Here is a 54087-nt window from a genome sequence, read left to right on the forward strand (position 1 = left end):
CTCCGGTGAGGCGGTGAGGGCGGCGAAGGCCCAGCGGAAGCCGGCGTTGATGGGGCGGTTGTTCTTGACGAACCGGCGGCCGACGAAACGCTTCTTGCCGGAGGCCCGGGTGATGGGGGCGGATCCGGCGTACGACTTCAGCGCCCGGGCGTCGGCGAACCGTGTCCGGTCGTCGCCCAGCTCGGCGAGCACGCGGGCGCCGAGCATGGGCCCCAGGCCTGGGAAGCTGAGGAAACCTAACCAGCGGCCGCCGCCGCGTCGGCGACCCCAGGAAGGCTCGGCTTCGCGGCAGCAGGCGGCGTGCGGTAGGCGCGAAGGGGGGCATTGGTCGCGGCCACGGCGGCGACCGCCAGGATGGCGGACAGACCCCCGAAGACCGAAGAAAAGGGGGCAGAGGTGGCCGACGCCAACAGGCCACCACGGAAGTTGCCGAGTTCGGGGCCCGCGACACCGATGACGTGTTCTACCGAGGAGACCCGCCCCCGGTACGCGTCCGGAGTCTCCAATTGGACCAGGGCGCTGCGGGTGACGACAGACACGGTGTCGGCAGCGCCCGCCACGGCCAGGCAGCCGAGCGCCAGCCACAACGGCCCCGCCAGGCCGAAACAGGCCAGTGCCAGGCCCCAGACACCGGCTGCGGACAGCTGTACCAGGCCGCTGCGGCGCCAGCGCGTCACCGTGCCGGAGAGCAGACCGGCCGTGATCCCCCGACCGCGACGGCCGAGAGGAACAGGCCGAGGGTCTGCGGGTTTTTCCCGAAGCGGATCTCGTTGGCCAGAGGGAAAAGTGCGATGGGCATGGAGAGCAGCGTTGCAGACAGGTCGGTCGCCATCGAGCCCCACAGCGTCGGGCGGCGCAGGGTGATCCGCCAACCCCCACACTCCGGCCGGCGCCTGCTGCCTGCCGCGTCGGCGCCTTCGGGCCGCATGGCAGGCAGGCGGATCACCCCGAGCATCGAGACTGCCATGGCCACGGCCTGGGCGGCGTATGCGGCGGGGAAATCCCAGCGGGCGATGATCAGCCCGGCCATCGCGGGCCCGGCCAGCATCGCTGCCTGGAAGGAGACGTTGGTCAGCGCGAGCCCGGCCGCGACCTGGTCGCCCGGCAACAGCCGGACCGCGAAGGTGCGCCGGGCAGGAGCTCCGAGAGCACTGCAACTCGTCCCCATGGCCACCAGGGCGAGCAGCAGCAACACGTTTCGGTTCTCCGCCAGGGCCTGGGCACACAGCCCTGCGGGGCCAGCAGTTGGCCTGCGGTGGTGGCCCGCACCACCGCACGGCGGTCAACCGTATCGGCCAACGTGCCACCGAGCAGCCCGAACAGCACCATCGGCAGGCCGGTGGCAAGCCCAATGGCACCGGTGCCCACCGGGCTGCCGGTCAGGTCCCAGACCTGGACCAGCACCGCCATGTTGGCTATCCGTCCGCCGAGCTGAGAGACCGAGGTGCCGAGCCACAGGTCGCGAAACGACTGGCTGCTACGCAGCGGGCGGGTGTCGAGGAACCGGACACGGACACGCCCCCTCATCGCGGTGGCTCGACAAGATGCTGGAGGATCCGCTGCCGCATCGACCGGCGTTCCAGCGCCCGCCGCACTTCCTCGACAACGGTGGTCATCGCGTACGGGACCTCGCTGTCCAGTTCGGCGACCGTCTCATGGGTAGCGCGCCACTCTGCCTCCAGGAACGGCTCCAGCGACCGGCCGCGCTCGGTCAGGTCGATCCGCCGGGTGCGGGCGTCAGGCCCCGGCTCGGAAGTGACCAAATCCTCCTTGCGCATGGCGGCGATGGTCTGGCTGATCGCGGAGTGCGAGCGGTCCAGGGACTTCGCAAGCTCACGAATGGTCAGTGGTCCGGTGTGGGCAAGCCGGATCAGCGGATAGGCGAACCGAGGCCGCACCCCCTCGATGCCACGCTCGACGTAGACCTGCTCGATCTCGGCGTCCATGGCTGCTAGAAGCTCGTGCAGGGAGTGCCAGGGATCGGGAACCGCTGTGGGATCGGAAGATGTCGCAGCGCTAATATAACAGCGCTGCGATAATCGAGGCTCGTAATCAAAACGTGTCGCGCCAAGGGCTGTACCGCTGGTCCCCCGTTCTGGGAAGGCATCCCGCCCGCGGGTCAGCGGCGGCGGTCGCCCGGAGCGAGCAGGCTGGTGACTTTGGCGATCGCCTCCGGGGAGGGGTGGAAGTACTTCCGTGCGTTCTCCGCCTTCTTGTGCCGGGACTTCGCCATCAGCATCAGCAGGCTCGCCCCTCCCTCGCCGAGGTGGGTCAGGCCGGAGTGCCGCAACTCATGCGGATCCCAGCCCGCACCCGGCTCACCGCCGAGGGTCGTGTGCTCGTCCCCGGCCTTGGGGCACTGCACCCTCTGGCACTCCGAACCACTCCTCCAGCACTTCCGCCAGCCCGGCCGTCGACGTCGGCGCCTTCGCCCCCGCGTCGGCTGCCCAGGCGGTGAAGCCGTCCGGACGGACGAGGACCGCCGCCAGTTCCGGGTGGGACGGGCAGCCGGCCGTCAGGGTGTCGACGCGGCTGGCATATCCCGCAGCGAGGGCCCGGAGCTCCGGGTCGTCGATGAGGTCGAGCAGGAGTGCCCGGCCGCCGTGGAGGTGGTCCGCGAGGCGGCTGCCGTCGGTGAGTTCGAGGTCCGGGGTGCTGCGGCCGGTCAGCGGGTGCTCGCCCGGCAGCTCGTACCGCACCCCGCCACCGTTGAGCCGCGCGGTGAGGTACGTGGTGCCCGCGACCGTCCCCGCCAGGTCGCTGACGATCTCGCGCAGGGCCCGGGACTGCGGGTCCGGGCGCATGGCCGCGACCTGGGACCGGGTCCAGTCCAGGACCCACGCACCGACCGGGTGCCGCTCGGAGGTGTACGTGTCCAGCAGCCCTTCCAGCGCCCGGCCGGCGATCACCGCGGCGAGCTTCCAGCCGAGGTTCATCGCGTCCCCGATACCCAGGCTCAGCCCCTGGCTGCCGAACGCGGAGTGCACGTGCGCCGCGTCGCCCGCCAGCAGCACCCGGCCCTTGTGGTAGTCGGTCACATGGCGGGCGTGGTCGGTGAAGCGGGTCGCGGTCTGCACTTTGGTGATCGTGATGTCCACGCCGGAGACGCGGCGCAGCCGCGCCTGGAGGTCCTCGGTGGTGACCGGCGCGTCCCGGTCGGCCGGCGGGCCGTCGAACTCCACGGTGACGACGCGGCCTGGCATCGGCCCGTAGGCGTACACCCCGGTGTCCGTGGCCGTCCAGCCGATCTTCAGGTCCTCGGCGCCGGTCATCTCCACGACCGCCTGGTGACAGGTGATCTCCGGGTCCGTACCGGGAAATTCGAAGCCCGCGATCTTGCGGACCGTGCTGCGGCCGCCGTCGCAGCCCACGAGCCAGCCGGCGCGTATGGCCCCGTGGCTGGTCCGCACGGTGACGCCCTCGTCGTCCGCGTCGAAGCCGGTCAGCTCAACTCCCCGGCGCACGTCGACGCCGAGCTCGTCCGCCCGCCCGCCGAGCAGCCGCTCGATGTCCTGCTGCGCCACGAAAGCGATCTCGGCGGCGGGTCCGGCGTCGCCGAGGCCCGGCTCCGTACGGTCGACCAGGTCGGCGCGCAGCATGATTCCGGCGAAGTGCCCGACGAACCCGAGCCCTTGGCCCCCGTCTTCGCCTCCGTCCCCGCTGTTCTGTTCGCGCATGAATGCCTGGAAGCGGTCCATCGCCTGCCGCTGCACCTCGGCCAGCGCGGGCAGCATGCCTCGGCGGTAGAGCGCCTCGGCGCTCGGCGTGGTGATCGCCCCGCCCTTGATCGTCGGGTTCACTCCGGTGAGGCGCTCCAGGACGGCCACCCGCGCGCCTCCGAGCCGGAGCTCACAGGCCAGCATCAGTCCGACCGGGCCGCCTCCGGCCACCACTACGTCATAGTCCATGGCGCCGACTATGACCGAGGGTCGAAAAGGCCAAAAAGGCGCAGCGGTGTCAAGGGACCGGCCCCGGGAGGAGAACGAGCAAGGAACGAGGCTCATCGGCTGCTATCGCCGGGCGCGAGCAAGCTGGTCAGCTCCGAGATCGCCTGGGGGGACGGCTTGAAGCAGCAGCGGACGTTCTCCGGCTTCTTGTGCCGGGACTTCGCCATCAGTATCAGCAGGGAGGCGCCCTGCTCGCCGAGTTGGGTCAGGGCGGAATGGCGGTACTCGTGCAGGTCCCAGCCGGTTCCCGGCCCGCGCACGGCGGTGTGCTCGTCCAGCAGCGCGCGGGCCTGGCCGTAGGAGAGGCGGGCCAGGCCGGTGTCGGGGCGTCGCGCGGGCTGACGACCTTCCGCGGGCCGGGGCGGCTGAGTGACGAACACCGGCCCGCGGTCCGGCCGCGCAGCAGGCGGGGCAGGAGCCGTGCGGTGCCGGCATCCCAGTAGACGGTCTCCAGCACGCAGTCCTCGCGCGCCTGTCCCCGGCGCCGGGCCTTGCTCCGGGCGCCCTTGGCCTTCACTGGACAGCGGCGCGCGGCGAGGTCCAAGTCCTCGATGTTCACGCTGAGACTCTCCTCCGCGCGAGCGGCGGTCTCGTAGAGCATCCGCCACAGCGTCTTCTCCCGCAGGTGCACCTCGCGCCGGGCGATGAGCCGGTCCACAGCCATCTTCGAGCGGGCCGGAGTCTCGGACGCCGTGGTGCTCTGGACCACCCGGTACATCGACGCCGCCGTCGCCCGGCTCCGTGTCGAGGGCCACGAGATCCGGGACGAGGACATCGCCCGTCTGTCCCCGCTCAAGCACCGCAACCTCAACCTCCTGGGCCGTTACAGCTTCACCGCCTTTACTCCGGCTGGCGGCGCCCTACTCCCGCTTCACGACCCGGACACAGTGGAACTCGACGAGGACGACGAGGGGTAGCGGGAGCGGACCCTGGCCAGATACTTGCGCTGGCGAGGACATACCACTTCGGTGTGTAGACGCGCTTGAATCGTTTTGCGCCCGACGATGCTTTCGCCGCTTGACCTTGACGCAACGGCAGGGTTTCTACTGGCGGCATGCGAATCGGAGAGATCGCCGCGCTCGTGGGGCTCACCACCCGGGCGATCCGGCACTACCACCATGTCGGGCTGCTCCCGGAGCCGGAGCGGCGCCCCAACGGCTACCGGGCCTACAGCGTCCGCGACGCCGTCCTGCTCGCCCGGGTGCGCCGGCTCACCGAACTCGGCCTCCGCCTCGATGAAGTGCGCGACGCCCTCGCCGACGATGCGGGGCGCGAACTGACCGAGATGTTGGAAGAACTCGACGCCGACCTGGCCCGTCAGGAAGCCGACATCAGGGAGCGCCGCTGCCGACTCGGCGCCCTGCTCGCCGAGCCGCCCGGCGCGACCGGGCCCGTCTCACCCGCCCTCGCCGCACTGCTGGCACAGGCCCCCCGAACAGACTCGCCGAGCGCGGCCAAGGACCGCGAGTACCTCGCGCTGCTGGACGCCACCGGCACCGGTGACCAAGAGATGCTCGGGCTGCTCGGGACGCTGGTTACCGATCCCGCAGTTGTCGAACTGTATGAGCGCCTCGACGCGCTCGCCGAAGCCCCCGCCGACGATCCGAGGATCGCACCCCTGGCGGCTGACCTGATGGCAGCCGTCCCCGCGAAGTTGTTCGCCGCGATCCCAGAGGACGGGGTGGTCGTGACCGGGTTCAAGGAGGCGCTGCTCGCCGAGTACACCCCCGCGCAGGCGGAAGTCGTGGGCCGGCTCATGGAGGCTTTCGTGGAAAGGGGCCGGGGATGAGCGGCCGGCCCAGGCGCGTACGGGCGGCGCGGGTCGCGGTGGCCGCCGTGCTGCCGGGGGAACTGGCCCTGGCGGCCTGCCTGGTGGCTGGGGTCCGGCCTCCCGGGTGGGCGCTGGCGGGCGCCGAGGCGCTGGTGCTCGTGGTGCTGCTGTTGGAGGCATGGGTGCTGCGCTCGCTGTACGTCGCCGCGCGCGCCCGCGGCGCGGACCGCCGGGCGGCGCGGCGATCCGCCGTGCAGGAGGCGGTGCCGGTGACGGTCCGCCGCCTGGTCCTCCACGAACTGCGCGTCCTCGCCTCCCTGGGGCGGTGGGTCCGGCGCGGCACGCACGGGGTGTGCCCCGGGGAGCACGCTGCCGCGTACACCGGTCCCCAGACCGCGATGATGTACGGGCTGCTCTTCGTGATGGTCATCGAGACGGTGGTCCTGGCCTTGCTCATCCCTTGGCCGGTGGTCCACCGGGTGATCCTGGTACTCGACCTGTATGGCGTCGTCGTCGTGCTGGCCCTGCACGCAGCCTGCGTCACCCGGCCGCACGTCGTGCGCCCCGACGGTTCTCTGCGGATCCGCTACGGAGCCCTCTTCGACTTCGCCGTACCGCCGGACGCGGTCGCCTCGGTCCGGGTTGACCGGCGCTATCCCGAAGGCGGACTGATCACCCTCTCCGAGGACGGGGTCCTCGACCTGATCGTGGGCAGCCAGACCTCGGTGACCCTGGAACTGAACCGGCCACTCCCCTTCACCCGCCCGCTCGGCGCAACGGAGGAGGCCCACACCATCCGCTTCCACGCCGACGACCCGCGCGCGCTGGTCAGCGCGCTCCGTCAGCCCGCCTGAGCACACAGTTCGGTCTTCGCCGCGACGCGGCGCCGGGCAAGGCGCGCCGATCGGTTGCACGTTCGACTTCTCGGCACTCTCACAAATGAACGTTTGTGAGGCGCCGAAGTTGACAACTCCTAGGCATGTGCAAATAATTACTTGCATGTGCCGAGGAGTTCTATGGAAACTGCTGATCTGACGGGCGACGGCCTGGTGAAAGTCTTGGCAACCCTCGCCAGTCCACATCGGATGCGTGTACTCGCCGCTCTGGCGACGGGCCCTGCCTATGTCAGCCAACTGGCCCGAGACCTGGGCATCAGCAGGGCACTGCTCCAAGTGCACCTCAAACGGCTGCAGACGGTTGGGCTGGTCTCTGACCACATCGAAGTGTCAGACGACGGCAAGGCGATGAAGTTCTACGAAGTAGTGCCGTTCGCACTGTGCCTCACGCCGCAAACACTGGCGACCGCATCCGAGTCGCTGACGGACAGCGCCGACCGCGGCGAATCCACAAAGAAGGGGACCTGAAACAAATGTCCGATTGGCTCATCGAAGAGATAGTCCTCTTCCTCGTTGTCGGTGCCGTGCTGGTGGCCACGATCTGGCTGATAGCGGTCAAGCAACGCTCGAAGGCAGAGCTGGCCAGGGATACCAGTTTCCGCACGATCGCGGAGCGGGCAGTCGCAACCCAGGAAGCCATGCAGAGCGATCTGGCCAACCTGGATGCACGGATGGCCAAGATCGAGCACGTCCTCAAGGATGTGGACTGAACACCCTCTGCCCGACGCCAACAGACGCCGTCCACCGCCTCGGCGGGGACGGCGCCTTCACGTCTGCCGGACCCACCGATGGTCAGTCGTCCGAGCTGTCCTCGTCGTCGAGTGCGACCGGTCCGGGTCGCGCAACGGGCGCAGGGCGCCGGCGGCCGGTGTGGAGGCGGTGAAGCTGTAGCGGCCGAGCACGTTGAGATTGCGGTGCTTGAGCGGGGAGAGCCGGGCGATGTCCTCGTCCCGGATCTCGTGGCCCTCGGCGCGGAGCTGGGCGACAGCGGCGTCGATGTACTTCGTCGTCCAGAGCACGATGGCGTTGAGGACCAGGCCGAGCGCGCCGAGCTGGTCCTCCATGCCATCGCGGTACGCCTGGTGGATGGTGCCGCGCTTGCCGTGGCAGACGTCGCGGGCCAGCTCGTGGCGGGACTCCTGCACGGTGAGCTGGCGGTTCATCTGCCGGCGGTAGGTGTCGTCGACGGGGTCGACCATCCGCATCAGGTGTTCGGTCTTGCCGATCCGCCCGTACTCGGCGAACGCCTGCCCCAGCGGGGTCGGGTGGCCCTCGCGGCCGAACATCCGTAGCAGGTCGTAGGGGTCACAGGCGGTGGACGAGCGACTCGCACAAGGTCAGGCTGTGGGCCGCCTGGAAGAGGTTGCCCTCGGCCGCATCCCGGCGGGCCATGTCCATGATCAGCAGAACGCTCTGGAAGGGGTCGTTCTCGCTGTCGGTGCTTGCTTCCGCTCGGGCGTTCAGCACTTGGTAGGCCTGGTCCAGGACGTCGACCCAGGCGTCGTTGCGCGCTGGCGGTTGTACCCCCGTCATGGGCGTCAGCCACAGGTCGGCATGCGACTGGAGCAGTTGTTCCGCTGGCCGAAGTCCAGGATGGTTCCGCAGTCGAGCGTCAGGCCGTCGTCGGTGTGGCCCACGGTGGCGGGCCAGTCGGCAGGTCCACGGAGCGTGCCGGGCACAGGAAGGCGAACCAGGCCGGGTCTGTGCCTGGTTGTGCGGTTGGCCCCTGCCGCAGGATCACCGCGGCAGTGGAGCACTGCAGGAGCATGCGCATCGCAGTGATCTGGCGGCCGGCGATGAGTCGATTGACGAGGGACGGCACCTCAGCTCCTTCTCGCACGGCTGCTCGTGGCGGTGGTCATACCCGTCAGGGTTCAGCATCCAGGGCGCCGTGTCGGGCCGTTGGCGAAGTTCGGCTGGAAGCCGAACAGGCTTGTCCTGGAGCGTCATCGCGGCAACGCAGCAGCGCCCCGGACCAAACAACATCCGGGGCGCTGCATGGGCTCGGGAGGCCTCTACGCCTCAACCTACGCGACGATCGTGATCGTTATCTGCGGACCTGCTCGGCTTCGTCGGCGTACTGGCGCAGCTGGGGGCCGGCGGTGTCGCCGGGGATCGCCTCGCCGACGTCGGGGTCGACGGAGATGACGACCAGGGCGCGGTCCAGGGCGTGGATCTCCGCCTCGCTGGTGATCCGTCTCCAGCTGCTTGGCGGCGGCGTCGGAGAAGGCGATTCGGGCGCGGCGCGGGGCCATCAGGCGACGGCCCCGCGCCGCGAGGCGAGGCGGGCGAGGTGAGCCTCGCGCAGCTCCTCCCATGGCGTGCAGTCCTCCACCGACGGCAGGCCGTTGGTGGCGATGTCCTCCAGGACGGCGGCGAGCTGGTCGGCGTTCTCGCGGGTCTTGGCCGCGTACGCGCGGACCGCGTCGGCGGCCGCGGGCTCCAGCTGCTGCCTGGCGTGGTCGGCGGAGGTGGCCGGCTGTTCGCTCATCGAGGACTCCAGAGGGGCAGAACTGGCGTCTGCTCCAACGGTATCGGCCGCCCCGGGCCCTGGGGGCCACTCCGGACGAACCGGCTCGTACGAGGGTGCGTGCGGCCCCAGGACCCGGGTGGACCCAGCTTCCTGCGCGTTCCGTGGCCACCAGGAGAAACGCCGGTCCCAGGACCCAGAGACCCCGGTCCCCCTGGTGCCGTTTGGGGAAGGTGCACGGTGAGTCGCCGGAACCGTCCGTCGTCGGTCGTGCCGACCGGCGCGGTGTAGCCGAACCGGGCCCGGGTCTCCACCGTGATCCCGCCGGTGGTGGCGGCCTGCTTCTGCCGAGACTTGCGCACCAGCGGCTGCCAGCGGGCCCGCACCGCGGGCTGGAGCTGCCGACGTTCTACATGCTCGACGCGATGGCCTCGACGGTTCGCAAAGGGGTGAACGCGTCGATCTGCACGGGCATGCACGACCGGAATCCGGCCCGGACGGGCCGGCCTTGTCCGGGCTGGTCAGCGGCTTGCCCAGATCCTGTCCGGGACCGTACGGAAACAGCCGCGGAGGGCCGGAACCAGCGTTGTCCACGTGCCGCGGGGCCGGTCACCATGTCCGCATGGCGAATGTGGGGGAGTTGCAGCCGCAGGAGGCCCGTGATGTGGGGGAGTTCGCGGCTGCCTTACGACAGCTCAAGGAGCGTTCCGGGCTGACGTACCGACAGCTCGAAGAACGAGCCGCCGAGCACGGGGGAGTGCTGGCCCGCAGCACTCTGGCGGACGTCCTCGGCGGGAGGACTACACCGCGTCCCGAACTGGTGGCCGAGTTCGTGCGAGCCTGCGGAGACGTGGAGCGGGTGCAGGAATGGCTGGAGGCCCTGGAAAGGGCCGTCAGCGGTGCGGCAGGCCGGGACGAAGGCGGGGACGAAGGCCACGATGGAGGCGGGGGCGCGGATGGTGCGGGACCTCCCGGTCTGCGCACCGGGCCGGCACCGGGCCGACGCCACCTGCGCGCGCTGCTGGTGGGGCTCGCTGTGCTATCCGCCGTGGCCGTCACCGTCTGGGTCCTCGGCTTCTCCGGTGAGCCGGGCGGTTCCGAGGGAAAGTCGGACCGGACCGCCCTGCCGCAGGGTCCCGTGCAGATCCGCCCGGTCCTGGCGGACGGCCTGTGTCTGACCGACGGGCATGCCGAGGGGTACGGATCACTGGTGGCCGTGCAGCGTCCGTGCGAGGACGTCGCACCTCAGCAGACCGAGCTCGTGCCCGCGGCGGACGACACGTTCCGCGTGCAGTGGTACCACCCCGACCACGGCAAGGGCTGCCTGAACTCGGTGACCGTCGGCACCGGCGCCGCCCTGCTGGAGCCCTGGGAGGACTGCGGGAAGACGAGCAGGTTCCGCATCGAGCCGACGGACTCCGGCCGAAGCGACCAGTACGTTCTCCGGTTGGTCGGCGATGGATGCGTGGGCATGAGCGGATCGGGGACGGTCGCCGGGGTGCCGGCGGTGACACAGCCCTGCGACAGGAGCGGAAAGCAGATCTTCTCCATCTCGCCCGCGTAGCGCAGGAATGCCCTGTAGTCCTACCTCGGACACCAGGGAGCCAGTAGCCCGCCGGTAGGTTCTTGAGGGGTCTGGGTATGCCGTTTCCTGCTGCTGGTCCCTGTCGTTGGCTGATCGGATGAACCGACAGTTCGACGGCAAGGGGCTGGTGTGCGACAGGAGTGGTCGCCGGAAGACGTTGCGGCGTGCTGGACGCTGGTGCATGGCGACGATCCTGCGCCGTTCGATCAGCAGTAGACCAACGGCCCTGCTCAGGTGATCACACTCTGGGACTGCCAGCCCCCGCCGGAGTCCGCCGTGATGAGGCAGGGAGACCTTCACGTCGCGTGTGAAAGCGGATGTGCGGCGCCGGGTGCCGAACTACTAGGTTGCGCGGTCTTCGATCCCGCGGTTCGACATCGCCACACGCGGACGACTGGCAGTGTCCGACAAGACCCCCGCCGGTCCCGGCGGGGGTCTTTCGTGTCCGTCGGCATCGCAGAGCCCGGGGCCCGAAAGTGGCCCGAGTGGGCAACAGGCCAAGGGAGCTCTTTACGGCGAAGACCAGGACACCGGGCCAGGGCTCAGTGTCTGTACTGGCTGCCAACCAGCGGCCCGCCGACGCACAATCGCCTCACTTGCTGATTGATCAGCACTGAACGTTAGTACCGCCGTTTACCAGGTAGCTGTTGGAAACCCAGCCGTACCTCGTCGACGCTGTACGCAGGTACGTAAACCCGCCAGTCGTGCAGTGGTAGTCGACGCTGTTGGCAGTGGTTGCCTGGCCGATGATGCCGCATTCCCAGGCCGGACCGCTGCGAAGGTTGACGTCCTGGGTGAAGTACTGCCCGTAAGGACGCGTGTCTCTGTCGGGTGCGCTAACGCCACAGGCGGCGGCTTCCGCAGCAACTGCTGCAGGTGCCATTTGTACTGCCAATGCCAGGGCGGCTCCGGCGGTGAGCAGGCTGACTGTTCGTTTCATACGTTCATACCCCCAGCTATCTCGGAAGTGATGCTCGCTTCGCGGCCGCAACGGATCTCCGCAGCAGTGCGACGGTTCGGCCAGCTAGGCACGACACAGGCTGCTGGCTGCCGGCGGGCTGAAGCAACAGCAACCGGTTGTCCCGGACAAGGCATCGACTGTCCGGGCTGGTCAGGGCCTTGTCCGGACAGCGTTCCGGACGGAGGCGATGCAACTGTCGCAGTAAATGCCGGATTTTGCGGCGGCCTCTACGGTGATCGTCGCAACCTGCGGCGGGCTCTCCGGCCGCCGCAGACGAGGTGTACGCACTACTGCAGCAGCGTTGAAAGGGTGGGACGGGATGGCGATCGAACCGGTGACCGAACTCGGGAACGGGGGCGGCTCCGGCTGCCGCGCGCCCGGGTGGTGCCCCCCTGTCCGCCCCGCCCTCGTCGTACACCGCGGCGGTCGAGCGGTACCTCACCGGTGCGGGCATCGCGAAGTCCTCCGCACGGGTCCGGATCTCACTGACGACGTGAGGTGGATGCTCGCCGGTGAGCCCGCGCCGACCGGACCCGCCCGCCGGGGCGCTAAGAGGTCCTAACAAAGGCGCTGGACGTGTCTGTGGGTGATCAGGCAGACGGCGAGGCCGAGGAAGGCTTCGTGGATGTCATCGCGTCGTTCCCATCGGATGCGCAAGCGGCGAAAGCCGTGCAGCCAGGAGATGGTGCGTTCTACGACCCAGCGAAAAGTGCCCAGGCCAGTGCCGTGTGGTTGGCCCCGTTCGGCGATCGCCGGGCGGATGCCTCGCTCGCGCAGGAGCCGGCGGTACTTGTCGTGGTCGTAGCCGCGGTCCGCGAAGAGCGTGTCAGGCCGTCGGCGGGGTCGTCCGACGGCGCCGGCCACGGCTGGGATCTTGTCGAGCAGGGGCAGGAGTTGGGTGACGTCGTTACGGTTTCCGCCGGTCAGGGACACCGCGAGCGGGATGCCCTGGCCGTCGGTGATGACGTGGTGCTTGCTGCCCGGCCGCGCTCGATCGACCGGGCTGGGACCGCTTTTGGGCCCCGGCGTGCGGCCCGCACGTGGGAGGAGTCGATCACCGCCCTCGACCAGTCCAGCTGCTTCGCCGATCGCAGCTTCTTCAGCAGCACCACGTGCAGCTTCTCCTACACGCCGGCCTCGTTCCAGGCGGCCAGGCGCCGCCAGCAGGTCATGCCCGAGCCGAAGCCCAACTCTTGCGGCAGGTACTCCCACTGGATGCCCGTGTGCAGCACGAACAGGATCCCGCACAAGGCTTGTCGGTCCGGCACCCGAGGCCGGCCCGCCACCAGCTTCGGACCTGGCTCCGGCAACAACGGCTCGATGAGCGATAACAGTTCGTCCGACACGATCCACGGCCGCGACTGACGTTTCCCCACGCCCCGACCAACGAGCGAACAAGCCGACGGTCACTTGATCAACAACTTCTGTTAGGACCTCTAAGAGGTCGTTGGCTCCTGAGTGGGGCTTCCCTCCGGCTGCCGATGAGTGCTGGAAGATCGCGGAGCACGTGGACGTTGCCTCCAGGTATGAAGATCAGCGATGCCTCCAGGATCAGTGGCGTGAGTGCGCGTTCGTTGCGGCACTACGAGGATGAGGGCTTGATCGTCCCCGGACGTTTCAGCAATGGGTTCCGCGACTACTGTCAGTCCACTATCGACCGGGTGCTCGTCATCCGCTCGTTGCTGGAGTCCGGGCTGCCCGTGCGGTTGATCAGGGATGTTCTGCCCAGCCTTACTGACGGACCCGATGCCGGCACGGATGCGGTGTGCGCGGAGTTCCTGCACGAGGTGCAGAGCTATCGCGATCGGCTCGCTGCACGCATCGCCGTTCTCAACGATCAGCAGGCGGCACTCGACGCCTACCTGCGAGAGGCCCGCCGCACTGATCTCTGACAGTCGCTTGACCTTGCCGTAAGTGTCAGACTCCTACGTTCGGCGCATGGAGATCAACGAACAGCAGCACGCCGCTGAGCAGACGGTACGAGCACTGGTCCAGCGGTCGCACCGGGGACCGAAGGATCTGACCCTCGCGACCGATCGTCGCCGCCCCGCCCCGGAACCTGGCGAGTACCTGATCCGCGTCGGCGCCGCCGGGGTCAATTTCGCGGACGTCATGCAGACCCATGGAACATACTGCGGAGGCCCGCAGGCGCCCTATGTGGCGGGCTTCGAAGCCGCCGGCGAGATTGTGGGCGTTGGCGCGGAGGTCGATCGCCCGCTGCCGGTCGGTACCCACGTCGTCGGGGTCGGCCCGGGCGCCTTCGCGCAGTACATGACGATGCCATCCGCGGGTGTACTTCCTGTGCCGTCCGGCTGGAGCGACGCCGAAGCTCTCGGCTTGGTGCTGAACTGGGCAACCGCACTGGCGGCACTGAAGCCGTTGGGGCAGATCGCAACGGGTGACGTGGTGCTCGTTCATGCTGCGGCCGGAGGCGTGGGGCAGGCCGCCGTCCGTCTCGCCCGCCACTACGGTGCGCGCGTGATCGCCACGGCGTCACCGGCCAAGCACGACACTGTCAAAGCGCTCGGCGCCGACGAGGTCCTGGACAGCCGACGTCCCGATCTGGCCATCGAGATCACCCGCCTGACCGGCGGAGTCGACCTGGTCCTGGAATCGGTGGGACAAGCCACGTTCGAGGTCAGCCTGTCGGTCACCAAACCCTTCACCGGACGCGTCGTCGTGTTCGGCGCTGCCTCTGGCGACGCCACACTCAACACGCACGACCTGGTCTTCACCCATCAGGTCCAGGTCAAGGGCCTGCACATCGGTGCGCTGGCCACCGCAGCCCCGTCCCTCTACAAGTCACTGCTCGTCGAGATCGAGGCACTCATTGCCCACGGCGTCTACCCGCCCGGCACCCCCCAGGTCCACCCCTTGGCCGAGGGACCAGCAGTGCTGAAGCAACTCGAAGCAGGCCAGACCCGCGGTAAGCACGCCCTCGATCCCTGGCGCTAGGTGTGCTGTTCGGACAGGTTGGGACGGCCGCGAGGATCGCCCTTCTTCCAGGCAGCCTCTCGGTAGAGCCGCAGCCAGACGAACGCGTCCGGGGTGGCGGGCAGCTCCTGGTATTCGCTGCCCTCGCGGATCACGCCGATGGTCTGCTCGCCCGACAACCGCACCACCCTGCTTGACCGTGAGCAGTTCCTCGGCACGGGCGCCGGTGGCGACCCAGAAGGCCAGCAGGGCTCGGTCGCGGTGCGAGCGGAGCCCGGCAAAGACCTCGGGGTACTTCTCGTCGGGAATCCGCCGCGGATCTGCTGAGGAACGGTCGGCCGGTAGAGGCCCGTGCGCCGGTTCCGGTGTGTCCTCTCACCGCTCTGTGACCCGGGCCCAGACGAGCGGCGCTCACGAACCAGCGGGAACGGATTGACGAGCAATGCCCCGACGTTTCCCTCCAAGTGGAAGTCGTAGAACTGCCGCAGCACCGTCTCGCAGTGAGCGCGAGTTCTCGGCGAGTACTTCGTCCCGACAGTGGGCTTGCCGGTCACCGGATTCGGTGCCCCCGGCGCCGGCCTGTCCCTGCCAGGCGGCGGGATCTCGAAGGGAGCCTTGCCTCGGTGGCGCCAATGGACGCGTACCGGCTTGTCCGCCACCTTCATCCACAACATGAAGTCCCGGGCATCCTCCCGGGACACGCGGTCCCACTCGATACTGAACGCCCACAGGAACCGGAACCAGCGCAGCAAGTCCATGTCGTACGAGCGCGGCGTCAGCGGTGAGCTGCCCCTCGCTAGCAGCTCCTTGAGGTACAGCACGGTGGGCGCGACCGGCCTCCCGATTGGATCCAGCACCCTGTACGGCTCCCAGGGGTCTCCTGTCTCCAGGGGACGGGCGGAGCTTGCAGCGTCGGTCGCCCTCACGGGTGACGATCAGCATGGTGACCCACTCCACGAGTGCATGCGGAAGGTCGAGTGCGGCAGGATGGATGACCAACGAGGCCCCCGAGCAACGTGATGAGACGTCAGACATCTCGATCAACAGACCGGGGGCCTCGCTCGTTGCGCTTCACGGCCCGGCCCGTCACCCGATCGGTGGCCAACTCGAAGAAGCTCACTGATCGCCTACGACCACTGAAGACATCGGACTCGTTCATCTAGAGGCAAGGGGCCCGGAATGCGTCGGAAGGCCGTGCAAGTGCTCCGCGGGTGCAGCCAAAAACCACAGCTGCGGATCTGTCACCCGGTAGCCGCGATCCTTCAACGGTATGGTTCACCGGCCTAGGGAGCGGCCCTTGGGGAGGCCGCGTCAGGGGCACTCTTCAGCCGTCAGGGACCGCGGGGCCGCATCGGCCTGTTCCGCCTGCTGCGCGGCGGGCCGAGCGGTGGCCAGGCGCTGAGCCAGTTCGTTCGCGCTATGTCCAGTGAGCTCGTTGCGAAGGATGTACTCCGGCTTGCCCTCGGGCAGGACGCCGAGGGCGCTGACACCGGTCGACGTCGCCTGCTCGGCGTCGGCACGGGCCTGCTGCGCGGCCTCCTGGGCCTGCTCGACCGTCTGCGGTTGGCCCTGGAACTCGCCCTGTCCGAGCAACTGGCCGTCGTAGGGGATAGCGGACTCGTCGCCGAGGCCGCGCCACCGGCCGGGTGTCGGATCGTCCTCGGCCGGGCACTGCGGAGGCTCCCACTCTAGCGCCATCACATAACTGTGGCCGGGCTCGATCCGGGGCTCGTTGTGGCCGGACATCTCCACGCGCTGTCCGTCCTCGTCCTGGTGCCAGCCATAGGCGTCCCATTCGAACACCGTGGGCGCCACGTGGGCGGGGTTGTCCGCAGACCAGAGGATCTGGTCGACCTGGAGGGTGACCTTGCGCAGGACGGGACCGACCTGGCCGTCGGGATTGTCGGGGTCGTCCGTGGCGGACTCGACCGCCCTTTCTCCGACAGCGGTGACCACCACAGCGTGGTCGGCGTAGGTCACCCAGTCCTGCGCGGTCTGTGCGGGGTGCCGGTCGGCACCCTCCGCGAGGATGATCCCCCGTCCCTCGCCGCGGCCCTCACCGGTCGAATCGCCGCCGTCGGCGACTGTCACGGTCAGCGTGGACAGGGCTATCGCAGCAGCCGCCCCCGTCCCGACCAACGTCATCCTTTTGTTCATCCCGACCCCCGTGTCAGTACGTCGCGTTGATGTTGCGGCGCTGGTTGTCGCCGAGCCCCTCGGTGCTGGTGCTCTTCTTCATGCAACCGAGTCGCGAGTCCTGCATGCCCACCGTAGGCATGGAGTCGTCGCCGTGCAGCAGGCCGACGGCGTGCCCGGTCTCATGACAGGTGAGGCCATACCCCCAGTGACCGGGCTCGATCTTCACGTACTGCTGGTCACACTTGTAGATGCCGGAGGCGGGGTTCTCGCAGTAAGTGAACCCTTCGTCGCTGCCGGAAACGGTGCCCTCGCTGTAGTAGATGTCGGTCTCGGCGTCGCCCGACCAGGACGGCGACGAGTCGTAACTCACCGACAGGTCGGTCGGGCTGTACTCGCCGGACATCACGCTGCGCACCATCCGCTTGTCGTCGTCCTCCAGCTTGTTACTCCCGCCGGAGTCCATGTAGTACGTGAGCGACGCGTTGTCGGTCTGGCAGACGATGCCCTTACGGCAGGGCGGGTCATAGTGCGCGGTCGGCATCATGTTGTCGATGGAGCCGGCCGCTTCGGCTTCGATGTCGTCAGCCAGGCTGCTCGGGGCCATGCCGAACAGAGAGCCCATGGTGAGGGCGATGACGCCGGCCAGTCGGCCGGCGTTGAGTATCGAGACGTGCGTCAAAGCTCCCCCTTCGCGCATTCGGACAGCGCGCGGCTCGCGGGGCGCATGACAAACAAAGAAACGCCTCACGAGTCACACGAGCCCCAATTACCGCACGTGCGATCAACTCACGCAACGGCTATAGGAGTTGGCGATTACCCGGAACCCCAGCCACCGCTCTCGCCGAGGAGAGGCCTAGGGTCTGTCGCGAAAGTAGATCGTTCATGATCATGTCCCGTGGGACGTGGGGATCTGACGAACGGCCAGTGGGCCCGGCTTGAGCCGCTTCTGCCGCGGGGCATCAAGCCGGGCCGGCCGCAGGTGTGGACGCGGCGGCAGCTGATAGCCACCAGGTACGACAAACTCGCCGTCCGCTACGAAGCGACCGTGTTGGTCGCGGCCATCAACAAATGGCTGTGACCAGCACTTTCGCAACAGGCCCTAGCCGGCGGTCTCGCTCCACGGCGACGGACAGGAGGTGCTCCGTGCCTCGTCGAGCGCTGCCTTGATCCGTTCGCGTTCCAGCCTCGCCGCATCGCCCTGGAGAACCCCCAGTTCCTGGTCGCTCCGCTGGGGCACCGCAATCAACAGCCGCTGCCCCGGCTTCAGTCGGCGCTGCTCGTCATGCGTACCGGGGTCCACGACTTCGAGGGTGATCCGCTCTCGCCCCTGGGCCGGCTTCAGCCACTCCGCCACGTCGAAGGTCAGCACGACGTCCCCCGCCTTGGCGGACTCCCGCACGGAGACCACGTCACCGAACGCCATAGTGCCGGAACAGGCGATCCACTCAGCGGTAGTCGGCCCCCGGCCGTCCCCCTCGGCGGCGGTCTTCCCTGCCCTGTCGCTCCGGTCGTCGCTTCCGCACCCTGCGACCAGCAGGGCCACCGTGACGGCAGCAACGACGGAAGCCCCGAAAGCATGTCGTCGTAACCCAGTGCCGCGTTTCTCGTACATGGACGACCCCTTCCTGTGTCCTCTCATGACGCGCGAGCCACAGGAAAGGGTCGACCGCCTTCAGCCATCCATCTCCACCGCCGTCGACCGCTCCGCCGTACGACAGTTCCCGCCCGCTCGCCGACGCGCCCTGGACGAGTAAAGGTAGTCCCGCACCCGGCGAAGATCCAAGGGGCTTTGCGTGACTGCAATCGGTCCAGTCCACACGTCGTGGGGTCACCTCTCCGGTAGGGGCCTGCTGAAGCCGGGTGCGACACCCCTGCCCCGTCTCTGAGCCCGACCGGCGCCGCCTGCGGACAGGCGACTACCGCGTGATCCAAACGATCGACGACGGAGAGCTGATGGTGCGGGCCTCACTCGCCTATTGGATCCCCTGGCCCGCGCCGACCACTAACTGATCGTTTCAAAACGGACTTCGTTGTGGGGCTTGGCAGTCGAAGGTTGTGTCGGCAGGATCTGATGGGCGTCTGCTGACCGTGGGCCTGACGACCTGTGGGAACGAGTGGCTCCGCTGTTGCCTCCTCGTCCACCCAGGAGACATCGATATCCCGAGCGGTTGCCGGCGGATGACCGGGGCTGCGTTGCGGGCATCGTCTACGTTCTGTGCAAGAGCGTGAGCTGGCGGGACGTTCCGGCGCAACAGGTCGGTTGCAGCAGGGTGACGGCCTGGCGGCGCCTGCGGGACTGGACCGAATCAAGGCAACCGGCTGCGCTCCGCTCCGCCGTGCGCGCTTCCCGGCTCTGGCTGCGCCCGCGCTCCTGCCTCCGGCCCGCTCGGCGCTGCCGCCGCCGACGCGACCCCCGCAGTGGATAGGCCCGTGGGGCATGAGTCGAGACCCAAGCCCGCGGCTTCAAGACACGCCTCCGGCGGGGGCAGGCCGTCCCGTAACTGGTTAGGTGGTTGGTGCGTTGATGGGGCATGGGCGGGGTGATTTCAGCTGATGATCCGAAGGGGATCGAGCCGTTCGCGGGTTTGACCGAGGTCCAGTTCGCCAGGTTGGTGGCGCTGGTGCGGCGTCGTGGTGGCGATGTGCAGCGTGGCCGGCCGTGGCGGTTGTCGCTCGAGGATCGGGTGTTGCTGGTGGCGACGTACTGGCGCACGAACCTCACGTTGCGGCAGGTGGCGCCATTGTTCGGGGTGGCGAGATCCGCAGCCGACAGAATCCTGGACCACCTGGCACCGCTGCCGGCGATCTCGCCGGCCCGGCGGCCGCGCAAGGACACCGTCTGCATCGTCGACGGAACGTTGGTGCCCACCCGCGACCGCAACGTCGCGGCCTCGAGCAAGAACCATCGGTACTCGGCCAACCAGCAGGTCGTCATCGACGCCGGCAGCCGCCTGGTCGTGGCCATCGGCCTGCCACTGCCCGGGAGCCGCGACGACTGCCGGGCGTTCACCGAGTCCGGCGTCGACCGGGCCTGCCGCGGCGCCCCGACCATCGCCGACGGCGGATACCAGGGCACTGGCCGGCTCATCCCACACCGTGAACGACGAGGCCAGAGCCACCTCGGTCCCCAGCAGGAAGCGGAGAACGCGGTCCACCGCCGGGCGCGAGCCCGGGTGGAACATGCTCTGTCACGGCTGAAGAACGGGAAGATCCTGCGGGACTGCCGGCTCAAGGGCGACGGAGTTCACCAGGCCATGCTCGGCATCGCCCGGCTCCACCACCTGGCCCTCACCGGATAACTCACGCCCCATACGGGACAACCTCTGGGGCGTGACCTGTCGATCTGACTGGCTGAGTAAAACCAGGTGCGGCCGGTCGCCGCGATGGTGTGCGATGCGGGACATGACGATCGTTCTGAACGAGCCCGGCGTCGAGGGGCTGACCGGGGCCGTGGATGCCCTCCGTGTATGGCAGGACGACCGCACGCCGCTGCAACTCCATCCAGGAGACCTCGGCTGGGCCTGGGCGCTGGGCGCGGAGAGGCTGGCCGCGGCCGTCCGCACCTGGAGCGTGGACGGACGGATCATTGCCGTCGGATACCTGGACGCCCCTGATGTGCTGCGCCTGACGACCGCGCCGGACCTGCGACAGGACGGTAGTCTCGCGCGCCAACTGCTGGCGGACCTCAATGATCCGGGGCGCGGGGTCCTGCCGCCCGGGAAGGTCGGCCTCGAAATCCCCAACGGCGCCCTGCTCCGCGAGGTCCTCCTGGAGGCGGGCTGGAATCTGGACGAGCCGTGGACGCCCCTGCGCCACGACCTCGCCGAGCCGGTGAAGGACGCCGGTCTGCGGGTCGAGGTAGCCGGTCCGGAGACGGCGGGGGTGCGGACCGCAGTGCACCGCTCGGCGTTCGGCAGCCCGAGGTTCAGCGAGGAGATCTGGCACGTCCTCGCGGCCGGGCCGGTCTACGCCGACGCCCGCTGCCTGATCGGCTACGACGACCAGGACAACGCGGTGGCCGCGGCGACGGTCTGGTCGGCCGGGCCCGGCAGGCCCGGCCTGCTGGAGCCGGTGGGCGTGCACGCCGACCATCGCGGTCGCGGCTACGGGACGGCGATCAGCGTCGCCGCTGCGGCGGTGCTGCGTGAACTGGGTGCATCAAGCGCACTCGTCAGCACCCCGAGCGCGAACGTTGCCGCCGTCGCCACCTACAGGGCGGCTGGATACGAGCCGTCGTCCGAACGGCTGGACGTCAGCCGAGCCGCCTGAAAATGATCAGACGGCGGTACCGGTCAGGCCGCGTCGCTGCCCCTGGCTGGGGCCGAACGCCCTTTGAGGACATGGGGTAGGTCGGGGTTCGATGATGGCCGGATGATTCGTCGTGGTGAATCGACCGATGTGGCCTGGGCGCGGATCATGCCGCTGTTGCCGCGTTCCAACGGGCGTCGTGGCCGGTCGCAGTTGGTGCCGCTCCTGGAGGCGCTCCGGGTGCTCTGGCTGGGGCCGGGCGTCCCCGGTCGCGGCCGGATCGGGTCGACACCTCCCCCTCGACCACCCGTACGTCCCGCGCGGCGAGACGTGCGCGGGCCGTGTCGTCAAGCCGCGGTCCGGTGTGTGTGAACAGGGTGATGTCGTCGCTCCACTGACTCCACAGCAGTGCCTGCTCCACCCCGGCCGGACCGGTGGCCAGCACGCCGATCGCCCGCTCACGTACCTCCCACCCGTGGCAGTACGGGCAGTGGAGCACCTCGCGAGCCCAGCGCTCGGCCACGCCGGGCACCTCGGGCAGTTCGTCCACCAGGCCGGTGGCGAGGAGCAGGCGGCGGGCCCGTACGACGGTGTCGTCGTCGAGTACGACCTCGAAGAGCCCGCCTGCGGCCCGCTTCGCGGCGACGACCGACGCCTCGACCGCGCGCGTCCCGAAACGGGCGACCTCCTGCCGCGCGAGGGCCAGGAAGTCGGCCGGAGCGATGCCCTCGTGGCCCAGGTAGTTGTGCATGCTGTGCGCGGGAGCGTTGCGCTGCCGTCCGGCGTCGACCAGCAGTACGGTGCGCCGGGCGCGTCCGAGGGTGAGCGCGGCGTTCAGGCCGGCCGCGCCGCCCCCGATCACGATGACGTCGTGAATCTGGTGGTGTTCCATGGTGTTCCTCTCGTTCGGCGGCGATCTTCCAGCCGGCCGCCGATGGACCCCAAGGCGCCTTGCTGACCTGGCAAGATGGGGGCGTGAACCACGACGAGCTGGAGGAGGTACTGCGCACGGTCGGAGGGCGTCTGCGGACTCTGCGGCAGCAGCGTCACGCGACACTGGACGACATCAGCGAGCGCAGCGGCATCTCCCCGAGCACGCTGTCGCGGCTGGAGTCCGGACAGCGCAAGTACACCCTCGATCTGCTGCTCCCCCTGGCGGCCGCCTACGGCCTGCCGCTCGACGAACTCGTCGGCGCGCCTGTGACCGGTGACCCGCGCGTCCACCTGCGGCCCGTCTCCGTACCCGGCCAGGACCAGACGGTCGTCCCCCTGGTCCGTCACTACGGAGGCCCCCACGCCCACAAGCATGTGCTGCCGCCGGGGACGACCACCGCCTCGAAGCAGGGGCTCCACACCCATCAGGGCTACAACTGGGTCTACGTGCTGCACGGGCGGCTGCGCATCACCGCGGGCCCCCGGCAGGTGGTCCTGGCAGCCGGGGAGGCCACGGAGTTCGACACCCGGCTGCCGCACGCGCTGGGCAACGCAGGTGAGCAGCCGGTGGAGTTCCTCAGTCTCTTCGGGGCCCAGGGGGAGCGGATGCGCGTGGTCACCTCGTGGGAGGAGACCACCGAGGACGACGAGGCCGAAGACCGGGTGTGACGGGAGCGTCTTGCCGGTTTGGCAAGGGGATTCAGCGTCGGCCCGGTGCGTCGTACATGATCCCGCTGCCCGGCCCCGCCGACCGATTCCGGAGAACAGCCATGCCCGTCACACCGCCTCCCGTCAACCCGGAACTCGCCGCGGCGATCGATCTCGACGCCCTGCGCGTCACCCTCACCCATGAGGTGATCGAGAAACTACGGGCCGCGGCCGCACCAGCGCCGACCCTGGACGCGCTGCGCCGCGACGGCGCCTTCACCGTCGAGGAGCTCCTCGCCCCTCCCGCCGGCTGCGGCACCCTCGGCGTGCCCCTGCTGGTGTGCCGGCCCACCAGCGTCACGGGGAGGCTGCCCGTCCTGTACTACTTGCACGGGGGCGGCATGGTCATGGGCCATGCCCGGCAGCACCTGGACTACGTCCTCGAGTGGGCGGAGGGGCTGGGGGCGGCCGTCGTGTCGGTCGAGTACCGCCTGGCCCCCGAACACCTCTACCCGGCGGCGCTGGACGACGCTCTGGCCGGGATCACCTGGATTGCCACGCACGGCCGGGAGGCGGGCATCGACCCGGAACGCGTCCTCGTCACCGGCTTCAGCGGGGGCGGCGCCGTGGCCGCAGGACTGACCCTGCGCCTGCGGGACGGGAGGGACCTGCGCCCGGTGGGGCAGATGCTGGTCTGCCCCATGCTCGACGACCGCAACGACACGTGTTCCGCCGTCCAGTTCGCGGCGACCGGCGGCTGGAACCGGGCCGCCAACGAGGCCGCCTGGTCCCACGTGCTCGGCGCGCGCCGGGGCACCGCCGACGTACCCGCCTATGCCGCGCCCGCCCGCGCCGAGGACCTGTCAGGACTGCCGCCGACGTACCTCGAAGCCGGTTCCGCCGAGACCTTCCGGGACGAGGTGGTCGGCTACGCCTCGGGTATCTGGGCGGCCGGTGGTGACGCGGAGCTGCATGTGTTCGCCGGGGGCTTCCACGGTTTCGACTTCCTCGTCCCCGGGGCCGGCCTGTCCCGCGACGCGCGGGAGACCCGCCTGAAGTGGCTGCGCCGAGTCCTGCCCACCCAGTCGTGAGGGGACCGGAACGGCGGTGACCGGCTCGGGTCGAGGCGCGGCGGCAGGACGGCCGGCGCCTACCCGGGCGGCGCGGGCCCGGACGGGCACCGTCACGGGGCACTGCTCTGTCCCCGCCGGGACCGTGCACGACCTGCGGCCGACAGCGCGCCCCCGGCGGGCACGTCGAAGCGGACGACGACACCCTGCTGGCCGCGGCCCTGCGCGAGGTCAAGGACGAGGCCGGGATCCCAGCCTCGGTTCTCGTCCTGACGCCCGAGTTCTCCGACGAGCCGATTGACATCGACGTCCACGCCATCGACCCCGACCGGCACGGGGTGAAGCGGCCCACTGGCACGACGAAGCGCGCTTGGTCTTCTACCTCACCGACGGTGCGCCCGAACTCGCGCTGCAAGCCGAGGAGGCGGTCGGCAGAGGCGGGCGCGGCCCACCACGGGCACCGTTCTCACACAGTGGGCGTCATGGATGCCGCGTCTTTCCCCGGGCGCACGGCTCGCTCGTGGACGAAGGCGTGCGCGGACGCCAATTCGGAGCGGCCGGCGGCCTCGACCGCCTCCAGGAAGTCGTAGGCGTCCGGGCCGATCGGTACGCGCAGTGGTGCCGTGGGCGACGCCGGCCTGCCACGCTGAGTGGTTCGCCAGCCCTCGAATATTCGAGGCGGCGCGGTGCCGAGCCTTGTACGATCCCGGACGGGATGGGGCTCGTAGCGCAGTGGTTGTCGCGCCTTCACCGCATGTGGGAGGACGCCGGTTCGAATCCGGTCGGCCCCATCCTGCTCATCCTCCAGCAGCTTCCTATGCCGCCCAGAAGCACCTCTGTCGTGCCCGGAGTGCCCGTCACAGAAGTCGTGCCAGAACCAGGACTCATGAGGGAAGCGCGGCCGGGCTTGTCCAATGGCTCCTAGTCAGTTTGGATCCTGCAAGGGTGCGGCGATAGAGCACCGAACGGCCGGCTCGGGTGCGGGTGACCAGACCCGCCCGGTGCAGTGCAATCACACCCAACAACGTGACAACGCCGCGCGCTCTGCTGGATGAGCACACCCGCTCTGCTCACGAGCCTGCTCGCCCCCGGCGGCCGCAACCGCTGAGGGTAGTTCCCTGATCCTTCTCGGTGGCGACGGCGCCGGCGGAGAGGAGCGTCGCAGCGGCGAGGCTGCCCCACAGGGCGGTCGAGCCGTGGGGTGCGAGAGCGGTGATGACCGCCGGGGAGACGGCGAGGCCGAAGCCCGTGGAGAGCTCGAAGCGGGCGAGGGTGCGTCCCAGGACATGGGCCGGGGCGAGGGCGGTGACGAGCGCGGTGGCGCTGCCGGCATAGATGATCTCGCCGATGGTGCAGACCACGGACACCGTGGCGACGGCCGGGGCACCCCACCCGTGTCCCAGTGAGGTGGCCGCGAGGAAGCCTAGGTAGGACGCGGTGAGTACCACACCGGCGAGAGCCAACACGGTCCGCCTGGAGAAGCGGGCCATCAGGACCGTGACCGGAACCTGCAGGGTGACCACCAGCACCGTGTTGGCCACGAAGATGGCCGCTGACCACACCGGGGATGCGTGCAACTGTGTCACCAGGACCAGAGGGAGCGCGATTTCGGGAACGTTGAGGCAGAAGACGTAGACCACGTTGGCGGCCAGCAGTGCGGGCATCCGGGGCGCCGGCCCGTCGTCCCTGTCCTTGGCCGGGACAGCGGCCGGATGCGCGTGCAGGTGGACCGACCACGCCAAGGCCGCCGCAGTGAGATAGGCGAGCCCGGTGACGGCTGCCAACGCCTGCAACGCGGTGGTGCCGCCCGCCAGGCATGCGGTGGCGAGTAGCGCGCCGGCGCCCATGCCGGCGTTGCGCAGGGCGCGGCCTCCCGCGAGAGCGGTGTCGCGTTCTCGGCCGTGGGCGACCGTGGCCACGAGAGCCGCGTGAGCAGCCGGCCATGCCTGGTTGCCGATGCCGAGGAAGAGCGCCGCCGTCGCGAACAGCCAGACGTGTCCCGAGGGGGTGGTCAGCAGCAGCGCCACGCCCAGCACCCGCACCAGCATCGACGCTGCCACGACCGTGCTGCGTGCGCCCCGGTCCAGCCATCGGCCCACCGCGGGCATGCACACCAGGCCTACGACGACGCCGACCGTCATGGCGCCTCCGGTGACCGGCGCGGACAGCCTCAGCACCGTCACCCCGTAGAGCAGCAGAAAGGGCCGCAGGAGGCCGGTGCCGAGCGCGTCCACGGCCAGGGCGATGGCATAGCGGGGGCCTCCGGAGGCACGGACGAGGGCACGGGACTGGATCTTGGTGGTGATTGCCATGGCGGCAACGGTGCGTTTCGCCAGCCGGGTTGGGTACGTCGGTTGACGTATCCCGTCAACCGACGCCGTCGCCGGCCATCCGGTCAGTGATGATGAGGGGTGACATTGAGGATCGACATCAGCGGTCTGCTGTCCGAGCGACTGCGGTTCGCCGCCTCCCCGCTGGCCGAGCTGACGGCGATGCTGCACGTGCTGGCCGAACCCGGACATCATCCGCAGCTGGCCGGCTGGGCCGGGGATGTGTGGGGCGGGCTGCGGCCGGAGCTGGCCGAGCGGTTGCGGGAGGCGGAGTTCCTCTGGCGTTCCTCACAAGCCGACTTCCTGATCCCCGCCCGCCCCCGCCCGACCCTCGCCGAGGAGTTGGAGGACGTGGACCGGATCGACGACGATGCGTATGTGACCGCCGCGCTCGTCACTACGTGCGGCAGCAACCGCACCCCCTTCAACACGTCGTCGCCGCTCACCGACGCGACTGCGCGCGAGAGGGCCCTGGACCTGGCCCAGGCCCGCGGGCCGCGGCAAGAGGCCTTCGCGGAACGGCTGCTCGCGGACCCGGGCGCTGTGCGGGCGCGGGTGCGCCACACCCTCGAACAGTGCGCGGAAGCCTTCTTCGACTCCGCCTGGGCGGGCGTGGCCGTGCAGCTCGCCACCGACCTGCGTGTGAAGAACGACCTGCTGAAGCGCCAGGGCATCGGGGCGGCACTCGCATCGGTCTCCGGCGCAGTGACCCTGTCACCGAACGGCGACTGCATCATCGTGGACAAGCTTCAGGACAAGGCGACCGCCGCCCGCGGCACCGGGGTCACCTTCATCCCCAGTGTCTTCGGCCGCCCGCACCTGGTGGCGGTCCACGCGCCCGGGTGGCAGCCGGTGGTGCAATACCCCGTGACCGAGCCGAGTCCCTCAGAGCCGGTATCGCTGGAAACGGTCACACTACGGCTGGAGGCACTCGCACATCCGGTGCGGCTGCGGCTGCTGCGCACCCTGGCCCGCAGCCCGCACACCACCGGTGAGCTGGCCCACGTCTGGGAACTTTCAACTCCGGAGGTTTCCCGCCACCTCGCTGTCCTGCGCCGCGCGGGGCTGCTCACGGCCCGGCGGCACGGCCGTTACGTCCGCTACACCCTCAATCTGCCCGATCTGACGGCGCTGGGCTCCGATCTGCTGGCAGCCGTACTGCGCTGAACAGCTCGGTCTGCCAGAACGCGAAGGACCGGCGGCGCGCGGCGCCGACCGCCCTCCAGACCAACAGCCCAGGTCATGCACTCACGCCCGCTGAAGAATTGAGGTTGGTAAAACGCTTGGGCCCCCGCCCGATACCCCCTGCCATCGGCACCGACCGGTGTGCCGCCTCTGGCCGGCGGGCCCGGCATCGCATGCGCGTGTGCCGGTGCGGTCAGTCAGTGGTGAAACTGGACAGCATCGCAGCGGGGTAGCGGCTGCCTGCCGTACCAGAGTGTGCGGGTAGGAGGCCCCGCCCACCTTGCACGCTGTTGATCCACGTCGACGGCGCAGAGGCCACGCACGGCCTGCTTCAGCACCTCGAAGCCCTGAACCCGCGCGGCGCACGGTCCGTTACACCGTCGGCTGGAAGATCACACCCGAGGACGAAGCTGCCATCGCGAAGCCCCAAGCGCGTGGGAGGTCTCACTCGGTGCGCATCACCGCCCCGCTCGCCCTCCATCAGGCGGCGCTCAAGCAGTGCGCCGACCTCGCCGGCGACGGCTCTGCCCCCGGCCGGACGCAAGGCGTACCGCGCATATGCCGACCGGATCGCCGCGGCGACGTGAAGGCCGGCAAGACGTCAGAAAGCACCACGAGACTGACGTCATCGGGCAATCCAAGTCACAGCTACTGGCAGCTGGGTGTGGAGCGCTCTCAGTTGCCGAGCAGTGCGCCGGTGCCCTCGGGGGTGAACCGGCTGAGCGCCTCCTCGATCCGGGCCAGGGTGTCGAGGTGCAGCCGCACCCGCGAGGCAGCAAGATTCTCGGCGATATGGGCGGGGGTGCGGCTGCCCGGGATGGGGACGACATGTTCGTCCTGGTGGAGCAACCAGGCCAGGGCCAGCTGGGCCGGGGTGAGTCCGAGGTCGGCGGCGATGCCGCGCAGCGGGGCGTAGCGGTCGTAGTTCGTCCTCAGGTTGGCCGCCTCAAAGCGGGGGAGGTTGCGGCGGAAGTCGCCCTCGGCAACGTCTTGGACAGTGCCGGTGAGGAAGCCTCCGCCGAGCGGGCTCCAGGCGACCAGGCCGACGCCGAGTTCGCGGGCGGCCGCGTGCAGCTCGGGGTCGATGGGCTGCCACATCGACCACTGGACCTGGACCGCCGCAACCGGGTGGACCGCGTGGGCCCGACGCAGCTGCTCGGCGGTGACGTTGGACAGGCCGAGATGCCGCACCAGCCCGTCGGAGATCAGTTCGGCGACGGCGCCGACGGTCTCCTCCAGCGGTACCTGCGGGTCGGGGAAGTGCGGGTAGTACAGGTCGATGACGTCGGTGCCGAGGTTCCGCAGCGACTGCTCGGCGTAGCCGCGCACATACTTCGGCTCGGCGTTGACGGCCAGCTCACCGAAGGCGTAGGAGACCGGGAAGCGGTGCGCTTGCGCGCCGTTGGGGATGCGGAAGCCGAACTTGGTGGCGAGCACCACCTCCTCGCGTCGGCCGCGCACGGCCTGGCCGACGATCCGCTCATTATGGCCGTCGGCGCCGTAGCCGTCCGCGGTGTCGATCAGGGTGGCGCCCTCGTCGAGAGCGGTGCGCAGCGCGGCGACCGCGCGACGGTCGTCGATCTCCCCGTACATGCCGGGCGACAGGACCATCGCGCCGAACCCGATCGCGGAGGTCTCCGAGTTCGCCAGGCGGCGGGTGGGCAGAGTAGCCATGGGGCCTTTCTCCAATGGGGCAGGGGCACCAGCCGGGGTTCCGGCCGTGTCTTCACCTTGCGGCGCTGCGGGTCACCGAGTCCAAGACCTTTCGCTATAACCGTTGGATATGGACGTCCACCTGCGCGACCTCAGGTATTTCGTGGCCGTGGCCGAGGAGCTGCACTTCACCCGGGCTGCCGAGCGGCTCTATGTCTCCCAGCCTGCGCTGTCGAAGCAGATTCGGGTGCTGGAGCGACAGCTGGGCTTCCAGCTGCTCGACCGGCGCCACGGCCAGCTGACGCTCACCGCCCAGGGGGAGGCGTTGCTGCCTCGGGCACGGACGTTGCTGGCAGCCTGGCAGGACGCGCTCAGGGCGGCACGGGCGGCCGGGCCTGCCGTCGCACTCACCGTGGGCATGCAGACCGCCATCGGCCGGGATCTGCAGCGCGATGTACTCAGCGGCTTTCGCGAGCGCGGCTGGCAGATCACGCTACGGCTGGTGGCCTGGGAGGACCCAAGCGCAGGTCTGGCCGACGGCAGCTCCGACCTGGCCTTCGTCTGGCTGCCGCTGCCTGGCGAGACTCTCGCGACCCGCGCCCTGGCCCGGGAACGGATGTGGGTCGCGCTGCCTTCGGGGCACCGGCTGGCCGCCCGGCCGGAGGTCGACTTCGCCGAGCTCGCCGACGAGCCCTTCATCGCCCTGCCCCGCAGTGCGGGCCCGCTGCGGGACTTCTGGCTGGCGACCACGGCCCGCGGCGGCCGGGAACCACGGATCGGTGCGGAGGCCGCCTCACCGGACGAGGTCTTCGAGGCAGTGGTCTCCGGGCAAGGCGCGGTGCTGATCGCGGAAGGCAATGTTGGCCTGTACCAGCGCCCTGACCTCGTGTACCGGCCGGTACGAGGGCTGCCCGAGGCCGAACTGGCCATCGCCTGGCGCGCCGACGACCACCGATCAGAAGTGGCAGAACTGATCGCCGCCTTGACGGGCCGCAGCCGTCTGCGGCCGCCCGGCTGAATCACTCCGGCCAAAAGCCGGCCGTCCCGCCGAGAAGGCGTTTCACCTGCGCTTCCGGGTGGATCTCCGCCTGACCCACCTCACGGTCCTCCAGCTCGCACACCTTGCGCGTACGGATCCGGCCCATGTCCTCGAGGTGGTACTGGTGGAAACGGATGCTGTGGTCCTTCGTCGCGCTGACCACACTGATCGGCACCGTGACCAGGCCAAAGCTGACGGCTCCGGACCAGAGGGTTCGGGGCATGGCAAACCTCCGCAACAGCCAGAGCACCACCAGACCATGAGCGCCGCCCCCGCCGTAGACGTAGGTGCTCGTCGCTCATTCCCCTCTACCGCGCGCGGCGGGCCGCTCGGCCTGACGTTCCCGGCCGTCGTCACGTGCCTGCCGGAAGGCGTCTGAGATGGTCTCGGCGGCGCCGGACTGGGATCCCTTGGTCTTGCCGCGCGTGCCGGATTCAGTCGCTTGCCCCGTGAGCTCGGTAAGCCCGGCCGGCTTGCGCGGGCCCGCGCCCTTCGTACCGATCCGCGACGTCTCCGTCGTGGAGGACCACCTGGAGGTCCCCTACCCGAAGGACACGGTCAAGGACGCACCCAACGTCGACGTCGACGCAGGCGGTCACCTCGCCGAAGACGAGGAGCACCACCTGTACGAGCACTACGGCATCGACTGGGACGGGGCCTGGCAGCAGGCCAACCAGCCCGGCGCGGGCGGCTGGGCCGGCACCGACACCAGCGAGACGACCGACATGCCTCGCTCCGCAGATACCGGTGTCGGCGGCGACGACGCCATGACGCGCTCGGAGGAACGGATGCACGTCGGCACCGAGCGCCGGGAGGCGGGCCGGGCACGGCTGCGCAAGTACGTCGTCACCGAAGAAGTACGGCAGACCGTTCCGGTGCGCCGGGAGGAAGTCCGCGTCGAACGCGAGCCGATCACGGACGAAAACCGCGATGGCGCCCGGTCCGGACCCGACATCAGCGAAGCCGAGCACGAGGTCACCCTGCACGAGGAACGCCCCCTGACGGAGACCGAGACGGTGCCGGCGGAGCGGGCGGGGATGACGACCCGCGAACAGACGGGCGAGGAGACGGTGCGCGGCCAGGTCCGGAAGGAAGAGATCGACACCGAAGGCGTCGACGAAGACCGGCGCGACAGGTAGCCGAGCCTGCGTCGCCCGCGCGCTGCCACTCGGCGGGCTCGAGTGGCGTCCGGCAGGTCGACAGCTGCCGGACCCCCAGCCCCGGGACTTCGAGACGCTGCCCTCAGACAGCGGACTTCAGGGGGCCGGGAAGCTTGGGCGATCAACACCGGAACAGAAAGGAAGTCGGCCGTCATGACACAGGTCGAGCAGCCCCTGACAGACGCCGCCATCAAAGTGCGCCAAGTCAACCACTACCAGTTCAGCTGGGTGGCCGGAGACCCCGGCCAGCGCGGCACCTTCACCCTGCAACTGGTCCTGGACGAAGGAGCCGGGGAAGAAGTCCTCACGGTCGACGCCGACGACGCCGACGTGCTGAAGGATCTTCTGGAGCACAATCACACAATCCAATACGACGTCCCACGCCACACCCTGATGTTCGGCGTGACGCCCGCCGGCAGCTGACACCCGGCACTACTCGTCGGCTGCGGTCGAGTAGTGGCGTGCCGACCCACAGACGCGGAGAGCCGCGCCCGGATCCGCCTAGTACTCCAGCCGTAGTCGGATCTTGGTGGGCTACCGTCGGCAAACAGCCGAGTCCAGGGAAAGCCGACGGAGTGAGTACTCACTCATTGACGGAGTGAGTACTCACTCCGTACTCTCGTGATCATGACAGCACCTAAGGAGAACCAGACCACTCGCCGCCGCGCCCCCGGCATGTCGCCGGAGCAGCGCCGCGAAATGATCATCCGGACCGCGATCCCGCTGATCACCGAGTACGGCTCCGCCGTGACGACCGCCAAGATCGCCCGCGCCGCGGGCATCGGCGAGGGCACGATCTTCCGCGTGTTCGCCGACAAGGACGAGCTGTTGCAAGCCTGCATTGCGGAGGCGCTCTCCCCTGAGCACGCGATCCGTGAGCTGGGCGCGATCGACGTATCCCAGCCGCTGCCCGAGCGGCTCGCGGAGGCGGCAGAGGCGCTGCGGGCGCAGATGGACCGGCTTGGCGCGATCATCGGCTCGCTGGGGCACGGCGGCGGCAAGCACCCCGGCACGGTGCGCGGCGCGGGCCGCGACGAGTCGACGACCCGTATCCGCGCGGCCCTCACGGAGCTGCTGGAGCCCGACAAGGCCGCCCTGCGCCGGCCGCCGGAGCAGATCGCGGCCCTCTTCATCGGGCTGCTCTTCACCCAGCCGCGTACCGAGGACGAGCCCGACCTGACCTCGCAGGAACTGGTGGAGGTCTTCCTCCACGGGGCGCTTTCGGGGGGCGCCAAGTGAGCGTGCGGAGAAGGCGTCTGAGGGTTACGGCCCTGGCCGTCCTGGCCCCCGTCCTGGTGTGGCTGGTCGCGGACCCACTGCTGAGGCACCGGCTGCGGATCGCCGACGGCGAGCAGACGCTCGACATCGGCGCCGCGCCCGTGGCGGTTGTCGCACTGCTCGCCTCGCTCTCCGGCTGGGGACTCCTGGCCGCCCTGGAGCGGTTCGGGGTACAGCGTGCCCGCGCCATCTGGACCGGGGTGGCCGGCGCCGTACTGGCCGTGTCCTTCATGCCGCTCATCGGCGACGGCATGGACGGCGGCACCCGGGTCTCGCTCGCTCTGATGCACCTGGCGGTGGCGGCGGTGCTGATCCCAGGGCTGGGCGGCAGACCCCCGCGGCGGGAGCCGGTGCCGCTAGGGGGTGACCGTCAGTACCAAGTACCCCGCTAGGAGCACCAGATGGAGGCAACCCTGCGGCCACCGGTGATCATCGGAGTGTGAAGACTCAAGATCAGGCGGTGGCCGCTGGTCACAGCGTAGACCCGGGCCGTTGGGACGATGACTTCGCAGGGCTGATGCGGCGCACAGCCGGACGGTTTGTGCGTGCCGAACGCCGCCGTCGGGTGGGGAAGTACGTCCGAGGGCTGCTGGCGGAAGAACTGCTGGGCGATAGCGGAGTGGGCCGGTGAGGCCACACCGGATGGGATGCAGCATCTGCTGGAGCGGGCGAAGTGGGACGCGGACGCAGTCCGTGACGATCTGCGTGGGTACGTCGTCGACCATCTGGGCGTCCTGCTGTGCGACCCGAGACGTGATTCGAGGGAGTGAATATGGCGGAGCGACAGTCCGGCACCGTGAAGTGGTTCAACGACGAGAAGGGGTTCGGCTTCATCACCCCCGAAAGCGGCCCCGACCTCTTCGTGCACTTCAGGGCGATCCAGGGCAACGGTTTCAAGAGTCTCAAGGAAGGCCAGAAGGTGACCTTCATCGCGGTACAGGGCCAGAAGGGCATGCAGGCAGACGAGGTCGTCGCAGAGGTCTGAACCCCTGATCAGAGAAGCGTTGCCTTGCGGCACGGCGGCCACCCCGCCGGTTCGGCAGGGCCATGCCGCAGCAGATGTAGTCCGCTCTCGCGGACGTCGCCCAAGCGCTCTCCCTTCGGGGCACGGTCGGAACGGCGGCCGATGCCCTGGTCGGCTCTCTCACGAGGGCGTTGCGGGGGAGGCGCAAGACCGTGCGGGCGCTCGCCGGTGCGAAGGAGCACGCCGAGACGTCGATGCCCGCTCTGCACCTGCTCCAGTACGCGCTCGGGCACGTCAACACCCTGCTGTCGCAGCAGGTCCTGGCCGGACCGGCGTGGACGAAGAAGTCGAGCGACGAGGACCGGCGCGGCCTGACCGCGCTGTTCTGGTCGAATGTCGACCCGTACGGCACCTTCCGCCTGGGTATGAACAAGCGCCTCGACCTGGGGACTGCGTCCGCCGAGCCCCGCCCCCGGGCCCCGGCGGACGCCGCCGGCCGATCGCGCACGCAGATGCGCTGAAGGGTGTTCAGGACCTCACCGAGCCTCGGATGAACGAAGCCGCATGGCGGGTGCTCGACCTGGTGCGCGCCTGCCCGGCCCGCGACCGGGCCGCAAGTGTCGAGGACCTCGCGCACCTGGAGGCGGATCGGCTTGAGTACACCGAGGGCGCGCTCATCACGATGTACAACAACACTCGCCAGTCCTTGACGGCACTGGGCGCTCGTGCAGCCCGGCGACCGCGGTGCGGGAGGTCGGCGCGGTGGTCCGTTGCACGTCGCCCGGACACATGTTCGCCGTCGCCACCGCCTGGCCCGCGGAGAGGCGAAAAGGCAGCAGGTCACGGACTCGACGGAGATCCGCGACCGTATCCATGTTCCGTCTGCCGAAGCGGTGGCGGGCTCAGCCTGAGCTGCCTGGGAGGACGAAGCCGTGTGGGTCCTCCCGCAGAGCCTTCAACGAGAGCGTGACCTGTCCGGAGCGCGTCTCTGCGGTGATCACCTCAGCGGTGATCCGCTGGCCGGCTTCGACTGCCTCGGAGGGGTGGTCGATCCAGCCCCACGTCAGGTCCGGCACCCGGATGAAGCCGGTGCGGAGTCCGTTCGGTTCGCCGTCGATGTGAACGAAGACGCCGAAGTTGTGAACCTCGGCGACCGTCCCAGTCACGACCTGGCCTCCTTCGAGCGAGAGGAGAAAGGACCGCAGGGCCGGAATTTCGCACGCCCTGGCGGAGAGGTGGAGCTCACCTTCGCGCCAGCGGCCGATCTCTTCGGCGTTGATCTCCTGGCCGACCTCGAACAGCTCGGAGGGATGCCCCACCCGACGCATCGACGCCTCGTGCCCAGGAACCCGGCCGATCTCGCCCTCCTCCCCTCCGGCGTCGATGAGCTGCACCAGGACATCCGCCCCGTCGAACCCCGTGACCTTCACGGTTCTCACGGCCCCCGGCCGCAGCTGGTTGATCAAGGACTGCAGGCGGGGGTCAGGGGCTGGCTCGGGCATGGAGGCGAGCCTAGTCCGCGCCGGTCGGACTGATTCCACCTCTCGTGACCAGGTGCGGACTAGCGTGACATGGCTCAGGACGGCCGCCCGACCGATCCAACTTCGCTGGCAAGCCGTCCAACCTCGTTGTCAGAGCACAGGGGCCAGCGCATCACAGCGGGCGCGGGCGAGGAACGTACAACGGTTCGGGGCCAGGTTGACCGGGCGTCCTGACGTCGGCCGCCCGCCCCCTGTTCAGGTCTTGCTCCGCGCACGCCGGCGCCGGCCTGACGGCTGTCCAGACCGGCGGACGGGGCGGCGTCACGCAGGGACGCCGAGCGGCGGGTGCTCGAGCACGCGGGGCTTGTACTCGACCAGCTGGATGCGGCCGTCGAAGGTGCGGTGCTCGATCATCTCCAAGGCAACGTCCGGATAGCCGTCGTAGATGCGTTCTTCGCCCGTGGCCCCGGTGATCACCGGGAACATCACGACCCGGAAGCGGTCGACGAGTCCGGCTCGCAGCAGGGACCGGCACAGGCTGAGGCTGCCGATCGTGCTGAGGAGCCCCGAGCCACTCGACTTCATGGCGCGAACCGCCTCGACGGCATCGTCGCGGACGAGCGTGGAGTTGGCCCACTTCAGCGGCTCCTCGAGTGAGGAGGAGAACACCACCTTGGACGCTTGCGTGAGCTCGTCGACGGACGCCTCTTCTTCGGGCCTGAACTCGTCTTGGCCCTTCGGGACCTCGCCTGCGGCGAAGCCCGACATCAGGCGGTAGGTGTTCGCTCCCATCAGGTAGGTGGCCTCGGGCTGCTCACCGAGCCACGCGAGGTACTCCGGTCCCTCGAGGCCCCAGAACCCGGGCCATCCCTCTCCCGATGCGTGGCCGTCGAGGGAGGTGATGAAGTCGATGAGAAGCTCCGACATGGCGGTGTCCCTTCCTGGGGAGTCACGAGCTTGGACCTGCCGCGAGCCACAAACTCATCGGCCGCGCTGTGGAGCAACGAGAAAACCCATGACGCAGCAGCCGATCAGAAGCGCGGTCCGGCACTCCTTCGGAGTGCCGGAGGCCTACAGATTGCCCTATGCGCGCGGTCGGGGAATGATTTCCCACGCGATGGGGAACGGCGGTTCGAGTCCTGCCGAAGCCCGAGCTCAGCCCCACCCCTGAAGGGCCCGGGCCAAGCGCCACGCTCACCCGGGCCGGAGTACAACGCTCAGGGGTCAACTGAAACGCCGATGTGGAGCGGGGTTGCTGGGCTTGGTCATGGGGCGCGGGGTACGTGGAGTTGGATTGTTCCGGATGGGCTGGGGCAGATCGCGGAGCCGCTGATTCCGCCGTCGAGGGTGCGGCCGCAGGGTGGTGGGACGCAGGCCCGGCCTGATGAGACGTCGTTCGCGGCCATCATCTATGCACTGGTCAGCAGCGGCTGTGCGTGGGGGGCATCGCGACGTGCTTCGGCATATCGAAGTCGACCGCGCATCGACGTTTTTCGGTCCGGTCGCGGGCAGGTGTCTGGGGCCGGCTGCACAAGGAGATCCTGCACCGCCTGGACGACGCCGACCTGCTCGACCTCTGCCGAGCCGTCCTCGATTCCGCCCACGTGAGGGCGAAGAAGGGGGCGAACTCACCGGTCCGAGCCCGTGAGCCCGCCAACCAGGGCAAGCCGGGTTTCAAGACGCACGTCCTGTCGGACGCGAACGACCTGCCCCTCCTCGTCGGCACCACCGCCGCCGACACCCACGACAGCCTCGCGCTGAAGCTCACGATCATGGACCACCAAACGAGACATGACCCGAACCGCGGCCGGCAATTCAAAAGCCGATGCAGCAGATGGGCGGCGCCCATCCGGCTCCGGCGAGGACCTCTTCGGCGTCGTTGTCTCGTTACCGATCCATGCCTGCCTGGGTCATGCCCCCAAGTCCTCCGTAACGGGCAGGCACTCGGCGAGCAGGTCGACGACGTCGCGCCAGGCTCGCTGCGCGTGCTGTGGGTGGTAGCCGACACCGTGGACCACTGGGTGGTCGACCGGCGGGTGGTGGAAGGCGTGCAAGGCGCCGCCATAGATCGCGAGGCGCCAGTCGACGCCCGCGGCCTGCATCTCAGCGGTGAACGCGTTCCGTTGCGCGGGCGGCATGATCGGGTCTTCCGATCCGACCCCGGCCCACACCGGGCAGCGGATGCGCGCTGCCTCGCCCGGTCGGCCCGTGGTAGTTGCGTTGACTGTCCCGATCGCGCGCAGGTTGACGCCGCCCCGCCCGAGTTCCAGCGCAATGGCGCCCCCGGTGCCGTAGCCGATGGCGGCGATCCGGTCGGGGTCGGTCCGGGGCTCGGCGCGCAACGCGTCGAGTGCCGCGTGGCCGATGCGCCGCATCCGGTCGGGATCAGCGAGCAGCGGCATGCAACGGGCCAGCATCTCCTCGGGGTCACCCAAATAGCGCCCGCCGTGAAGGTCGAAGGCCAGCGCTACGTATCCCAGCTCGGCGAGAGCATCGGCCCGGCGGCGCTCGACGTCGCTGAGCCCCATGCCCTCTGGTCCGAGCAGCACTGCGGGCCGGCGGTCGGCACCGGCCGGGAGCGCGAGGTGCCCGATCATCGTCGAACCGTCGGCCGGGTACTCGACCGTACGCGTCGTAATCGTCGTCATGGGACTGGACTGTAGTGATCGTCGAGCCCGGTCCGGCCGGTGCTCTGCCGCTGGCAGAACAGCGTAGGTGTCCCTCTGGAACACGGGACGGGCCCGGCGCTCAGCGCTTCAAGATCATCCCGTTGCCCCTTTGGCGTGTATCCCGGTCACACCTCTCGCGGGCCCAATGGCGCACGGGACAGCGGCCTGAGACTCTTGGCGCGCCACTCGCAACTCATGGGACTGATGGCCACTCCGCGGTGGACGCAGGCCAGCCGCGTTGTACTGGGCGTGGCCGGAGGGATGCCAGGTGCCCGGCTCGCCCACCGCGGCTCCTCACCCCACAACTCCCGAGGTGATCACGTGCCGCCCTCCCGCTCCCGCATCCGCGCGACTGTCGAGGCCTATCTCGGTCGGCATGCCGAGGAACGGGAAGGCCTGGAGGGCCTGTTGGCTGTCCTCAACGGCGCCGACGAGCCGTCCCGCCGCACCACGCTGCCCGGTTACGTCACCTGCTGCAGTGCCGTGGTCATCGACCGCGACCGCCGGGTGCTCCACGCCCTCCGGGCCGGGCCACGGCGTTCGGAAGGACCGCGCGCCAGCTCTGCCTCACAAGTCACTGCGTCTACCTGGGCAGACGGCCTGTGAGCCTCATAGAACTCACCACGTGACAGGGATGTATGACACTGCTCCGTGTCCTTTGACACTCTCCGTGAGTTTGGGGGCGACTTCGGGTCGGGGTGGGTGACATGCCGCTGATGGAGTAATCGGGCCTTTGAGCTATTTGGCCGCTCACGCTTTGTTTGTTGATCACGGTCGTGTCAGGAGACTCGTGTGTACAGGTGGCGTGAGTGGATCTTCGAGCGGATTCACAGGGACCGTTGGGGGAATTCGACGGTGTCGCAGCGGGTGCGTTCCAGCGGTACAGGGTGTCGCGGAAGACGGTGTCGAAGGCGTTGGCCAGTCCGGTGCCGCCGAAGCGGAAGCAGCCGCCGCCGCACAAGAGCCTGCTGGAGCCGGTGAAGGGCTTCATGGACGCGATGCTGCGCGAGGACCTGAACGCGCCCAGGAAGCAGAAGCACACAGTCAGTCGGATCCGGGAGAGGCTGGCCGCGGAGCATGACTTCGAGTGCGCCGGCCACACCACGGTCCGTGACTACGTGGTCCGTCGCCGTCCGACGATTCGGCGGACGTGGATGAGGGCGCCCCGACCCTCCGTGACCCCGATGCCCCCTCCCCAGACACCGGCAGGAGCAGTCCGACCATGGCATACGACCCGGATCTGGCCGACCGTGTCCGGCAGGCGCTGTCCGGCCGTGCCGACTCCCGCGAGGTGAAGATGTTCGGCGGCCTCTCCTTCGTGATCAACGGGAAGATGGCAGCCACGGCCAATGTCCACGGCCAGTTGATGGTCCGCTGCGACCCGGACCGAGCTACAGAACTGCTGAAGCGGCAAGGCGCCCACTGGCCCGAGATGCGGGGCAAACCGATGAGTCGAGGATGGATCGTTATCGATGCCTCCGCCCTCGCATCCGAGAAAGCCTTCCGCTCCTGGATCCAGGAAGCACTCAGCTACAACAAGAAAGCGACCTCAAAATGACCGACACCCCCGCGCCGCGCTGCGGACCGCACTCGCCTACCCCATCCACCACCCGCGCCCTACCCGCTTCGGTGCCACGCCCCGACCTGTTCCGCATCCGCGACTGAACCACCGAGGCGTACGCAACCGGCCTGGGGGGGGCGGGAGTCACTGCGGGATCTGTTGCGGCGGATGCGGGACGCGTGACCGGGAGCCCACCGCGGCGGTGCGGGGTCGTGCCGGTCGGCTGCGGGGAAGGGAGCCGGGCGGCTGCGGGAACAGGGACCGGAGGCCGCGGGAACAGGAGCCGGGCGGCTGCCGGAACCGAAGCCAGTCGGCTGCGGAACGGGGGCGGGGCGGCTAGCGGCCCTTCCGCACGAGGTCGGTGATGCGCTCGCCCTCGCTGATCGTGAGCGGACCGGCCCCCTCCGTGGCGTCGCCGATCCCCAGCGCGGCCGCCAGCGTACGGCCGTGCAGGTCGAGGGTGGCCTCGGTCAGGGTGGTGAGATCGGCCACGGCGGCGCGGGCGCGGGCCCATCCGGTCAGGCCGATTCCCGCGGCGATCAGCACGGCAGGCCACCACACCGCGGCGAGCAGCAGGTAGGGCACGGTCCAGGTTCCGGTGGCGACGGCGGCGGCGAACGCCGAGTGCGCGGCGGTGAGATCGGTCCGTGCGGTGTCGGGGAGCACCAGCCAGAGGCGGGACCAGCCGTAGGTCAGGTCGAGTCCGTAGCGGTGGTACGCGATGGACTCCACGGCGTGGATCCGGTCGCCCATCCAGGTGGGTCTCCCCGGCTCGGCCATGGCCAGCCGGGTGATGCGCTGGGCCGCGGTGTCGATCCGGTCCTGCCGCTCGCGGGTGCGGGTGGCCGGGCTCACGGCTTCCAGCGCCCGGCGTTCCTCGACGAGCCGGTGCCACCGCGCACGCCGGCGCGCCGTACGCGCCGCCGCGACCGAGGCGAAGGGGCGGGGCCACGGCCCCAGCCAGACCCGCCGGGTGACCGCGGCCAGGGCCTGCACGACGAAGCCCACACCGGAGGCGGCCGCCAGTACGGCTACGACGAGGAGTGCCTGCGCGCCGCTCGGCAGGTCGGCGATCTCGGCCATGGCGTCCTCGGCCCGCCGGGTCAGCAGCGCGACGTTCCACGCGTCGACATGGCCGAGGTTGACGGACAGCCACACCGCGCCGAGGAAGAACGCGCCGGGCAGCACGAGCAGGCTGATCCACCGGTCGGCCAGTGTCTTGGCCAACTGCTGGAAGAAACCGCCCACCTGCGCTACCCCCGCTCCATGGGCCGGCCCATGACCGCGCAGCGCGGGATGGCGCCCGCCGGTGGCGGTACCGCCGTCCGGTCGCAGGCGCCGTCCGGGCAGCGGAAGTTCTCCTGACGGGCGGTGCCCGGCCCCGCTCCCGGCAGTCCCGTGGCGAGCGTGCGCAGGGTGGTCTCGCGGTCGGTGTTCAGCAACTGGCCCAGCAGGGTGAGCACCGGGCGCCGGGCCCGCGCCTCGGCCACGATCCGTTCCAGCAGTTCCTGACGTGCCGCGGAGTGGAGCCTGGTCTCGCCGATCAGTGCGTCGAACTCCTCGCACAGCGTGGTCAGGGCCGATCGTTCGGCGTCCACCACGGCTCCCCCTTCCGTCGGTCGGCCGATAGTCTCATGGGCGATGTCCTCCGACCACCGGCTTGATCCGGAGCAGCTGAATCACCAGGCGGTCGATCTTCTCAACCGGGCCACCCGAGCCGGTGACACGACCCTGCTCACCCGCTGTGTGCCGTTGTTCCGCAGCATCCTCGCCCTGACACCGCCGCACCATCCGCGCCGTGCCACCCGCCTGTACAACCTCGCCGAGACTCACCGGGCGCTGTACGCCCTGACAGGTCGGGAGGACGACGCCGACCAGTCGATCGGCATCGGGCGACAGGCCGTGGCCGCCCTCCACGTCGGCGACCCGAACTCCGCGCTGATCCTGGGCAATCTCAGCGCCACCCATCTCCTGCGGTTCCAGCGGGTCGGGCACCCGAACGACCTGGACGGGGCCATCGAGTGCGGGGAACGGGCCGTCGTCGCGACGGGCGCCGACCTGAACCTGGCGTTCCACCTGGCCACTCTCGCCACGGGCCTCTTGCTGCGGTACCAGAGGAGCGGGCACCTCGCGGACCTGGACCGGGCCGTGAACGCGGACGAGCGCGCGATGGGCGTCGCCCCCGCCGACTCCCCGCACCGGCAGACCATTCTGACCGACCTCGCCGCGGGCCACCTGCTGCGCTTCGAGAAGACCGGGAACCGCACGGACCTGGACCGCGCCATCGACACCGGCGAGCACGCAATCGCCGCCGCCCCCGCCGACTCCCCCAACCGGGCGACCACCCTGACCAACCTCGCCGCAAGCCACCTGCGGCGCTTCGAGAAGACCGGAAACCTCGCGGACCTGAACCGCGCCATCGACACCGGCGAGCACGCGACCGCCGTCATCCCCGCCGACTCCCCCAACCGGGCGACCACCCTGACCAACCTCGCCGCAAGCCACCTGCGGCGCTTCGAGAAGACCGGAAACCTCGCGGACCTGGACCGCGCCATCGACACCGGCGAGCACGCAATCGCCGCCGCCCCCGCCGACTCCCCACACCGGCCGATCATCCTGACCAACCTCGGCACCGCCTACTGGTCACGGTTCGAACGGGCGGGCCGACCGTCGGACCTGGATCGCGCCATCGAGTTCGGGGAACAGGCCGCCGCCGACACCGACAGCCCGTTTCGCGTGACCGTCTTGTGCAACCTCGCCGTCGCCCATCACGCCCGCTTCGGGCGGACCGGGAACCTGGTGGACCTGGACCGGGCCATCGGCCGCCACGAACAGGCGGTGGCCGCCGCCCCGGACGACGCGCCCGACGGTGCGACCTACCTGTCCAACCTCGGCATGGCGTACCACGCGCGGTTCGAACGGCTCGGCGAGGTGGCCGACCTGGACCGGGCCATCGGCCACCTCGGCCGTGCCGTGGCCACGGCACCCCAGGGGCACCACCAGTTCGCGACGTTCCTGTCCAACCTCGGTGTCGCGTACCACGCGCGCTTCGAACGGCTGGGGGACGTGGGCGATCTGGACCGTACCGTCGCGTACTACGAACAGGCCGTCGCCGCCACGCCCACCGACCACCCGGATCGCGGGCTCCGCCTGTCCAACCTCGGTACCGCCTACAACGCGCGCTTCGACCGGAACGCACACCCCGCCGACATGCACCGGGCCGTCGAGGGCCTGCAAAGAGCCGTCGCCGAGATTCCCGCCGATCACCCGCTCCGGGCGACCGCCCTGAACAACCTCGCGGCCGCCCTGCGGAGACGGTTCGAACGGCTGGGGGACGTGGGCGATCTGGACCTGGCCGTCGCGCATCAGGAACAGGCCGTGGCCGCCACGCCCACCGACCACCCGGATGTCGCGTGGCACCTGTCGAACCTCGGCCTCGCCCACTGGTCCAGGTTCGCCCGCACCGGGGAGTCGTCCGACATGGACGCGGCCATCGACGCCGCCAGACGCGCGGTGGCCGCGACACCGGACAACCATCCGGACCGTGCGATGCGCCTGAACAACCTCGGCAACGCCCTCAAGCAGCGGTTCTGGCACAGCGGCAGCCTGCACGACCTGGACCGGGCCCTCACACATCAGGAACAGGCCCTGGCCGCCACACCGGACGACCACCCGGCCCGGGCCATGTACCTGAACGGCCTCGGGGTCGCCTACCAGAATCGGTCCCAGCGCAGCCGTGCCGCGACCGACTTCGACCGCGCCGTCGACCTCGTACTCCTGGCGGTCGCGGCCACACCCGCGGACCACCCCGACCGCGTGCTGCGCCTGTTCGACCTCGCGCGGGTCCTCCAGACTCGGTACGAGCACTCGGGCGACCCGGCCGACCTGGACCGCTCCGTCGACCTGGCGCGGGAGACGGCCGCCGCGGTCCCCACCGACCACCCGGAGCGCGCGCGGTATCTGTTCGGCCTCGGCTATGCCTACCGGCTGCGGTTCCAGCGGACCGGCGACGTGTCCGACCTCGACCGTGCCGTCGACGCCGCGGAACAGGCGGTCACGGCCACCCCCGGCGACCATCCCAACCGGGCGGCACGCATCTACCTCCTCGGGACCTGTTACCGGAGACGGTGGAGCAGCGGCGGCCCCCTCGACCGGTCGCGGATCGTCCGACTCGCGCAGGACGCACTCGCGGCCACGACGTCGCCCCCGCTCGACCGGGTCCGCGCCTGCTGGGCGGTGGGCCGGCTCGCCTACCTGCTGGACGAACCGCACACCGCCCGGCTGCTGTTCGACACGGCGGTGGAGCTGCTGCCGTCGGTCGCGGCTCGGGAGACCTCGTCGGCGGACCACGAGCACCGCCTCGGCGCGAACCACGGACTGGTCGGCGAGACGATCGCCGTGCACTGTGCCCTCGACGACCCGGGCGGCGCGGTCCAGGCCGGTGAGCTGGGCCGGTCGATCCTGCTGGCGTCCCGGCTGGCGCTGCGGACGCCCCTCGCGGACCTGGCGGCCGAGCACCCCGCACTGGCCCGTCGCCTGAGCCGCGTCCGCGACGCCCTCAACGCGCCGGATCCCCCGGCCCTGGCCACGCCCGACGGCCAGGACATCGATCACGTGGACCGGCGCAGAAGGCTGTGGGCCGAGCACGACGCCGTCCTGACGGAGATCCGGCGCCTGCCGGGCCTGGACCGGTTCCTGCTCCCGCCGACGTGGAGCGAGCTGCGACCGACCGCCGCCGACGGGGCGGTCGTACTGCTCAACGCCGGACTGCAGAGGTGCGACGGCATCGTCGTCACCGCCGACGGGCCCCCGCTGCTGGTACCGCTGCCCGACCTGCGGCTGGCCGATGCCGAGGCGTGGGCCGCCGAGTTGACGGAAGCGACGCACGACGCCGGTTCGTTCGCCGGCGAGTTGCGCCGGCAGCGGGTGCTGACGGAACTGCTCGGCCGACTGTGGGACACCGCGGTCGAGCCGGTCCTCGACGCAGTCGAACACCGGCTCCGTCCGGACGACGGAGTACTCCCCCGCGTGTGGTGGATGCCGACGGGGCCGCTCGCGCTGCTGCCGCTGCACGCGGCCGGGCACCCCGACCGGCCCGGGGCGCTCGACCGGGTGGTCTCGTCGTACACACCCACCCTGCGGGCCCTGACCCGCGCCCAGGGACGTCCGGCCGCGACGGTCCTGCGCCGGCTCACCGTCGCCCTCGACCGGACCCCGGGCCTGCCGGACCTGCCGGCCACCGCCGCCGAGGCGGCGAGCCTGCACGCGGCCCACCCGGACATGCCGTTGATCACCAACGAGCAGGCCACCGCCGCCCGGGTGACCGGCGCGCTCCCCGAGGCGAGCTGGGCGCACTTCGCCTGCCACGCCGGCACCGACCCCTACGCGCCCTCCGAAGGCGGGCTCCATCTCCACGACGGTGTGCTGTCCATCGCGGAGATCGGCCGCCGCGACCTCCACGAAGCCGAACTGGCATACCTGTCCGCGTGCTCCACCGGACACGTCGGCCGGCGGCACGCGGACGAGTCCATCCACCTTGCCTCCGCGTTCCAGCTGGCCGGGTTCCGGCATGTCGTGGCGAGTCTCTGGCCGCTGGACGACCGCGTCGCGGCCGGCGCGGCCGATCACTTCTACCGGCTGATGCCGGACACACCGTCCGCCGATGACGCGGCGACCGCGCTCCAACGCGTCATCCGGCACCTGCGCGCCGAGCATCCCGGTCGACCGCACCTGTGGGCGTCGCTGATCCACAGCGGGCCGTAACGGAGTTCTCCCCCGGGCGCGGCCGGCGACGACCGTCCCGCCGTCGTACAGGCGAAGTCCTTACGCGCACCACCACAGGCAGCGGTCGCGCTCCGTCGGGGAGGGGTCCGGGCTCGGGGCCGCGGTGGTGGGGGTGGCCGTGGGGGCCGAGCGGCGCTCGTGGAGCGGCCGTGGCGGTGGGGGTCGACGCGCCGGGGGCTTGCCGGTCGCCGACCGGACGTCGGGGCTGCCGCTCGCGTCGGCGTCCTCGCTCTCGGACGCGGAGGGCGAGGGGGACGCGGAGGTCGACGAGGAAGGCGAGCCCGAGGGAACGGTTCCGCCGGCGTCGGTCTCCCTCGACGCCGACGCGCTCGCCTCCGGGGAGACGCCGCCCTCGACCGACTCCTCGCCCGCCGCGGCCGGCTTGGGGGAGGATCCCGGGGCGTCCACGCCCAGCTCCGCGAGGCTCAGACCGCCCGCCGCGAGGCAGGTGATGCCGTCCAGCGGGTCGGTGATGCGGATCGTCCGGCCCAGAGCGTCGCGTTCCAGCGGGTGGTGCCGCCGGTCGGGTCGGTCACGTGCACCGGGCGAACGCGGCCAGGCAGTGCTCGATCAGACTGCCGGTGTAGCCGCCGTCGGCCCAGAGCAGGGCCAGGCGCTGGTGAGCGGCAGTCATGAAGACAAAAGCTACTTACGCGTCGGGGTGCTCCGGCAGGGCGAGCCAGTCCGACCAGGAGATCTCGCGGCCGAGGAAGCGCGGCTGCTCGAACGGCCAGTCGGCGGCGATCCACTGCGGCACCAGCTCGTCGAGGGCCTGCTCGACCTTGCTGCCCACCAGCTCGTCCACCACCCACCAGGAAATCTCGCCGTCCGCGCCGGCCCTCTCCGGTGGGTCGATGTAGACGCAGCCGAGCAGAGCTGTCTCCGCCGCGTCGAACAGCGCGTAGTTGAAAGACTGGTGTGCGGCGATCTCCTTCTCGTGCCGCAACAGGTCGGCTTGGTCGGCCTCGTAGGTCATGGTGGCCGCAGGCCAGCCCCAGGCTGGGCCGAAGATGGTCCACAGCCGCTCGCGCGAACCCATCACAGCCGGATAGTCGAGCGGGGTGTCCGCCTCCCGGATCGGCCGCAGATGATGACCACTGCCCGGCAGCGGTACCAGGACGGGATGGACGAAGCCATCGGGGAGCCAGCTCATAGCGCCCGACCGTAGCAGCGTGGGGCCGTCCGCTTCCCTCAATTTCCCCCGTGGACCGCCAAGATCTGCTCTCATGCCGGGCAGCGCCCGCGATCACCCGATCGAGACTCCCGTTCGATCGACAGACTCCATGATCGGTATGGGCAACGGCTTCTGAGACATCGTTTCCTCTGGCGCCCGTCCGCCGTCAACGTCGTCTTGTCATTGCGGTGTGAGAGCCTCCGGGCTTGAGTGACGACTTGGCCGTCTGGGAAGGAGAGCGGCCGGCGGATGACAGGACCGCCGGACGAGTCTTCACCGATCTCTTCGACCGCTACCAGGAGCCGGATGTGGACTCTCCTCCGACCGAGCGCATCGCGGCTTACGTTGCCGCGCTTGTCGAGCGGTGGGGTGACGTGACCGGTGAGGTGGAGGACGCATCGCCGTGGGCCGCAGGGCCGTTGATCGGCGGGGCCGGTGGCCCGCTCGTCTACTTCCCGATGAGTTGGAGCAGGGCTGAGGAGGTCTCGGCTTGGGCAGCGGCTCTCGCGGACTCGATGGGGCTGGTCTGCTTTGATCCTCAGCAGAATCGATTCAGGTCCTGACGGACTTGGTCAGGCGGCGGTATCACACTCCCCTTCACCCGCCTGCTCGGCGCAACGGAAGAGGCGCACACCATCCGCTTCCACGCCGACGACCCGCGCGCGCTGGTCAGCGCGCTCCGTCAGCCCGCCTGAGCACACAGATCGGTTCCGGCCACACAGGCGGAGCGGCATCAACTTCGAGCTCTGTGGGCCGATTCCGTCAAGCCGACGGCTCCTGGCGGACCCCGTACGCCACCGTCGGGGTTGCCTACCAGGCCGGGCCGGTCGGCCGGCCACCCTTCGGCGCGAACGGGCTGGGGAGCCGGTCGGCGTCGACGGTGCGCCCGTGGATTTGCACGCGGGACAGGCGACGTGGCTCAGGTCGACCAGCCGTGAGCGGGGCAGTTTCGGGTCGACCAGCGGACGCTTCAGGTGGGCAGCCGTCCAGGCCGACGGGCATTTGCCGGCTACCGGCAGGGGTTGTCGGTGTCAGCGGACTCGCCCGGTGAGACGAGTCCTGTCTCGTAGGCGAGGACGACGGCCTGGGCACGGTCACGCAGAGTCAGTTTGGCGAAGATCCGGGCCACGTGGGTCTTCACTGTCGCCTCACTGAGCGTCAGTTCGCGCGCCAGATCGGCATTGGAAAGACCTCGGCCCATCAGCGTCAGTACCTCGCGTTCGCGCGGCGTCAGCGCGGCCAGGTCTCGGTGGACTGCTGGGGTTGCGAGACCCGAACCGGCTCCGGGGGCGAGGCGCTCCACCAGGCGGCGGGTGATCGAGGGTGCGAGTAGGGCGTCACCGGTGTCGACCAGGCGTACCGCGGCGGCAAGATGTGCGGGAGTGACGTCCTTGAGCAGGAATCCGCTGGCTCCGGCGGCGAGCGCGGTGTAGACGTAGTGGTCGAGGTCGAAGGTGGTCAGCATGACCACCCGGCAGTCCGAGGCCTGCGCGAGTATGCGGCGGGCGGCTTCCACGCCGTCCATGATGGGCATGCGAACGTCCATGAGTACGACGTCGGGCCGCAGCCTCAGCACGGTGGCCACGGCCTCGGCTCCGTCGCCGGCTTCGCCCACCACGTCGATGCCGCGGGCGGTCAGGATCAGGCGGAAGCCGGTGCGGACCAGCTCCTGGTCGTCGGCGATCACGACGCGAGGGGCGGGTTCGGTGCGCGTCGTCATGGGCGGCCCAGCGGGATCCGGGCGCGGACTCGGTAGCCGCCGCCGAGGCGGCGGCGGGCGTCAAGGTCGCCGCCGTAGACGGCGACCCGCTCTCGCAGGCCGAGCAGCCCGTGTCCCGTTCCGTCTGCCTGGCCCGGGACCGGCTCTTCCCGCGCGGGCCGGCTGTCCGAGAGGATGCTCGGTCCGCTGTTCAGCACCTCGACTCGCAGGTAGTGGTCCGCGTATCGCACCGTCACCTCGGCTTTGGCTCCGTCCCCGTGTTTGAGGGCATTGGTCAGGGCCTCCTGGACGATCCGGTAGGCGGTGACATCGATCCCGGTCGGCAGCGGGCGCGGCTCACCCGAGATGCGCATCTCCACGGGCAGGCCGGCAAAGGCGATCCGGTCGACCAGCGAGCTGAGCCGGCTCAAGCTCGGCTGCGGTGACAGGTCCGTACCGTAGGGCTCGTCGTCGCCGTTCTGCGCGGGTGCGAGCAGGCCGAGCAGGTGCCGCAGCTCGGTCATCGTGTTCCGCCCGGCGGTCTCGACGGCGCTCATCGCCGCCGCAGCCTCGTCAGGCATCGTGGCCAGCACCTCGCGGGCGGCTCCGGCCTGGACCACCATGAGGCTCACGTTGTGGCTGACGATGTCGTGGAGCTCGGTGGCGATCCTGGCCCGCTCGGCGTCGACCGCGGTCCGCGTCGCTCTCTCGCGCTCCCGCTCCAGCAGCCAGCCGCGCTCCTCGATGGCCGCCCGGTGCAGCCGCCGCGCCCGGACCAGCGCCACGCACAGACACCCGGCGGCGCCGACTGCCGCCACCGCAGTGACGACCAGCCAGACCGTCCAGGATTCCCGCACCGGTTCATCTTCGCAGCCGCCCGTCCCACCGCGCATCAACTTGCGGATGCAGCTGCGTACATCCCCGGGCTGACGTTCCCGGACGGATACTTCCGGGGGCCGACGCCCCGTCTGCGGACTCCGTCCTACGTTCGAGCCATGACAACTGACCACAGCAGCGCCCCGCACGTGGTGGTACGGCTGGACGGAGTACACAAGGAGTACGGCGACGCGAAGGCCCTGGACGGCCTGTCGCTGGAGATCAGGGCAGGGGACGCGGTCGCCGTGATGGGCCCCTCCGGCTGCGGCAAGTCCACCTTGCTCAACATGGTGGCGGGCCTGGACAGGCCGACCTCGGGCACGGTCGAGGTGCAGGGCCACGACCTCGGGAAGCTGAACGAGACGGGCCTTGCGCTGTTCCGGCGGCGGAACGTCGGCATGATCTTCCAGTTCTTCAACCTCATCGACGACCTGCCCGTCCTGGACAACGTGGCTCTGGCCGCGCAGTTGACCGGCACCCCGGCCCGGCAGGCGCGCCGCCGTGCCCTGGAGCTTTTGGAGGAACTCGGTGTCGCCGATCGCCGGAACTACTATCCGGCGACGCTGAGCGGCGGTGAACGGCAACGGGTCGCCGTCGCACGGGCGTTGATGAACCGCCCGGCCCTGCTGCTTGCCGACGAGCCCACCGGCGCCCTCGACAGCCGGTCGGGCGAGCAGGTGATGGATCTGCTGATCGACCTCAACCAGATCGGCCAGACCCTGTTGATCGTCACCCATGACCCGCAGCTGGCCACCCGCTGCGCCAGCCGGCTGATCGAAGTCGCCGACGGCCGGGTCGCCCGCGAGAGCACGCTGGCGGCGACCGCGTGAGCGCCGTGTGGAGAGCCTCGCGCGCGGCCGTGAAGCGCCGCCGGCTCCTGACCTTCGTCATCGGGCTTGTCGTGCTCTGCTCCACCACGACCGTCTTGCTCGCGCTGGCGCTGCTGAGCGCCGCCTCGGGCCCCTTCGACAAGGCCTACGCCGCGCAGCGTGGTGCTCATACGGTGGCGGCCTTCGACACCACGAAGGTCTCGCAGGAGCAGGTGGCGCGGACTGCCCGGCAGCGTGGGGTGGAGGCCGCGGCCGGGCCGTTCGGACAGGCCGTCGTCGACATCCCCAGGGACTGGCTCTGGATGGCGGGCGGCACCCTCACGGTGGTGGGCCGGGCCGATCCGGCGGGCCCCGTGGACCGGATCGAACTCCTCGAGGGGCACTGGGCCACCGCCCCCGGCGAGATCGTCGTCAACTGGTCCGTCCAGGGCTCCCCCGGTTCCGAGCTGCTCGGCACCACGCTGGAGACACCCGGCGGAGCGACGCTGACCGTCGTCGGGTTCGCCGCCAGCATGAGCAAGTCGGCGAGCGCCTGGGTCTCGCCGGAGCAGATGGCCGCACTGCATCCGACCTCCGCCCAGATGCTCTACCGCTTCACGGACTCCTCGACGGAGGCCCAGCTGAGCGCCTCGCTGGCGCGGGCCACCACGGGACTGCCCAAGGAATCGCTGACCGGCGCTCAGACCTACCTCACCCTCAAGCGGGCTTTCTCCGCGCTGGCCGACTCCTACCTTCCGTTCATCACACTCTTCGGCATCCTCGGTCTGCTGGTTTCCACGCTGATCGTCGGCAACGTGGTCAGCGGGGCGGTCGTCTCCGGGTACCGGCACATCGGGGTGCTCAAGGCTCTGGGCTTCACCCCGAACCAGGTTGTCGCCGTCTACCTGACGATGCTCTCCGTACCGGCAGTGGTGGGCTGTGTGCTGGGCACGCTGGCCGGCGACGCGCTGGCCGGGCCGATCCTGAAGGTCGCGTTCACCGGCGTCGACGTGGGCCGGGCCTCGGTCGGCGACATCAGTCCGTGGGTGTCCGTGGCCTGCCTCGTGGGCATGCCCGCCCTCGTCCTGCTGGCCGCGCTGGTCCCCGCCCTGCGCGCCCGCCGGCTGCCCGCCGCGGAGGCGATCAGTGCGGGCGGCGCGCCGCGGACCGGGCGCGGGCTGCGTGTCCAGCGGCTGCTCGGCGCCGCCCGGCTGCCGCTCCCCGTCAGTCTGGGCCTCGGCCAGCCGTTCGCCCGTCCCAGCCGCACCCTGCTGACCATGGCGGCCATCGTCCTCGGGGTCACCACGGTGACCCTGTCGACCGGACTGACCAGCACCATGGCGGCGTACGGCAACGTCGGGCGGGAGGACGGAGGCGCCAGGATCCACGTGACGACCGGGGGATCGGACAACGACCAGACCCCGCCCCGGCTCAGTGACCCGCAGATCGAGAAACAACTGAGGTCCCTACCGGGCGCGGAGGGGGTACGGGCCCGCGCGCTGGCCCAGGCGAACATGACCGGACAGACCCAGCCCGTCTTCGCCGACTTCTACCGCGGCGACGATTCCTTGTACGAGCACACCATCGTCAAGGGCCGGGCGCCGGCCGCGGCGGGCGAGATCGTGGCAGGGCCGGCCTTCCTGAGCCAGCGCGGGCTGAAGCTCGGTGACCGGGTCATGCTGGAGCTGAACGGCAGAAGAATCACCGCGACGGTCGTGGGTCAGCTCATCGAAGGTGACGCCCGGGCCCTGGAGGCCGCTTGGGCGAGTTTCGCCCGACTCGCACCAGCCGCCCACGCCACCGAGTACACGGTACGGCTCGTCCCCGGCGCCGACGCGCGCGCCTACGCCGAGGCGGTCGCGGCGCTCGACCCGGGCCTGCAAGCATCGGTGATGGACTCCGGCAACGCCGGCACCACCACCGTCATCACCTTCTCGACGGTGTTCACCGTCCTGCTGACGCTCGTCGCGTCGCTCGGTGTCCTCAACACCGTTCTGCTGAACACCCGTGAGCGGCACCGCGACCTGGGCATGCTCAAGTCGATCGGGATGACACCCCGGCAGGTGGTGGTGATGACGGTGACCTCGGTCGCCGGGCTGGGCGTGGTCGGCGGGCTGCTCGGTATCCCGCTCGGGATCGTGGCGCACCGCCTCGTCCTGGACCATGTCGGGGTGGTCGACTTCCCCGCCTACATGAAGGACGTGTGGCACGCGCCGCAGCTGGCCGCGATGCTCCTGGCGGGTGTGGTGATCGCAGTCCTCGGCGCACTGGTTCCGGCCCGGTCGGCGGCCCGGATGACCATCGCCTCGGTGCTGCACACCGAGTAGATCACCTGTCGGCATGTGCCAGGTCGACCCCGGACAGCTCGCCGCCGCTCATGCCCCGGTCGTCGCCGCCTGCTGTCGTGCCTCGGCCGGCTGCCGGCGGGCCTTCGCCTCGCTCTCCAGGCCGATGGCGAGGTGGGGGCGCGGCTTGATCGCATATGTGCCAGGCCGCGCTGACTCCGGGGCGTCCTCCGTCATCAGTAGGCGGCGCAGGCATGTGAGGCTGCGGGCCAGTTCGAGCAGTCCCCGGTGGAGCGCTGCGTGTCGTTCGTGGCAACCAGAACCTGTGAGGAACGCATGGTTGACCGAACCCTGGACGGGGCGCTCGGGGCCGGCTTTCAGGCCACGCGTAGGATCGTCTTGCCCAGAGTGCCCGCTTCCACCTGCGCGAAGGCTTCCGGCAGATCACTGAACGAGATGGCGGGCAGCGCGGGCACGGTCAGTGCCCCCTGCGTCACACGGGCGAGCAGAAACTCCGATGCGACGCTTTCCTCCTCATCCGACCAGTTGTTGTCAGCGGCCACGCCCACCGCGCTGTAATTGCCCTCCAGCATGGCGATGGGGTTCAGCTCGACGAAGGAACCGCTGGCGAAACCCAGGACGGCGAATCGGCCGAATCGCGCCATGGTCTTGAGCGCTTGACCGGCTACTTCACCACCGACGACATCGAAGACGACATCCGCTCCATGGCCTTGGGTCAGGTGGAATATCTCCTCGTCCACCTTGGCCTGCTTGTAGTTGATGACGTGCTCGGCTCCCAGCCGTTGGCAGAAGACCCCACGCTCGTCACTGCTCACCACGGCGATCACGGTGGCACCGATCGCCTTGCCGAGCTGGATCGCGGCCGCCCCGGTGTCGCCGGCCGCCCCGAGCACCACAAGGTACTCCCCGCTCTTGAGTCCGCAGCGCGCGACGAGGGCTGCGTAGCTCGTACGGAAGGCGAGCACGAACCCCGCCGCCTGCTGGTCGTCGAGCCGCGCCGGTATCAGCTGGGCTTGCTCCGACATGTAGGTGTATTCGGCAAATCCTCCTCGGCCCTCGAAGAACGAGGTCATTCCCATGACCCGGTCACCCACGGAGAACTTCGACCCCTCGGGCACCGCGACCACCTCGCCGGACGCTTCGAGGCCCAGGACGATGGGGAGTTGCTGGATTGCGGGATGCAGGCCCTTCACCATCAGGAGGTCAGCGCCAGAAACACCGGCAGCGCTGACCTTGACCAGTATCTTGCCCTCCTCGGGCTCGCCCCACGTCGTCTGGCGCAGCGCCAGGGCTTCCGCCGGCTCCCCGAAAGACGTGACCTGCCATGCGTGTCCGGCGAACATCGTTCCTCCTGCTTGTCGGTCGTCCGCATACGGGCGACCAGGTCGGTTCCGCACCGAGACAGCCCGTGCGGGATCGTTGACGACAGCCTTCAACGGGCGAGGAAACACCAACTTGCTTTACGAAGCAAGCATACTTGAGCGTCCACGCATGCCCCCGGACGCGAGCAGTGCCACCCGGGCCTGGCCAGGTCTTCGCCACGGTCGACGTCGTCGACCACGCCTACCGCCAGATCATCACGCCGCCGCGAGCGGCTGCGCGCCCGCCGCGCACCGCAGTCGTGCGCTCTGGTTCGACCATTCCCGCCGCAGTACGCGTCGCCCGACGGTCAGCTCGGCGTGGTCGAACAGGGTTTGGTACGCGGTCAGGCCCACCAGCGGCAGCGCGGCGGCGTCGGCCAGGGGGCGTTCCTGGGAGCCGGCGTCAGGACGTCGTCCGGCGCGAGAACTTACTCCGCGGCGGCTCCGGTGCCGTCCATCGGCAGGAAGCCGATGACGTCGTCGCCGACCGCGATGCCGTCCGCACCCTCGCCCAGCCGTTCGTCGGCGTACGGGTGGTTCTACGTTTTTCTTCTGGTCAGGCATGGTGTGGCTCGGGTGACGGAGGCATGCGGACGTCTTGTACCGGGTGATGAGCGCGGAGAGCAGGAGGTCGGGCAGCTTCGTCGAGACGTCTCCAGGCGGGGCGGATGTATCGAGGAGATGGCTGCGCGCGGATGAGAAAGTCTGAGAACACAAAGACTCATGGGAGTCGAACCGGCGCTCCTGCCCGGCTCGGGGCGCGGCGGAGCACGCGGAGATCTCACGGCGGGTATGTCAGCCGAGCGGATTGGACTCGGTCCGTTCCGCCCACCTTCCGGCCAGCAAGCCGGCTGCCGCGCAATCCGGCTTGCGTTCGGCCTGGTCCTGAAAAAGACGCACGAAAGATCTGGCGAAGCCCAGCCGAGGGTATGCCGCAATGAGTGCGTCCCGGAATGGTGGGTCAAAGACTTCCAGACCAGCCCCCGAGACGTCCGCCGTGGTGCCGACCTGCAAGAGTCGGGCCTCCGTGTCCACTTCCGGTGCGACGTCTTCCCGCATATGGAGCACGATCAGCTCAGCTGCGCGGTTGCGTCGCCGCGTCGGCCAGCCGAGACCGGCCGTGAACACACGGGCGAGATGGCCACCAGCCTCTTCG

Annotated in this window: 53 protein-coding genes, 1 tRNA gene and 14 pseudogenes (1 of these 68 only partly in view); 31 read left to right on the forward strand and 37 right to left on the reverse strand. The window is 69.8% G+C overall.

Going from position 1 to position 54087, the window contains the following annotated elements; all coding sequences use genetic code 11:
- The 8 genes and pseudogenes from ACZ5Y0_RS29075 to ACZ5Y0_RS29110 form a co-directional block, all read right to left on the reverse strand.
- Window positions 1-231 (reverse strand): annotated as a pseudogene (locus tag ACZ5Y0_RS29075) (transposase); the annotation flags it as partial.
- Between the two features lie 5 nt (window positions 232-236).
- Window positions 237-677: a hypothetical protein gene (locus ACZ5Y0_RS29080; protein ID WP_469131763.1), complete on the reverse strand. Its 441-nt coding sequence runs from the start codon at window positions 675-677 to the stop codon at window positions 237-239.
- A complete protein-coding gene (locus ACZ5Y0_RS29085) occupies window positions 674-1189 on the reverse strand; it encodes an MFS transporter (protein ID WP_469131759.1) in 516 nt (171 codons plus the stop codon). Before ACZ5Y0_RS29085 ends, ACZ5Y0_RS29080 begins: the two co-directional genes overlap by 4 nt.
- The gene (locus tag ACZ5Y0_RS29090; protein ID WP_469131660.1) at window positions 1072-1527 is read right to left on the reverse strand and encodes an MFS transporter; all 456 of its coding nucleotides are present in this window, start codon (window positions 1525-1527) and stop codon (window positions 1072-1074) included. The genes ACZ5Y0_RS29085 and ACZ5Y0_RS29090 overlap by 118 nt, the downstream gene beginning before the upstream one ends.
- Window positions 1524-1946 (reverse strand): MarR family transcriptional regulator, encoded by a 423-nt coding sequence (locus ACZ5Y0_RS29095; RefSeq protein WP_469131661.1) that lies wholly within the window; start codon window positions 1944-1946, stop codon window positions 1524-1526. The genes ACZ5Y0_RS29090 and ACZ5Y0_RS29095 overlap by 4 nt, the downstream gene beginning before the upstream one ends.
- Before the next feature lie 173 nt (window positions 1947-2119).
- A pseudogene (locus ACZ5Y0_RS29100) lies at window positions 2120-2344 on the reverse strand (hypothetical protein); the annotation flags it as partial.
- On the reverse strand, window positions 2319-3908 hold the full coding sequence (locus ACZ5Y0_RS29105) for an FAD-dependent monooxygenase (protein ID WP_469131662.1): 1590 nt from the start codon (window positions 3906-3908) through the stop codon (window positions 2319-2321). The gene ACZ5Y0_RS29105 and the pseudogene ACZ5Y0_RS29100, both read right to left, overlap by 26 nt.
- A 92-nt stretch (window positions 3909-4000) precedes the next feature.
- Window positions 4001-4635: pseudogene (locus ACZ5Y0_RS29110) on the reverse strand (tyrosine-type recombinase/integrase); the annotation flags it as partial.
- Between ACZ5Y0_RS29110 and ACZ5Y0_RS29115 the strand changes: the two are divergent.
- The 5 genes and pseudogenes from ACZ5Y0_RS29115 to ACZ5Y0_RS29135 all read left to right on the forward strand — a co-directional run.
- A pseudogene (locus tag ACZ5Y0_RS29115) lies at window positions 4628-4864 on the forward strand (Tn3 family transposase); the annotation flags it as partial. The pseudogenes ACZ5Y0_RS29110 and ACZ5Y0_RS29115 overlap by 8 nt on opposite strands.
- A gap of 137 nt (window positions 4865-5001) precedes the next feature.
- On the forward strand, window positions 5002-5736 hold the full coding sequence (locus tag ACZ5Y0_RS29120; protein WP_469131663.1) for a MerR family transcriptional regulator: 735 nt from the start codon (window positions 5002-5004) through the stop codon (window positions 5734-5736).
- Complete coding sequence (locus tag ACZ5Y0_RS29125; RefSeq protein ID WP_469131664.1) at window positions 5733-6572, forward strand: hypothetical protein; 840 nt, start codon at window positions 5733-5735, stop codon at window positions 6570-6572. Before ACZ5Y0_RS29120 ends, ACZ5Y0_RS29125 begins: the two co-directional genes overlap by 4 nt.
- A gap of 162 nt (window positions 6573-6734) precedes the next feature.
- On the forward strand, window positions 6735-7082 hold the full coding sequence (locus ACZ5Y0_RS29130) for an ArsR/SmtB family transcription factor (RefSeq protein ID WP_469131665.1): 348 nt from the start codon (window positions 6735-6737) through the stop codon (window positions 7080-7082).
- Between the two features lie 5 nt (window positions 7083-7087).
- Window positions 7088-7324 (forward strand): hypothetical protein, encoded by a 237-nt coding sequence (locus ACZ5Y0_RS29135; protein ID WP_401778928.1) that lies wholly within the window; start codon window positions 7088-7090, stop codon window positions 7322-7324.
- A gap of 57 nt (window positions 7325-7381) precedes the next feature.
- Here ACZ5Y0_RS29135 and ACZ5Y0_RS29140 read toward each other — a convergent pair.
- From ACZ5Y0_RS29140 to tpg, 5 genes and pseudogenes are all read right to left on the reverse strand, one after another.
- Window positions 7382-7915, reverse strand: a pseudogene (locus ACZ5Y0_RS29140) (Tn3 family transposase); the annotation flags it as partial.
- A 4-nt stretch (window positions 7916-7919) separates the two neighbouring features.
- Window positions 7920-8147 (reverse strand): hypothetical protein, encoded by a 228-nt coding sequence (locus ACZ5Y0_RS29145; protein WP_469131666.1) that lies wholly within the window; start codon window positions 8145-8147, stop codon window positions 7920-7922.
- 514 nt (window positions 8148-8661) lie between these two features.
- A pseudogene (locus ACZ5Y0_RS29150) lies at window positions 8662-8869 on the reverse strand (hypothetical protein).
- Window positions 8869-9105, reverse strand: coding sequence for a hypothetical protein (locus tag ACZ5Y0_RS29155; protein ID WP_469131667.1), 237 nt, complete (start codon window positions 9103-9105; stop codon window positions 8869-8871). Before ACZ5Y0_RS29155 ends, ACZ5Y0_RS29150 begins: the two are co-directional and overlap by 1 nt.
- 206 nt (window positions 9106-9311) lie before the next feature.
- Window positions 9312-9563 (reverse strand): annotated as a pseudogene (gene tpg, locus ACZ5Y0_RS29160) (telomere-protecting terminal protein Tpg); the annotation flags it as partial.
- 143 nt (window positions 9564-9706) lie between these two features.
- Between tpg and ACZ5Y0_RS29165 the strand changes: the two are divergent.
- A complete protein-coding gene (locus tag ACZ5Y0_RS29165; protein WP_469131668.1) occupies window positions 9707-10648 on the forward strand; it encodes a helix-turn-helix domain-containing protein in 942 nt (313 codons plus the stop codon).
- Between the two features lie 628 nt (window positions 10649-11276).
- Here ACZ5Y0_RS29165 and ACZ5Y0_RS29170 read toward each other — a convergent pair.
- The gene (locus tag ACZ5Y0_RS29170) at window positions 11277-11609 is read right to left on the reverse strand and encodes an SH3 domain-containing protein (RefSeq protein ID WP_469131669.1); all 333 of its coding nucleotides are present in this window, start codon (window positions 11607-11609) and stop codon (window positions 11277-11279) included.
- Between the two features lie 579 nt (window positions 11610-12188).
- Window positions 12189-13006 (reverse strand): annotated as a pseudogene (locus ACZ5Y0_RS29175) (IS5 family transposase).
- Window positions 13007-13156: 150 nt separating this feature from the next.
- On the opposite strand from ACZ5Y0_RS29175, the gene ACZ5Y0_RS29180 reads away from it, so the two are divergent.
- Both ACZ5Y0_RS29180 and ACZ5Y0_RS29185 read left to right on the forward strand, forming a co-directional pair.
- Complete coding sequence (locus ACZ5Y0_RS29180; protein ID WP_469131670.1) at window positions 13157-13522, forward strand: MerR family transcriptional regulator; 366 nt, start codon at window positions 13157-13159, stop codon at window positions 13520-13522.
- A 46-nt stretch (window positions 13523-13568) separates the two neighbouring features.
- Window positions 13569-14585 carry an NADPH:quinone oxidoreductase family protein gene (locus tag ACZ5Y0_RS29185; RefSeq protein WP_469131671.1) on the forward strand — a complete coding sequence of 339 codons (1017 nt, stop codon included), beginning with the start codon at window positions 13569-13571 and terminating at the stop codon, window positions 14583-14585.
- Here the strand turns inward: ACZ5Y0_RS29185 and ACZ5Y0_RS29190 are convergent.
- From ACZ5Y0_RS29190 to ACZ5Y0_RS29210, 5 genes and pseudogenes are all read right to left on the reverse strand, one after another.
- Window positions 14582-14752, reverse strand: a complete 171-nt coding sequence (locus ACZ5Y0_RS29190; protein WP_469131764.1) for a hypothetical protein — start codon at window positions 14750-14752, stop codon at window positions 14582-14584. The two genes, ACZ5Y0_RS29185 and ACZ5Y0_RS29190, sit on opposite strands and share 4 nt — an antisense overlap.
- 483 nt (window positions 14753-15235) lie before the next feature.
- Window positions 15236-15490: pseudogene (locus ACZ5Y0_RS29195) on the reverse strand (site-specific integrase); the annotation flags it as partial.
- Window positions 15456-15563: pseudogene (locus ACZ5Y0_RS29200) on the reverse strand (IS5/IS1182 family transposase); the annotation flags it as partial. The pseudogenes ACZ5Y0_RS29200 and ACZ5Y0_RS29195, both read right to left, overlap by 35 nt.
- A gap of 312 nt (window positions 15564-15875) precedes the next feature.
- Window positions 15876-16709: a hypothetical protein gene (locus ACZ5Y0_RS29205; RefSeq protein WP_469131672.1), complete on the reverse strand. Its 834-nt coding sequence runs from the start codon at window positions 16707-16709 to the stop codon at window positions 15876-15878.
- A gap of 25 nt (window positions 16710-16734) precedes the next feature.
- Window positions 16735-17382: a C97 family peptidase gene (locus tag ACZ5Y0_RS29210; RefSeq protein WP_469131673.1), complete on the reverse strand. Its 648-nt coding sequence runs from the start codon at window positions 17380-17382 to the stop codon at window positions 16735-16737.
- 216 nt (window positions 17383-17598) lie between these two features.
- Here ACZ5Y0_RS29210 and ACZ5Y0_RS29215 point away from each other — a divergent pair, with 216 nt between their 5' ends.
- On the forward strand, window positions 17599-17781 hold the full coding sequence (locus tag ACZ5Y0_RS29215; protein ID WP_469131674.1) for a transposase: 183 nt from the start codon (window positions 17599-17601) through the stop codon (window positions 17779-17781).
- A 21-nt stretch (window positions 17782-17802) separates the two neighbouring features.
- Here the strand turns inward: ACZ5Y0_RS29215 and ACZ5Y0_RS29220 are convergent, their stop codons facing one another.
- Window positions 17803-18126, reverse strand: a complete 324-nt coding sequence (locus tag ACZ5Y0_RS29220) for a hypothetical protein (protein WP_469131675.1) — start codon at window positions 18124-18126, stop codon at window positions 17803-17805.
- A 679-nt stretch (window positions 18127-18805) separates the two neighbouring features.
- Between ACZ5Y0_RS29220 and ACZ5Y0_RS29225 the strand changes: the two genes are divergently transcribed.
- The 3 genes from ACZ5Y0_RS29225 (at window position 18806) to ACZ5Y0_RS29235 (ending at window position 20972) form a co-directional block, all read left to right on the forward strand.
- On the forward strand, window positions 18806-19129 hold the full coding sequence (locus ACZ5Y0_RS29225; protein WP_469131760.1) for a transposase: 324 nt from the start codon (window positions 18806-18808) through the stop codon (window positions 19127-19129).
- Between the two features lie 105 nt (window positions 19130-19234).
- Window positions 19235-20002, forward strand: coding sequence for a transposase (locus tag ACZ5Y0_RS29230; RefSeq protein WP_469131676.1), 768 nt, complete (start codon window positions 19235-19237; stop codon window positions 20000-20002).
- A 103-nt stretch (window positions 20003-20105) separates the two neighbouring features.
- Window positions 20106-20972 carry a GNAT family N-acetyltransferase gene (locus ACZ5Y0_RS29235; RefSeq protein WP_469131677.1) on the forward strand — a complete coding sequence of 289 codons (867 nt, stop codon included), beginning with the start codon at window positions 20106-20108 and terminating at the stop codon, window positions 20970-20972.
- 145 nt (window positions 20973-21117) lie between these two features.
- Here ACZ5Y0_RS29235 and ACZ5Y0_RS29240 read toward each other — a convergent pair whose 3' ends face one another.
- Complete coding sequence (locus tag ACZ5Y0_RS29240; RefSeq protein WP_469131678.1) at window positions 21118-21843, reverse strand: NAD(P)/FAD-dependent oxidoreductase; 726 nt, start codon at window positions 21841-21843, stop codon at window positions 21118-21120.
- 83 nt (window positions 21844-21926) lie between these two features.
- On the opposite strand from ACZ5Y0_RS29240, the gene ACZ5Y0_RS29245 reads away from it, so the two are divergent.
- From ACZ5Y0_RS29245 to ACZ5Y0_RS29260, 4 genes are all read left to right on the forward strand, one after another.
- Window positions 21927-22553 carry a helix-turn-helix domain-containing protein gene (locus ACZ5Y0_RS29245; RefSeq protein WP_469131679.1) on the forward strand — a complete coding sequence of 209 codons (627 nt, stop codon included), beginning with the start codon at window positions 21927-21929 and terminating at the stop codon, window positions 22551-22553.
- 101 nt (window positions 22554-22654) lie between these two features.
- Entirely contained in the window at window positions 22655-23623 is a 969-nt protein-coding gene (locus ACZ5Y0_RS29250) for an alpha/beta hydrolase (protein ID WP_469131680.1), read from the forward strand.
- A 200-nt stretch (window positions 23624-23823) separates the two neighbouring features.
- Window positions 23824-24192 carry a hypothetical protein gene (locus ACZ5Y0_RS29255; RefSeq protein WP_469131761.1) on the forward strand — a complete coding sequence of 123 codons (369 nt, stop codon included), beginning with the start codon at window positions 23824-23826 and terminating at the stop codon, window positions 24190-24192.
- A gap of 127 nt (window positions 24193-24319) precedes the next feature.
- Window positions 24320-24393: transfer RNA gene (locus tag ACZ5Y0_RS29260), tRNA-Ala, on the forward strand.
- 279 nt (window positions 24394-24672) lie between these two features.
- Here ACZ5Y0_RS29260 and ACZ5Y0_RS29265 read toward each other — a convergent pair.
- Window positions 24673-25914, reverse strand: coding sequence for an MFS transporter (locus tag ACZ5Y0_RS29265; protein ID WP_469131681.1), 1242 nt, complete (start codon window positions 25912-25914; stop codon window positions 24673-24675).
- Window positions 25915-26013: 99 nt separating this feature from the next.
- On the opposite strand from ACZ5Y0_RS29265, the gene ACZ5Y0_RS29270 reads away from it, so the two are divergent.
- The gene (locus tag ACZ5Y0_RS29270; RefSeq protein ID WP_469131682.1) at window positions 26014-27099 is read left to right on the forward strand and encodes a DUF5937 family protein; all 1086 of its coding nucleotides are present in this window, start codon (window positions 26014-26016) and stop codon (window positions 27097-27099) included.
- Window positions 27100-27792: 693 nt separating this feature from the next.
- Here ACZ5Y0_RS29270 and ACZ5Y0_RS29275 read toward each other — a convergent pair.
- Window positions 27793-28791, reverse strand: a complete 999-nt coding sequence (locus ACZ5Y0_RS29275) for an aldo/keto reductase (protein WP_469131683.1) — start codon at window positions 28789-28791, stop codon at window positions 27793-27795.
- Window positions 28792-28900: 109 nt separating this feature from the next.
- Here ACZ5Y0_RS29275 and ACZ5Y0_RS29280 point away from each other — a divergent pair, with 109 nt between their 5' ends.
- Window positions 28901-29788, forward strand: a complete 888-nt coding sequence (locus tag ACZ5Y0_RS29280; protein ID WP_469131684.1) for a LysR family transcriptional regulator — start codon at window positions 28901-28903, stop codon at window positions 29786-29788.
- 61 nt (window positions 29789-29849) lie between these two features.
- Here the strand turns inward: ACZ5Y0_RS29280 and ACZ5Y0_RS29285 are convergent.
- Window positions 29850-30032: pseudogene (locus ACZ5Y0_RS29285) on the reverse strand (Ku protein); the annotation flags it as partial.
- Window positions 30033-30107: 75 nt separating this feature from the next.
- Window positions 30108-30296, reverse strand: a pseudogene (locus ACZ5Y0_RS29290) (gas vesicle synthesis-like protein); the annotation flags it as partial.
- Here ACZ5Y0_RS29290 and ACZ5Y0_RS29295 point away from each other — a divergent pair.
- The 7 genes and pseudogenes from ACZ5Y0_RS29295 to ACZ5Y0_RS29325 all read left to right on the forward strand — a co-directional run bounded on the left by ACZ5Y0_RS29295 (window position 30259) and on the right by ACZ5Y0_RS29325 (window position 33732).
- On the forward strand, window positions 30259-30948 hold the full coding sequence (locus ACZ5Y0_RS29295; protein ID WP_469131685.1) for a YsnF/AvaK domain-containing protein: 690 nt from the start codon (window positions 30259-30261) through the stop codon (window positions 30946-30948). The pseudogene ACZ5Y0_RS29290 and the gene ACZ5Y0_RS29295 sit on opposite strands and share 38 nt — an antisense overlap.
- A 174-nt stretch (window positions 30949-31122) precedes the next feature.
- Window positions 31123-31392: a hypothetical protein gene (locus ACZ5Y0_RS29300; protein ID WP_469131686.1), complete on the forward strand. Its 270-nt coding sequence runs from the start codon at window positions 31123-31125 to the stop codon at window positions 31390-31392.
- Between the two features lie 204 nt (window positions 31393-31596).
- Window positions 31597-32208, forward strand: coding sequence for a TetR/AcrR family transcriptional regulator (locus ACZ5Y0_RS29305; RefSeq protein ID WP_469131687.1), 612 nt, complete (start codon window positions 31597-31599; stop codon window positions 32206-32208).
- Window positions 32205-32639, forward strand: coding sequence for a DUF6069 family protein (locus ACZ5Y0_RS29310; RefSeq protein ID WP_469131688.1), 435 nt, complete (start codon window positions 32205-32207; stop codon window positions 32637-32639). The genes ACZ5Y0_RS29305 and ACZ5Y0_RS29310 overlap by 4 nt, the downstream gene beginning before the upstream one ends.
- 125 nt (window positions 32640-32764) lie before the next feature.
- Window positions 32765-32978 (forward strand): annotated as a pseudogene (locus ACZ5Y0_RS29315) (IS701 family transposase); the annotation flags it as partial.
- A 41-nt stretch (window positions 32979-33019) separates the two neighbouring features.
- A complete protein-coding gene (locus ACZ5Y0_RS29320; RefSeq protein WP_469131689.1) occupies window positions 33020-33232 on the forward strand; it encodes a cold-shock protein in 213 nt (70 codons plus the stop codon).
- A 191-nt stretch (window positions 33233-33423) separates the two neighbouring features.
- A complete protein-coding gene (locus tag ACZ5Y0_RS29325) occupies window positions 33424-33732 on the forward strand; it encodes a Tn3 family transposase (protein ID WP_469131690.1) in 309 nt (102 codons plus the stop codon).
- Window positions 33733-34113: 381 nt separating this feature from the next.
- Here the strand turns inward: ACZ5Y0_RS29325 and ACZ5Y0_RS29330 are convergent, their stop codons facing one another.
- On the reverse strand, window positions 34114-34713 hold the full coding sequence (locus ACZ5Y0_RS29330; protein WP_469131691.1) for a S1 RNA-binding domain-containing protein: 600 nt from the start codon (window positions 34711-34713) through the stop codon (window positions 34114-34116).
- A gap of 300 nt (window positions 34714-35013) precedes the next feature.
- Entirely contained in the window at window positions 35014-35619 is a 606-nt protein-coding gene (locus ACZ5Y0_RS29335) for a dihydrofolate reductase family protein (RefSeq protein ID WP_469131692.1), read from the reverse strand.
- A gap of 312 nt (window positions 35620-35931) precedes the next feature.
- On the opposite strand from ACZ5Y0_RS29335, the pseudogene ACZ5Y0_RS29340 reads away from it, so the two are divergent.
- Window positions 35932-36512 (forward strand): annotated as a pseudogene (locus ACZ5Y0_RS29340) (transposase); the annotation flags it as partial.
- 90 nt (window positions 36513-36602) lie between these two features.
- Here ACZ5Y0_RS29340 and ACZ5Y0_RS29345 read toward each other — a convergent pair.
- Entirely contained in the window at window positions 36603-37340 is a 738-nt protein-coding gene (locus ACZ5Y0_RS29345) for a dienelactone hydrolase family protein (RefSeq protein WP_469131693.1), read from the reverse strand.
- A 1243-nt stretch (window positions 37341-38583) separates the two neighbouring features.
- On the opposite strand from ACZ5Y0_RS29345, the gene ACZ5Y0_RS29350 reads away from it, so the two are divergent.
- Window positions 38584-38919, forward strand: coding sequence for a TfoX/Sxy family protein (locus ACZ5Y0_RS29350; protein ID WP_469131694.1), 336 nt, complete (start codon window positions 38584-38586; stop codon window positions 38917-38919).
- 339 nt (window positions 38920-39258) lie between these two features.
- Here ACZ5Y0_RS29350 and ACZ5Y0_RS29355 read toward each other — a convergent pair whose 3' ends face one another.
- Entirely contained in the window at window positions 39259-40170 is a 912-nt protein-coding gene (locus tag ACZ5Y0_RS29355) for a hypothetical protein (RefSeq protein WP_469131695.1), read from the reverse strand.
- A 5-nt stretch (window positions 40171-40175) separates the two neighbouring features.
- Window positions 40176-40520, reverse strand: coding sequence for a hypothetical protein (locus tag ACZ5Y0_RS29360; protein WP_469131696.1), 345 nt, complete (start codon window positions 40518-40520; stop codon window positions 40176-40178).
- A 43-nt stretch (window positions 40521-40563) separates the two neighbouring features.
- Between ACZ5Y0_RS29360 and ACZ5Y0_RS29365 the strand changes: the two genes are divergently transcribed.
- The gene (locus tag ACZ5Y0_RS29365) at window positions 40564-44685 is read left to right on the forward strand and encodes a CHAT domain-containing protein (protein WP_469131697.1); all 4122 of its coding nucleotides are present in this window, start codon (window positions 40564-40566) and stop codon (window positions 44683-44685) included.
- Window positions 44686-44745: 60 nt separating this feature from the next.
- Here the strand turns inward: ACZ5Y0_RS29365 and ACZ5Y0_RS29370 are convergent, their stop codons facing one another.
- Both ACZ5Y0_RS29370 and ACZ5Y0_RS29375 read right to left on the reverse strand, forming a co-directional pair.
- Entirely contained in the window at window positions 44746-45114 is a 369-nt protein-coding gene (locus ACZ5Y0_RS29370; RefSeq protein WP_469131698.1) for a hypothetical protein, read from the reverse strand.
- Window positions 45115-45355: 241 nt separating this feature from the next.
- Window positions 45356-45859 carry a GNAT family N-acetyltransferase gene (locus ACZ5Y0_RS29375; RefSeq protein ID WP_469131699.1) on the reverse strand — a complete coding sequence of 168 codons (504 nt, stop codon included), beginning with the start codon at window positions 45857-45859 and terminating at the stop codon, window positions 45356-45358.
- Window positions 45860-46086: 227 nt separating this feature from the next.
- Here ACZ5Y0_RS29375 and ACZ5Y0_RS29380 point away from each other — a divergent pair, with 227 nt between their 5' ends.
- Window positions 46087-46443 carry a hypothetical protein gene (locus tag ACZ5Y0_RS29380; protein ID WP_469131700.1) on the forward strand — a complete coding sequence of 119 codons (357 nt, stop codon included), beginning with the start codon at window positions 46087-46089 and terminating at the stop codon, window positions 46441-46443.
- Window positions 46444-46889: 446 nt separating this feature from the next.
- Here ACZ5Y0_RS29380 and ACZ5Y0_RS29385 read toward each other — a convergent pair whose 3' ends face one another.
- Together ACZ5Y0_RS29385 and ACZ5Y0_RS29390 are read right to left on the reverse strand one after the other, a co-directional pair.
- A complete protein-coding gene (locus ACZ5Y0_RS29385; protein WP_469131701.1) occupies window positions 46890-47600 on the reverse strand; it encodes a response regulator in 711 nt (236 codons plus the stop codon).
- Window positions 47597-48436, reverse strand: coding sequence for a sensor histidine kinase (locus ACZ5Y0_RS29390; protein WP_469131702.1), 840 nt, complete (start codon window positions 48434-48436; stop codon window positions 47597-47599). The genes ACZ5Y0_RS29385 and ACZ5Y0_RS29390 overlap by 4 nt, the downstream gene beginning before the upstream one ends.
- Before the next feature lie 138 nt (window positions 48437-48574).
- On the opposite strand from ACZ5Y0_RS29390, the gene ACZ5Y0_RS29395 reads away from it, so the two are divergent.
- Window positions 48575-49285 (forward strand): ABC transporter ATP-binding protein, encoded by a 711-nt coding sequence (locus ACZ5Y0_RS29395; RefSeq protein WP_469131703.1) that lies wholly within the window; start codon window positions 48575-48577, stop codon window positions 49283-49285.
- Entirely contained in the window at window positions 49282-51591 is a 2310-nt protein-coding gene (locus tag ACZ5Y0_RS29400) for an FtsX-like permease family protein (RefSeq protein ID WP_469131704.1), read from the forward strand. Before ACZ5Y0_RS29395 ends, ACZ5Y0_RS29400 begins: the two co-directional genes overlap by 4 nt.
- Window positions 51592-51926: 335 nt before the next feature.
- Here the strand turns inward: ACZ5Y0_RS29400 and ACZ5Y0_RS29405 are convergent, their stop codons facing one another.
- Both ACZ5Y0_RS29405 and ACZ5Y0_RS29410 read right to left on the reverse strand, forming a co-directional pair.
- On the reverse strand, window positions 51927-52913 hold the full coding sequence (locus ACZ5Y0_RS29405; RefSeq protein ID WP_469131705.1) for a zinc-binding dehydrogenase: 987 nt from the start codon (window positions 52911-52913) through the stop codon (window positions 51927-51929).
- Between the two features lie 813 nt (window positions 52914-53726).
- On the reverse strand, window positions 53727-54087 hold the 3' portion of the coding sequence (locus ACZ5Y0_RS29410) for an HD domain-containing protein (protein WP_469131706.1). It continues 239 nt past the right edge of the window; only the last 361 of its 600 coding nucleotides appear in the window; its start codon lies off the right edge, out of view — the gene reads right to left on this strand; it ends in the stop codon at window positions 53727-53729.

It is taken from the genome of Streptomyces sp. NPDC033216 (genome assembly GCF_055577115.1).

Bases quoted from the DNA above. Each gene is read 5' to 3' on its own strand.
- ACZ5Y0_RS29250 (WP_469131680.1), top strand. From the start codon at position 22,655: ATGCCCGTCACACCGCCTCCCGTCAACCCGGAACTCGCCGCGGCGATC.
- ACZ5Y0_RS29120 (WP_469131663.1), top strand. From the start codon at position 5,002: ATGCGAATCGGAGAGATCGCCGCGCTCGTGGGGCTCACCACCCGGGCG.
- ACZ5Y0_RS29345 (WP_469131693.1), bottom strand. From the start codon at position 37,340: ATGACGACGATTACGACGCGTACGGTCGAGTACCCGGCCGACGGTTCG.
- ACZ5Y0_RS29220 (WP_469131675.1), bottom strand. From the start codon at position 18,126: ATGGCGTTCGGTGACGTGGTCTCCGTGCGGGAGTCCGCCAAGGCGGGG.
- ACZ5Y0_RS29300 (WP_469131686.1), top strand. From the start codon at position 31,123: ATGACACAGGTCGAGCAGCCCCTGACAGACGCCGCCATCAAAGTGCGC.
- ACZ5Y0_RS29335 (WP_469131692.1), bottom strand. From the start codon at position 35,619: ATGTCGGAGCTTCTCATCGACTTCATCACCTCCCTCGACGGCCACGCA.
- ACZ5Y0_RS29130 (WP_469131665.1), top strand. From the start codon at position 6,735: ATGGAAACTGCTGATCTGACGGGCGACGGCCTGGTGAAAGTCTTGGCA.
- ACZ5Y0_RS29365 (WP_469131697.1), top strand. From the start codon at position 40,564: ATGTCCTCCGACCACCGGCTTGATCCGGAGCAGCTGAATCACCAGGCG.
- ACZ5Y0_RS29320 (WP_469131689.1), top strand. From the start codon at position 33,020: ATGGCGGAGCGACAGTCCGGCACCGTGAAGTGGTTCAACGACGAGAAG.
- ACZ5Y0_RS29230 (WP_469131676.1), top strand. From the start codon at position 19,235: ATGGGCGGGGTGATTTCAGCTGATGATCCGAAGGGGATCGAGCCGTTC.
- ACZ5Y0_RS29330 (WP_469131691.1), bottom strand. From the start codon at position 34,713: ATGCCCGAGCCAGCCCCTGACCCCCGCCTGCAGTCCTTGATCAACCAG.
- ACZ5Y0_RS29375 (WP_469131699.1), bottom strand. From the start codon at position 45,859: ATGAGCTGGCTCCCCGATGGCTTCGTCCATCCCGTCCTGGTACCGCTG.
- ACZ5Y0_RS29105 (WP_469131662.1), bottom strand. From the start codon at position 3,908: ATGGACTATGACGTAGTGGTGGCCGGAGGCGGCCCGGTCGGACTGATG.
- ACZ5Y0_RS29095 (WP_469131661.1), bottom strand. From the start codon at position 1,946: ATGGACGCCGAGATCGAGCAGGTCTACGTCGAGCGTGGCATCGAGGGG.
- ACZ5Y0_RS29305 (WP_469131687.1), top strand. From the start codon at position 31,597: ATGACAGCACCTAAGGAGAACCAGACCACTCGCCGCCGCGCCCCCGGC.
- ACZ5Y0_RS29090 (WP_469131660.1), bottom strand. From the start codon at position 1,527: ATGAGGGGGCGTGTCCGTGTCCGGTTCCTCGACACCCGCCCGCTGCGT.
- ACZ5Y0_RS29165 (WP_469131668.1), top strand. From the start codon at position 9,707: ATGGCGAATGTGGGGGAGTTGCAGCCGCAGGAGGCCCGTGATGTGGGG.
- ACZ5Y0_RS29155 (WP_469131667.1), bottom strand. From the start codon at position 9,105: ATGAGCGAACAGCCGGCCACCTCCGCCGACCACGCCAGGCAGCAGCTG.
- ACZ5Y0_RS29265 (WP_469131681.1), bottom strand. From the start codon at position 25,914: ATGGCAATCACCACCAAGATCCAGTCCCGTGCCCTCGTCCGTGCCTCC.
- ACZ5Y0_RS29275 (WP_469131683.1), bottom strand. From the start codon at position 28,791: ATGGCTACTCTGCCCACCCGCCGCCTGGCGAACTCGGAGACCTCCGCG.
- ACZ5Y0_RS29180 (WP_469131670.1), top strand. From the start codon at position 13,157: ATGAAGATCAGCGATGCCTCCAGGATCAGTGGCGTGAGTGCGCGTTCG.
- ACZ5Y0_RS29385 (WP_469131701.1), bottom strand. From the start codon at position 47,600: ATGACGACGCGCACCGAACCCGCCCCTCGCGTCGTGATCGCCGACGAC.
- ACZ5Y0_RS29125 (WP_469131664.1), top strand. From the start codon at position 5,733: ATGAGCGGCCGGCCCAGGCGCGTACGGGCGGCGCGGGTCGCGGTGGCC.
- ACZ5Y0_RS29235 (WP_469131677.1), top strand. From the start codon at position 20,106: ATGACGATCGTTCTGAACGAGCCCGGCGTCGAGGGGCTGACCGGGGCC.
- ACZ5Y0_RS29185 (WP_469131671.1), top strand. From the start codon at position 13,569: ATGGAGATCAACGAACAGCAGCACGCCGCTGAGCAGACGGTACGAGCA.
- ACZ5Y0_RS29405 (WP_469131705.1), bottom strand. From the start codon at position 52,913: ATGTTCGCCGGACACGCATGGCAGGTCACGTCTTTCGGGGAGCCGGCG.
- ACZ5Y0_RS29170 (WP_469131669.1), bottom strand. From the start codon at position 11,609: ATGAAACGAACAGTCAGCCTGCTCACCGCCGGAGCCGCCCTGGCATTG.
- ACZ5Y0_RS29280 (WP_469131684.1), top strand. From the start codon at position 28,901: ATGGACGTCCACCTGCGCGACCTCAGGTATTTCGTGGCCGTGGCCGAG.
- ACZ5Y0_RS29205 (WP_469131672.1), bottom strand. From the start codon at position 16,709: ATGACGTTGGTCGGGACGGGGGCGGCTGCTGCGATAGCCCTGTCCACG.
- ACZ5Y0_RS29240 (WP_469131678.1), bottom strand. From the start codon at position 21,843: ATGGAACACCACCAGATTCACGACGTCATCGTGATCGGGGGCGGCGCG.
- ACZ5Y0_RS29135 (WP_401778928.1), top strand. From the start codon at position 7,088: ATGTCCGATTGGCTCATCGAAGAGATAGTCCTCTTCCTCGTTGTCGGT.
- ACZ5Y0_RS29145 (WP_469131666.1), bottom strand. From the start codon at position 8,147: ATGACGGGGGTACAACCGCCAGCGCGCAACGACGCCTGGGTCGACGTC.
- ACZ5Y0_RS29395 (WP_469131703.1), top strand. From the start codon at position 48,575: ATGACAACTGACCACAGCAGCGCCCCGCACGTGGTGGTACGGCTGGAC.
- ACZ5Y0_RS29350 (WP_469131694.1), top strand. From the start codon at position 38,584: ATGGCATACGACCCGGATCTGGCCGACCGTGTCCGGCAGGCGCTGTCC.